This window comes from Streptomyces sp. ISL-96, assembly GCF_018614035.1.
In the GTDB taxonomy this organism is placed as follows: Bacteria; Actinomycetota; Actinomycetes; order Streptomycetales; family Streptomycetaceae; genus Streptomyces.
In genome coordinates, this window is sequence record NZ_JAGGPA010000036.1 from 57,672 (window position 1) to 104,537 (window position 46,866).

The window sequence follows — 46,866 nt, forward strand, 5'->3', positions numbered from 1 at the left end:
GCGGCGCTCTCCGTGCGGGGCGAGCTGTCGGTGGCGGGCGTGGCGGAACGTACACCCGAGGGGCCGGTCCGCGACGGGCTGCAGCGGGCGGCGGACCTGCCGTTCACCACCGCGCCGTGGAAGGCCGCCGATGTGCTGGGCAACGGGCAGCGGATCCGCGCCGACGACACCGTGCCGTTCGCGGTGTGGACGGCGGCGCGGCACGCGGACGACCTGGAGGCGGCGCTGTGGTCGACGGCGGAGGGCTTCGGTGATGTCGATACGACGTGCGCGATCGCGGGCGGAATCGTCGGCGCCCGTACGGGAATTGACGCGATGCCGGCGCAGTGGGCGGAGCGGCGGGAGGCGCTGGAGTAGCGAGACCGGTCGTGATCACGCAACCCGCCCCCAACAGCCACCTGGCCCGTACGGGCCCCCGCCACAGCCGCCGACCCGTCAAGGTCCGCGAAGAGGCCATGCCGCCGTGCGGCAGGTCGGCTGATCACGCCGCCGAACCGCCGCCGGGGGCCGGGAACGGCGTACGCAGCGTGAAGGCCTCCGGGGTCGGGCCGTGCTCGCGCAGACACAAGAGCGCCTTCTCGGCGTCCGCCACCGTCGGGCGGCAGCCCGTCTGCACCCACCACAGCGCCGTCATCGCTTCCTTCACGCGCTCGAACCACTCGTGGCGCCGGCCCAGCAGCTCCCGGTGCTGCCCCTGGTACATGAAGGCGGTCAGGGCGTTGGGGTCGCGCCACACCGACATGTTCACGATCAGCCACTCGTCCCCGAACACGGAAACGTCCGTCGCGTCGCCGGTGTCGCCCTGCAGCCGCCATATGAATCCGTCGGCGCCGTCGGCCGCCGCGTTCACCGGGTCCAGCGCGTCCACGAAGTCCTTCAGCTCCGGTGAGTCCAGCGGGAACTTGAGGCGGGCGATGTTCACTTGGGCGAGTTCGTACGCAGCGGAGTCAGCAGTAGCCATGGCCGCACGATAAGCGCGTACGACCGGCCCGGCCCGGCCATTTCGCGGACCGAGACGCCTTGGCCGGCCTTCACGACGCTCAGTCGTCCAGCGCGGCCCGCATCACCGCCCGTGCGATCGGCGCGGCGCTGCCTCCGCCGCTGATGTCGGCGCGGTCCGCCGACGCGTCCTCCACGACGACCGCCACCGCGACCGCCGGCTGACCGTCGCCGTGCTCCTGCGCCCAGGAGATGAACCAGGCGTACGGCGTCCCGGTGTTGTCGACGCCGTGCTGCGCCGTGCCCGTCTTGCCGCCGACCCGGACCCCGGGAATGGCGGCGTTCGTGCCCGTCCCGTTCTCCACGACGTCGACCATCATCTGCTGGAGCTGCATGGCGGTGGCCGGGCTCATCGCCTGGTGCAGGGACTTCTGGCTGTTCTGCGCCACGACGTCGCCGTCCGACCGCGTCACCTTGTCCACCAGGTACGGGGACTTGAGCTCGCCGCCGTTGGCGACCGCCGCCGCGACCATCGCCATCTGGAGCGGCGTCGCCCTGGTGTCGTACTGGCCGATGGAGGACAGGGCGAGCTGGTCGGCGGTCATGCTGGTGTCGAAGTTGCTCCTCGACACCCCGGACGGAATCTTCAGCCCGCCGTCGTTGAACCCGAACTTCCGTACGGTGTCGAGCATTCCGGCCAGCCCCACCCGCACGCCCAGATCCGCCATCACCGTGTTGCAGGAGAACCGGATCGCGTACGCCAGCGACGCGTTGCGGCAGCCGCGCGCCTCGTTGGGGAGTGTGGTGCTGGTGCCGGGCAGGACGTACGGCTCAGGTGTCTTCGTCGGCGCGTCGATGTCCGTCACCACCTCGGTTTCGAGCGCCGCCGCAGCCGTCACGATCTTGAAGGTGGAACCGGGCGGGTACGTCTGGCGGACGGCCCGGTTGAGCATCGGCTGATTCGGCGAGCCGTTCAGCCGCGCCCACGCTTCGGTGACCCGCTTCCCGGTGCCGGAGAGCTCCTGCGGATCGTACGACGGGCTGCTGACCAGCCCCAGGATCTTCCCCGTCGAAGGCTGGATCGCCGCGACGGCGCCCTTCCTGCCGCGCAGTCCCCGGTACGCCGCCCGCTGGACCGCGCTCTTGATGGTGGTGACGGCGTGGCCGCCGGGCTGGCGCGAGCGCGTGATCTCGTTCCACAGGGGGAGCGGGGCGAGCAGCGGGTCGGTGCCGGAGAGGACGTCGTCCTCGGCGTTCTCGATGAAGGTCGTGCCGTACGTCTGGGAGGCGTAGCCGGTGACGGGCGCGTACAACGGCCCGTGGAGATACGTTCTTTCGTACCGCAGCTGCTCACCGCTGTCCCTGGACCCGGTGACCGGCTTCCCGTCGATGATGATGTTGCCGCGTACCTGCTGGTAACGGCCGATCGTCTTGCGCCGGTTGGCGGGATTGTCGTCGAGCTCTTCCGCCTGGAAGACCTGGATACGGGCGGCGTTCAGCAGCAGCGCGACGAGCAGCAGCAGACAGAACCCGGCCGCTCGCCTGATGTAGCGGATCACTGGTCGTCCTCCACGACGGGGGCGATGACGCCGGTCTCGACGTGCTCGGGGTGCGGGCTGCGGGCCGAGTCGCTGACCCGGATCAGGAGCGCCACGATGATCCAGTTGGTGACGACGGACGAGCCGCCCTGCGCGAGGAACGGCATCGCCATGCCGGTCAGCGGGATCAGTCCCATCACGCCGCCCGCGATGACGAACACCTGGAGCGCGAGGATCGAGGCGAGGCCGATCGAGAGCAGCTGCCCGAACGGATCGCGCAGTGCGAGGCCCGCCCGGTAGCCGCGGGCGACGAGCAGGGCGTAGAGCAGGAAGATCGCGGTGAGGCCCGACAGGCCGAGTTCCTCGCCCGCCGTCGCCAGGATGAAGTCGGACTTGGCGGCGAAGCCGATGAGGACGGACTCGCCGGCGCCGAGCCCCGCGCCGAGCATGCCGCCTGCCGCGAAGGCGAAGAGCGACTGGGCGAGCTGGCTGGGGCCCTGGCCGGCGTCGACGGAGGCAAAGGGGTTCAGCCAGTCCTCGACGCGGCTGTTGACGTGCGGTTCGAGCGAGCCGACGACGAAGGCGCCGACCGCCGCGAGCAGCAGGCCGACGGCGATCCAGCCGGTGCGGCCGGTCGCGACGTACAGCAGGATCACGAAGAGTCCGAAGAAGAGCAGTGACGTGCCCAGGTCGCGTTCCAGGACGAGTACGCCGACGCTGAGCAGCCAGATGGCGACGATCGGGCCGAGCACGCGGCCGGTGGGGAGCTGGAGCTTCCAGATCTTGCGGCCGGTGTAGGCGAGGGCGTTGCGGTTGGCCGCGAGGTACGCGGCGAAGAAGACGGCGAGCAGGATTTTCGCGAACTCGCCGGGCTGGAAGGAGAAGCCGCCGACGCGGATCCAGATCTTCGCGCCGTTGATGGCCGGGAAGAAGATCGGCACGGTCATCAGGACCAGGGCGGCGGCGACCGAGAGGTACGCGTACCGCTGGAGGACGCGGTGATCGCGGAGCAGGATCACGACGCCGATGAAGAGCGCGACACCGAGGGTGGACCAGACGAGCTGGGTGGGGGCCGCCTGGTCCCTGGGGGTTTCGAGGTCGAGGCGGTAGATCAGCACCAGGCCGAGGCCGTTGAGGAGGACCGCGATGGGCAGGAGCAGCGGGTCGGCGTACGGGGCGCGGAAGCGGACGGCGAGGTGGGCGAGGAGTGCGAGGACGCCGAGGCCCGCGCCGTAGCCGGCGGCGTCGGGGGGTACGGCGCCGTTCTTGGTGAGGCCCACGCCGATGTAGCCGAACACGGCGATGAGGACGGCGCCGACGAGGAGCGAGAATTCGACGCCGCGCCGCTTGGGGAGGCGTACCTCGGGCGGGGGAGCGTCCACCGTCGTTGCGGTCATGTCAGGCAACGTAGCAAGCGGGCAGGCTGTATGTCCGTATATGTGTGCTCACGCCCAAGGGGTTCGCGCGGCGGGGGCCGAACTCTCCGGGCGTGAGCGGGGGTGCTAACGGTGCGTCAGCACCAGCGGGGGACGGGGCCGATGTTCGCGATGTAGTGCGCCGAGCCCCAGGCCCAGGTGCCGTCGGTGAGCAGGTACCAGCGGTTGTTCCCGTGCACGTTGTCGCCGCGGGTCTTGCAGAAGATGCGGACGATCGCCCCGTAGGGCTTGCTGCCGATGACCCGGCTGCTGCGGGTGGGCTTGTCGCGCAGCAGCAGCCCGGGCTTGGCTATGACGCGTCCCTTGTAGAGGTGGGAACTCTGACTCTTGGCGCTCTGGGCACTCTTGGGGCTCTTGGCACTCTGGGCGCGCTCGGCCGGGGGCTTGACGGGGTCCGCCGCGGCGAGCGCCGGGCCCGCGGCGGTGAGGGCGGCGACGGCGCCGGCGGCGACGTACAGGCCGAGCCTGGGGAGCGGAGACCGGGGGAGCAGGGGCATGTTGGCTCCTGGCAAGTGAGAGGCCTTCGCCGCGGCGAAGGGCGGCGGGGGACTCCGGTCCGTCCGTAACGAACCGGTCCCCGACTCGCCCGGTTCACACTAATTTCGACACTTACTGATCGCAATCCGTCACTTTGTGTGCACGGCGTCGCTGGTCGGCTAGGGAGCCTCCGATGTCTCCTTGACCTCCGGCAGCTTCAGCGTTGTCACCGCCCCGCCGTCCGGCGCGTTCGCGAAGGTCAGTTCGGCGCCGATGGCCTGCGCCTGCCCCACGGCGATCGTCAGGCCGAGACCGTGCCCCTTGCCGCCGGCGCGCGGCTCCGTCCTGAAGCGCTGCGGGCCGTGCTCCACCAGGTACTCGGGAAAGCCCTCGCCGTGATCCCGCACGGTCACCACGGGGCCGTCCACGGTCAGTACGACCGGCTCCCGGCCGTGCTGGTGCGCGTTGCCTATCAGGTTGCCCAGCACCCGCTCCAGCCGCCGCCGGTCCGTCTCGACGCAGGCGTCCCGTACGATCCGGACCTCGGTCGGCGCCCCCGGCCCGCGCGCCACGCGCTCCGCCAGTGGCCCGATCCGGTGCACGTCGAGGCTGATCTGTTCACTGCCCGCGTCGAGCCGGGAGATCTCCAGCAGGTCCTCCGTCAGCATCCGCATCGCGCGCACCCGGTCCTGCACGAGCTGCGTCGGCCGGCCGGGCGGCAGCAGCTCCGCCGCCGCGTGCAGACCGGTCAGCGGAGTGCGCAGTTCGTGGGCCACATCGGCGGTGAAACGCTGCTCGCTCTGCAGCTTTCCCTGGAGGGTGGAGGCCATCGCGTCCAGGGCGCCGGCGACCGTGGCCACCTCGTCCTGCGGGCGTGAAGGGGCTTTCGTGCGGGGGTCGTTGACGCGGGCGTCGAGGTCGCCCGCGCTGATCCGGCGCGCCACCGAGGCGGTCTGGTGCAGGCGGCGCGTCACACGGGTGACGGCGAAGACGCCGACGAGCAGCGTCGCGGAGATGGCGAGGAAGGACGAGCCGACGATGGCCCGGTCCAGGCCCGTGATCGTACTGACGCCCTGGCTGTAGTCGATCTCGGCGGCCATGGCGCGCCGGCCGGCCGGGGCCGCCGCCCACATGGTGGGGCGGCCGTCGTGCTCGCTGACGACGGTGCCGTGCCGGCCGGAGAGGGCGAGGTCGCGCAGTTGGGCGGGCAGTCCGTCCGGGTCGATGCCGGTGTCCGGCGGCAGCGGATCGCCGGCTTCGTACGCCCTGGTCGCCTCCTCCAGTCTGGTGAGGGCCTTCTCGCGGGCCTGGTTGAGCGTCTGGTGCGTCACGGAGACGTGCACGAGTGCGCCGAGCAGCGCCGCGAGCCCGCAGCACATCACGGTGATGAAGGCCGCGGCCTTCCAGGTGAGGCGCCCGGTCCAGGCGGGCAGACGGGGTCTCATGAGCGGCCGCCGGGCCCGTTGGGGGGTGTCGTGGGGGCGGCTGCGGGGGGCGGGGTGGCCGTCGAAGTCGGAGTGGCCGTCGGAGTCGGGGTGGGGGTCGTGTGGGTGTGGGAGTGGGTGTGGGAGGGCAGCGGGTCGCCTCCGTCCTTGTGCACCCGCAGGATCTCGTCGCGGGTGGGCAGCATGGCGTGCTGGTGGTCGTCCCAGGACCAGGCCGTCCGGAACTCGTACCCCGGCAGGTTCGAAGGCGCCCGGATGATGAGGTCCCGGCCCGCGAGCGAGACCCCGATCACGGCGTCGCTGGTGCCCATGATGCGGGTCAGCCGGCCCTTCTCGGCCAGGTAGCAGCGCACCGCGAGCTGGCCCTTGGGCATGGAGACGCCGAGGATCAGCTCGGCTTTGCCGTCGCCGGTGAGGTCGCGGTAGTACGCCTTGAGCACCGGGCAGGTCTTCGGTCGCGTGTCGCAGGCCAGGAGCTGCCTGACTGTCTGCTCGTACCTCCCGTCGGGCCCGCTGAGGGCGTCGGGATGCGCCGCCTGCTCCGCCTGGGCGACGGCCACCGGCCTCACCCTGCGCACATCGTCGCCCGGCACCCTGATCCCGCGAACCGTCTCCGTCTCGCCCTCGCCGTAGTCCATCGGAGGGACCGTGGCGGCCGGGCGCTCCGGCCACAGGCGGGTGGGCCCGACGGCGGTGGGCGTGGGCCCGGCGCTTTTGAGCTCGCCCGCGTCGGCGCAGCCGGACAACGCGGCTGCCACCGCTGCTGCGGCGGCGGTCAGCAGCAGTGCCGCGCGGGCGGTGCGGTGCGCGCTCAAGGCTCCCTCTCTGCGGAATGGTTCTGTTTACTTCACGACCGGCGGCTCAGCGCTGATACGGATTCTGCCCCGGCTGCTGCTGGTGCGCCTGCCCGTAACCGTCGCCGGCCCGTTCTTGCGCCTGGAGCTGCTCCGCCTGCTCCTGGGTCACCTTCTGCTCGGCGCCGCAGAAGGTGCACTGTGTCGTGTACTTCGTGGAGAACGGAAACAGCGGAATGAAGAAGAGCGTGAACTTACTGACACGCTTCCTGAGCGTGTGCGCCGCCGGATTCCCGCAGCTTTGGCACACCAGTGTGAGTATGGCCAGTTGGTAGAGGAAGCTCTTGCTGCCAAAGATGATCATCAGGTGGTCCACTCCGTACGTTCGCGATCGTTTGTTGCCGAGTCTGCACCAACGGCGCCGGGGCAGGACTCACGCACCCTCCGGCGGGGCCAGGTCGGGGCGCAGCCGGTGCCACGACGGCTGGCGCAGGAGCCCCGCCTTCGTCCGGGTGCTGTACGCGACCTCGCCGACCAGGCGCGGCAGCACCCACCGCGCCCCCGCGACGGGCGGTACCTCGGCGAACGGGCACTCGTCGACGGCGGCGACGCGCAACAGCTCGGCGAGCAGAGCACGTTCGCGGTCGTTCCACCCCGTCCCCACGCTCCCGATGAACCGCAGGACCCCACCCTCGTACTCGCCGAGGAGTAGCGCCCCCGGCAGCCCCGAGAGGCGGCCCCGGCCGGGGACCCACCCACCGACGATCGCGTCCACCGTCCGGACGTTGCGGATCTTGATCCAGTCGCGGGAACGCAGCCCCGGTGTGTACACGGAGTCGAGCCGCTTGCAGACCACGCCCTCCAGGCCCCCCTCCTTGGTCGCCCGGAGCGCCTCCTCGCCGTGCCCGGTGACCGCGCCGGGCGTCGACCAGTGCGACCCCCGCAGACCGAGGCTCTCCAGCTCCCGCCGGCGTTCGCGGTACGGCAGCCCGACGATGCTGCGGCCCCGCAGGTGCAGGGCGTCGAACAGCATCAGATGGGCCGGCACGTCCGGTGCCAGGCGGGCGGCCTTCGCGGGCGATCCGGACAGGCCCATCCGGGCCTGCAGACGCTCGAAGTCCGGACGGCCGTCGTCGTCGAGCGCGACGATCTCGCCGTCCAGCACCGCCGCGACCCCCGCGCCGAGGGCGGTGCCCAGCGGCAGCAGCTCGGGGTAGGCGGCCGTGATGTCCGCGCCGGACCTGGCCCGCAGCATCAGTGAGCCGTCGCCCGGCAGATAGACAATGGCCCGCTGGCCGTCGTGCTTGCTTTCGAACGCCCACCGCCCCTGCTCGCGCGCCGGCGGCAGCGTGCCCGGTGTCGCGAGCATGGGCTCGATCAGGGGCAGTGTGACCATGGCCGATCACGCCCGGGGCGCCCGAGGCAACGGCCGGGCCCGGCCCGGATCGAGCAGCGGGCCGAGCAGATCGCCGTACCGCTCCAGCCGTACGCCGATGTCCTGCGCCCGGAAGACGAGCCGCGCCGGGTCCGATCGCCCGTCCTCGACCTCCTCCCAGGTCACCGGCGCCGACACGGTCGGCTCCTCCCTGGCCCGCAGGGTGTACGGCGCGGCGGTCGTCTTCGCGGCGGCGTTCTGGCTGAAGTCGACAAAGACCTTCCCCGGCCGCAGCGCCCGCGTCATCCGGTGCACGACCAGCTCCCCGAGCGCCTGCTGCGCCTCCACCGCGAGCCCTTTCGCGTACGCCGAGACCTCCTCCGACGGCGTCGGCTCCAGCGCCGCGTACAGGTGCATCCCCTTGGAGCCGGAGGTCTTCGCGTACGCCTCGATGCCGTCCGCCGCCAGCCGCTCCCGCAGCCACAGCGCGACCTCACAACACTCCGCGACGCTTGCCGGGGGCCCGGGGTCGAGGTCGATGACCAGCCGGTCGGCGATGCCGGGATCGGGGGCCAGCCACTGCGGCGTATGGAACTCCACCACCAGGTTCGCGGCCCAGATCAGCGTCGGCAGGTCCTGGATGAGGACCTGGCGCGCCTTCTCGCCCTCGGAGCGCTCCACCTCCACCGTCCGCACCCAGTCGGGCGTACCCTGCGGCGGATTCTTGGTGAAGAACAGCTGCCCGCGCGGCCCGTCCGGATAGCGCAGGAAGGAGATGGGCCGGTCGTAAAGGTGCGGGAGGAACGCGTCCGCGATCGTGGCGTAGTAGTGCAGCACCTCGGCCTTGGTGGTCCCGGTGGCGGGATAGAGGACCTTGTCCAGATTGCTGAGCGCCAGGCGCCGCCCCTCCACCTCTGTGATAGGCGACATACGATGAGAATCCCACGGATATGTGATGAGTGACGCCTAAGTGCCCTAAGGGGGCGAATCGTGCGACCCATCTGGAACGGTGCCATCTCCTTCGGCCTGGTCAGCATCCCGATCAAGCTGGTGAACGCCACCGAGCACCACTCGGTCTCGTTCCGCCAGATCCACACCGCCGACGGCGGCCGCATCCGCTACCGGAAGGTCTGCGAACTCGACGGCGAGGAGGTCCCGGCGTCCGAGATCGGCAAGGGGTACGAGGAGCCGGGCGGCGGGATCGTGCCGATCGCCGATGAAGACCTGGCCGCGCTCCCGCTGCCGACGGCCAAGACGATCGAGATCGTCACTTTCGTGCCGGCGTCCGAGATCGACCCCCTCCAGATGGACTCGGCGTACTACCTCTCCCCGAATGGCGTGCCCGCGGCCAAGCCGTACGTCCTGCTGCGCGAGGCACTCAAGCGCAGCGACAAGGTGGCCGTGGCGAAGTTCGCGCTGCGGGGGCGCGAGCGGCTCGGGATGCTGCGGGTGGTGGACGACGTCATCGTCATGCACGGTCTGCTCTGGCCCGACGAGGTACGTGAGCCGGAGGGCGTCGCACCGGAGACGAAGGTGACGGTGCGCGACGCCGAACTGGACCTGGCGGACGCGCTGATGAACACCCTGGGCGACGTAGACCTTGAATCGCTGCACGACGACTACCGCGAGGCGGTCGAGGAGATGATCGCCGCGAAGGCGTCCGGCGGTGAGCTCGTGGAGCGGTCGCCGGCGGCGGGTGGCGGCCAGGTGATCGACCTGATGGCGGCGCTGGAGAAGAGCGTGCGGGCGGCGAAGGAGTCGCGGGGGGAGGGGTCGGGGGAGGGAGAGGGCCAAGGGGCCGACGTCACGCGGATGGCCGGGCGCAAGACGGCCACTGGGGAGAAGGGCGCCGCGGCGAAGAAGACGGCCACCGTGAAGAAGAGCACCGCGGCGAAGAAGTCGGCCTCGGGGGAGAGTGGTAAGCAGTCGTCCGGGGCGTCCGGGGCGAAGAAGAGCACCGCCAAGAAGTCCGCTCCACGGAAGCGCACCTCAGCCTGACTGCCGCACCCTGCACGCGCATTGGCGACGTATACCGCGACATTTCACCGGGACGGCACGCGCCCTTCCCTTCCACTCGCTCCTCTTGGACCATTCAGATCCGCTTCTGTCCCCTCACACTCCAAGAGGCCCCACACTCATGCCAGAACTCAATAGGCGCCGCTTCCTCCAGATAGCCGGCGCGACCGCGGGCTTCGCCGCCCTGTCGGGCAGCATCGACCGGGCCGCCGCCATCCCCGCCAACAGTGTCTCCGGCACCATCCAGGACGTCGACCACATCGTCGTACTGATGCAGGAGAACCGTTCCTTCGACCACTACTTCGGCGCGATGAAGGGCGTACGCGGCTTCGGAGACCCGCGCCCGGTGACGCTGCCGAGCGGAAAGTCGGTCTGGCACCAGGCGGACGGCAACAAGAAGGTGACGCTGCCGTTCCACCCGACGGCCGACGACCTGGGCATGCAGTTCCTCCAGGGCCTCAACCACGACTGGGCGGGCGGCCACAAGGCCATCAACAAGGGCAAGTACGACCAGTGGGTGCCCGCGAAGACGCCGACGACGATGGCGTACCTGACGCGGGAGGACATTCCCTTCCACTACGCCCTTGCTGACAAGTTCACGGTGTGCGACGCGTACCACTGCTCGTTCATCGGAGCCACCGACCCCAACCGCTACTACATGTGGACGGGTTACACCGGCAACGACGGCGCCGGCGGCGGCCCGGTCCTGGGCAACGAGGAGGCGGGGTACGGCTGGACGACGTACCCCGAGCGGCTGGAGAAGGCCGGGGTCTCCTGGAAGATCTACCAGGACACCGGCGACGGCCTGGACGCGGCCGGTCACTGGGGCTGGATAAATGACGCCTACCGGGGCAACTACGGCGACAACTCGCTCCTCTACTTCAACCAGTACCGCAACGCCAAGCCCGGCGACCCGCTCTACGACAAGGCCCGTACCGGCACCAGCGTCAAGAACGGCGACGGCTACTTCGACGACCTCAACGCCGACGTCCAGGCGGGCAAGCTCCCGCAGATCTCCTGGATCGCCGCGCCCGAAGCCTTCACCGAGCACTCCAACTTCCCCTCGAACTACGGTGCCTGGTACATCGCGCAGGTCCTGGACGCGCTGACCTCGAACCCCGAGGTGTGGAGCCGGACCGCCCTGTTCATCACGTACGACGAGAACGACGGCTTCTTCGACCACGTCGTGCCGCCGTACCCGCCGGCCTCCGCCGCGCAGGGCAAGTCCACCGTCGACACCTCCACCGAGCAGTACGCGGGCGGCACGTCGTACGCGGCGGGCAACTACGGCCTCGGCCCGCGCGTCCCGATGCTCGTCGTCTCGCCCTGGAGCAAGGGCGGTTACGTTTGCTCCGAGGTCTTCGACCACACCTCGATCATCCGCTTCATGGAGCGCCGCTTCGGCGTGAACGAGCCGAACATCTCCCCGTGGCGGCGCGCGATCTGCGGCGACCTGACGTCGGCCTTCGACTTCAGTACGGCGGACCCGCAGCCCGCCGCGCTGCCCGACACGGCCGCGTACGAGCCGCCGGACCACGAGCGCCACCCCGACTACCGGCCCACCCCGCCGGCGGTCGGCAGCCTGCCCAAGCAGGAGCCGGGTGCACGCCCGGCGCGTGCGCTGCCGTACGCCCCGTACGTGGACGGCGCCGTGAACGCGGCCGACGGCCGAATCGCCCTCACCTTCAGCCCGGGGGCGGCAGCGGGCGCGCAGTTCTACGTCACGTCGGCGAACCGCACGGACGCGCCGTGGACGTACACCGCCGAGGCGGGCAAGAAGATCACGGACACCTGGAACTCGGCGTACTCCAAGGGCACGCACGACCTCACGGTCCACGGCCCGAACGGCTTCCTGCGCACGTTCAGAAGCCCCGCTAAGACCGCCGGCCCGGAGGCGACGGCCCGCCACAACGCGACCACGGGCAACCTCGACCTGACCCTGATGAACCCGGGCACCACAACAGCCAGCCTGACCATCACCAACGCCTACGGTGGCGCACGTCAGACCTTCGCGCTGCGCGCGGGCGCGACGGTGACGCACACCGTGGACCTGCGCACGACCAAGCGCTGGTACGACGTATCGGTGGTCTCCGACACGAATACCACCTTCCTGCGCCGCTTCGCCGGCCACGTGGAGACGGGCGCGCCGGGCGTGAGCGACCCGGCCACGATCACCACCTGAACGGGGCGCCTCGACCGGCCGTACGACCTCCGGCACTCGGCGCTGTCGATCTGGCGCGGCGCTAGGCTTCAAGCCCCTGGACTCGTCCGGGGGCTTTCGCCGTTGAAGCGCTGACAGGAAGCGGTGGCAGTCTGGCTCCCGTGGTCGCCCTCAAGAGAAGACCGAGCCTTGTGATCTTCGGGAGATGTCATGAGCTTGCTTGCGGTACTCGATGAAGCGGTGGCCGCTCTCAAGACTCCTCTGGAGGAGGACGACCGGGCGCAGGGCTGGACCGATGATCTTCGAAGAGAGGTACAGGAAGAGATCTCGATCAATCGCTCAGTGCTGCGTCGCCACGGGATGGGCATGGTGCGGCACCTGTGTCCTCGCTTCGACAAGTGGATGGAACACGAGGGTGTACAGCCCGGGCGTCTCCTGGCCTTGGTGGGCGACGTGCAGCGGTCGCTCGTGGAAGCTCGGAACGAGGCGTGAGAAACGCCCGCCGGCCTGGGCGTTCATCGCCCGCCGCCAGTCCACGAATAGTCCACGGACCCCGACATACGGACGCTCCGGGTGCACATGCCTGCACATACGCGAAGACCCCGTTCTCAGCGAAAGCGCTGATGGCGGGGTCTTTGGGCACCTCGTACAAGGTGCCCCCGGCAGGATTCGAACCTGCGCACACGGCTCCGGAGGCCGTTGCTCTATCCCCTGAGCTACGGGGGCGTACCGCCGCGGGTGGCGGCGATGAGTGAACACTACCAGTTCCCGCCGGGTGTCCATGAACAGGTTTTGCGGGCTCCCGGCGTCCCCCTCCCGGGGTGGAAGTCGGCAAAAGCCGGACGCGGCGGTAGGGGGCAACCTACTCTCGAGTTGTGCCAGGCGTGTCCGGCCGCGTGCTTGTTGTGGACGACAACAAGGTCATCCGGCAGTTGATCAGGGTCAATCTCGAGCTGGAGGGCTTCGAGGTGGTGACCGCGGCCGATGGTGCCGAGGCTCTGGACATCGTTCACCGGGTCTGCCCCGATGTCGTGACGCTGGATGTCGTGATGCCGCGGCTCGACGGGCTGCGGACGGCCGCCCGGCTCCGGGAGGACCCGCGGACCAGTCGGCTGCCCGTCGCGATCATCAGTGCCTGCACGCAGTACGAGGTGGAGAGCGGCCTCGCCGCGGGCGTCGACGCCTTCCTCTCCAAGCCCTTCGAGCCCGCCGAGCTGGTCAGGCTCGTACGGCAGTTGATGCACCGGGAGAGCCCGCCGTCTGCCGACGGCAGGCATGAAGCCGGGCAGGCGGGGCGTACGGTCGGTTGAGGTGACCGCCGACCAGCTGGTGCCCGGATGGCGAAACCGGTTCGCGTGGTGCCCCCCCTCCTCCCATACGCTTGTCCCGTGACCCCCGCAGAGCTCTCCCGTACCGTGCTGCGCGCCGTGCGTCGCGCCGTGGACCAGGACGTGCTGCGGGCGCCGGTGCCGGAGCGCGCCGTCGTCGAGCGGCCGCGGCCCGGCGGCCGTGGCGATTACGCCACCAACGTCGCCCTCAAGCTCGCCGGCCCCGCCGGCCGCCCCGCCCGCGAGGTGGCAGAGATCCTCCGGGCTCTGCTCCTGGAGGAGCGGGAAGCAGCGATCCTTGACGTCGAGGTCACCGGGCCCGGGTTCCTGAACCTCACGCTCGCGCAGGACGCGCATGCCTCCGTTGTACGTACCGTCCTCTCCCAGGGGCATGCCTACGGGCACGGCCGCGCGCTCGCCGGTGAGGTCGTCCGGGTGGGGAGCGGGCCCCACGCCGACGCCGTGGCCCGGCTCGTCCACGCCCAGGGCGGGACCGTCGTGCGTACGAGTGCGACTGATGTCCCGGTGGCTGACCTTGGCGATCTCGATGCTCTCCGCGCCCGGCTCGGGCGCGACGGCGCCACGTGGCGGGTGCTCTGGCCCACCGCGACAGCCGCCCCCGACGACCTCCTCGTGCAGCGCGAGACCAATCCCCTCTTCCGGGTGCGGTACGCCCACGCCCGTTGCCGCGCCCTTGTCCGCAACGCCGCCGCACTTGGGTTCATCGGCGATGGCGGCCGGGATACAGAGGGAGAGGGGTGTGGGGTGGCTCGGGTTCTTGCCGACTACCCCGGCATCCTTGAAGCCGCTGCCCGCCATCGCGCGCCCGACCGGCTCGCCCGGCACCTCGACATGGCGGCGCAGGCCTTCTTCCGCTTCCACGACGCCCACCCCGTCCTCCCCCTCGGCGACGAGAAACCCTCGGTCGCCCACCGTTCCCGGCTGGCCCTCGCCGAGGCCACCGGGACGGTGCTCGCCGGCGGCCTGTCCTTGCTCGGCGTCAGCGCCCCCGAACACTTGTGACAGTTGTGAGAGAGACAGAAGAGACATGAGCCGTTCCGCACACCCCGCCGGGCCCCGTCACGCCGACGTCTACCCCGAGGGCCACTACACCGCCCCGGCCGCCGACCTCAACGTCCTCGACGAGAAGGTCTGGGCGAGGACAGTCCGGCGTAATGACGACGGTGTCGTTTCCGTCGGCGGCATCGAAGTGACCCGCCTCGCCGAGGAGTTCGGCACACCCGCCTACTTCCTCGACGAGAGCGACTTCCGCGCCCGCTGCCGCGCCTGGGCCGACGCGTTCGGGCCGGACGCCGACGTGTTCTACGCCGGCAAGGCCTTCCTCTCGCGGGCCGTCGTCCGCTGGCTCCAGGAGGAGGGGCTCAATCTCGATGTCTGCTCCGGTGGGGAACTCACCACCGCGCTCGACGCCGGGATGCCCGCCGAGCGCATCGCCTTCCACGGCAACAACAAGTCCGTGGAGGAGATCGAGAGGGCCGTGCGCGTCGGCGTCGGGCGGATCGTGCTCGACTCCTTCCAGGAGATCGTTCGCGTCGCGCACATCGCGCAGAGCCAGGGGAAGCGGCAGCGTGTCCAGATTCGCGTGACGGTGGGCGTTGAGGCGCATACGCACGAGTTCATCGCCACCGCCCACGAAGACCAGAAGTTCGGGATCGCGCTCGCCGACGGGCAGGCGGCGGAAGCGGTACGTCGGGCCCTGCGGCTCGACGGGATCGAGCTCATCGGCATTCACTCCCACATCGGGTCGCAGATCTTCGACATGGCCGGTTTTGAGGTTTCCGCGCGGCGCGTGGTGCAGCTGCTGGCCGAGGTACGGGACGAGCACGGCGTCGAGCTGCCCGAGATCGACCTCGGCGGCGGGCTCGGCATCGCGTACACCTCCGAGGACGACCCCAGCGAGCCGCACCAGATCGCCAAGGCGCTCAACGAGATCGTCACCAGGGAGTGCGAGGCCCACGGCCTGGCCACCCCCCGCATCTCCGTCGAGCCCGGCCGCGCCATCGTCGGGCCCACCGCCTTCACCCTCTACGAGGTCGGCACCATCAAGCCGCTGGAGGGGCTGCGTACGTACGTGAGTGTGGACGGCGGCATGTCGGACAACATCCGCACCGCGCTGTACGACGCCGAGTACAGCGTGGCGCTCGTGTCGCGCACCTCCGACGCCGAGCCGATGCTCGTCCGTGTCGTCGGCAAGCACTGTGAGAGTGGCGACATCGTGGTGCGGGACGCGTTCCTCCCCGCCGACCTCGCGCCCGGTGACCTCATCGCCGTGCCCGCCACCGGGGCGTACTGCCGCTCCATGGCCAGCAACTACAACCACTCCCTGCGCCCGCCCGTCGTAGCCGTCAACGAGGGTGAAGCGCGCGTCATCGTCCGGCGTGAGACGGAGGAAGATCTCCTGCGTCTCGATGTCGGTTAATGAAATAGATGTCTCGCAATCTGGACGAAGGCTAGAAACTCCCGTCCGGTGAGTGAGACTGGTTCGCACTCAAGCATGAAGAAACGAGGTCGGATGATGCGTACGCGTCCGCTGAAGGTGGCGCTGCTGGGCTGTGGTGTGGTCGGCTCAGAGGTGGCGCGCATCATGACGACGCACGCCGACGACCTCGCCGCCCGAATCGGGGCCCCGGTCGAGCTCGCCGGCGTCGCGGTCCGCCGCCCCTCCAAGGTCCGCGAGGGCATCGACCCCACCCTGATCACGACCGACGCGACCGCCCTGGTCAAACGGGGCGACATCGACGTCGTCATCGAGGTCATCGGCGGCATCGAGCCGGCCCGCACCCTCATCACCACCGCCTTCGAGCACGGCGCCTCCGTCGTCTCCGCGAACAAGGCACTGCTCGCGGAGGACGGCGCGGCCCTGCACGCGGCTGCCGAGGAGCACGGGCGGGATCTGTACTACGAGGCCGCCGTGGCCGGTGCGATTCCGCTCGTACGGCCGCTGCGCGAGTCGCTCGCCGGGGACAAGGTCAACCGGGTGCTCGGCATCGTCAACGGCACGACCAACTTCATCCTCGACAAGATGGACACGAGCGGAGCCGGCTACTCCGAGGCGCTCGACGAGGCCACCGCCCTCGGGTACGCCGAGGCCGACCCCACCGCCGACGTCGAGGGCTTCGACGCCGCCGCCAAGGCCGCCATCCTGGCCGGGATCGCCTTCCACACCCGCGTGCGGATCGGCGACGTACACCGGGAAGGGCTGACCGAGGTCACGGCCGCGGACATCGCTTCCGCGAAGCGCATGGGGTGCACCGTCAAGCTGCTCGCCATCTGCGAGCGCGCCGCCGACGGCCGGTCCGTCACCGCGCGCGTCCACCCGGCGATGATCCCGCTGACCCACCCGCTGGCCTCGGTCCGCGAGGCGTACAACGCGGTCTTCATCGAGGCCGAGGCGGCCGGGCAGCTCATGTTCTACGGTCCGGGCGCCGGCGGCGCTCCGACCGCCTCCGCCGTTCTGGGCGACCTCGTCGCCGTCTGCCGGAACCTGGTCGCCGAGACCACCGGACCGGGCGAGTCCGCGTACACCCAGCTTCCTGTCAGCTCCATGGGCGAGGTCGTCACGCGCTACCACATCAGTCTCGACGTGGCCGACAAACCGGGCGTTCTCGCCCAGGTCGCGACGGTCTTCGCCGAGCACGGTGTCTCCATCGACACCGTGCGCCAGCAGAGCCGGCAGGACGGAGGCGGCGAGGCATCCCTCGTCGTCGTCACCCACCGCGCGCCCGACGCCGCCCTTTCGGGGACCGTCGAGGCGCTGCGCAAGCTCGACACCGTGCGCGGTGTCGCCAGCATCATGCGTGTTGAAGGGGAGTAAGGACCCATGACCAGCATCGGCACCCACCAGTGGCGCGGCATCATCGAGGAGTACCGGGACCGTCTTCCGGTGACGGAGACAACGCCGGTCGTCACGCTCGGCGAGGGTGGCACGCCGCTCGTACTGGCGCAGGTCCTCTCCGAGCGCACCGGCTGCGAGGTGTACCTCAAGGTCGAGGGCGCCAACCCGACCGGGTCCTTCAAGGACCGCGGCATGACCATGGCGATCACCCGTGCCAAGGAGGAGGGCGCGAAGGCCGTCATCTGCGCCTCCACCGGCAACACGTCGGCCTCGGCCGCCGCCTATGCCGTACGCGCCGGGATGGTCTGCGCCGTCCTCGTGCCGCAGGGCAAGATCGCGCTCGGCAAGATGGGCCAGGCGCTGGTCCACGGCGCCAAGATCCTCCAGGTCGACGGCAACTTCGACGACTGTCTGACGCTGGCCCGCAGCCTGTCGGACAACTACCCCGTCGCGCTGGTCAATTCGGTGAATCCGGTCCGCATCGAGGGGCAGAAGACCGCCGCCTTCGAGATCGTCGACCGGCTCGGTGACGCCCCGGACATTCACGTACTTCCCGTCGGCAACGCCGGAAACATCACGGCGTACTGGCGTGGGTACCGCGAGTACGCGGCCGACAAGATCTCCACGCACACCCCGCGAATGTGGGGCTTCCAGGCCTCCGGCTCGGCGCCGATCGTGCGCGGCGAGGTCGTCAAGGACCCGCACACCGTCGCCACCGCGATTCGCATTGGCAACCCCGCCTCGTGGCAGTACGCCCTTGAGGCCCGGGACGAGTCGGGCGGCTTCATCGACGAAGTGACGGACCGGCAGATCCTGTCCGCCTACCGGCTGTTGGCCGCGCAGGAGGGCGTCTTCGTCGAGCCCGCGTCGGCGGCGAGCGTCGCCGGTCTGCTCAAGGCGGCCGACGAGGGCAAGGTCGACCCGGGCCAAAAGATCGTGTGCACGGTGACCGGAAACGGCCTCAAGGACCCGGACTGGGCGGTGGCCGGAGCGCCGCAGCCCGTCACGGTGCCCGTGGACGCCGCCACGGCCGCGGAGCGCCTCGGCCTAGTCTAGAGGCGCCTCGTCCAGAGGTCTGGAGGCGCCCGGCGGGGGCCGGCAGGCGGCGTAAAGCCCCGTAAGGCCCGTAAGCCAGACATAGGCGCACAGGATGGCTCGCGACACGCATCGTGCGCCTCCTGTGCGCCCTATGTCGTCACTGAACCTTCCTTCGATAGGCTGTACTGAACCCGCCCCGCCGCATATGCCGCGGTGCTGTTGCCGTCATGGCCTTCGGGTGTTCGTACTTCGTCAAAATCTCGCAGTCCCACAAGCAGTCCCACAAGGAGAGTCGTCGAGCGATGGCCGGTCCCGCGTTCCGCGCCGCCGCCGTAAGGGTGCGCGTCCCCGCCACCAGCGCAAATCTTGGTCCCGGCTTCGATGCCCTGGGCCTGTCGCTGGGGCTGTACGACGATGTCGTCGTCCGGGTCGCCGACTCCGGCCTGCACGTCGACATCGCAGGTGAAGGCGCCGAGACGCTGCCCCGCGACGAGAGCCATCTGCTCGTACGGTCGCTGCGCACCGCCTTCGACCTGCTCGGCGGACAGCCGCGCGGCCTGGAGGTCGTCTGCGCCAACCGCATCCCGCACGGCCGCGGCCTCGGCTCCTCCTCCGCCGCCATCTGCGCCGGCATCGTCGCCGCGCGCGCCGTGACCATAGGCGGCGACGCGCGCCTCGACGAGGCCGCGCTGCTGGAGCTGGCGACCGAGATCGAGGGGCACCCCGACAACGTCGCCGCCTGCCTGCTCGGCGGCTTCACGCTCGCCTGGACCGACGGGGGAGCGGCCAGGGCGATCAGGATGGACCCCGCGGCTTCCGTCGTTCCGGTGGTCTTCGTCCCCGGAAAGCCAGTGCTCACGGAGACCGCCCGCGGCCTGCTGCCGCGCACCGTCCCCCATGTGGACGCAGCCGCCAACGCCGGCCGCGCCGCCCTGCTCGTAGAGGCCCTGACCAGGCGTCCCGAGCTGCTGCTCGCGGCGACCGAGGACCGACTCCACCAGGACTACCGTGCCCCGGCGATGCCGGAGAGCCTGGCCCTGGTCAACCGACTGCGCGCGGACGGCGTCCCCGCAGTGATCTCCGGTGCGGGCCCCACGGTGCTCGCGCTGGTCGAGGACAGTGCGGCCGACAAGGTCGCACAGCTGGCGGGCGAGGGGTGGGCGGCCAACCGGCTGGCTCTCGACGCCGCCGGAGCGAGTGTTCTGCCGCTCGGAGCGCAGTGACACGCGATTGCCGGTGAACGAGAGGGGGAATATTTGTTGGATCCGGTAGTGTTAATCTCAAGTCTGCACCCGGCGTCCTTGTGGCGCGGTGCACCGTGTCCCCGTTCGGGACCACCATTCTTCCGGGAGCCTCCCCAACTGCCTGAGCAGCCTGCCTGAGCAGTTTCGAGCACGCTCCGGAACCGGTAATGCAAGAGCCGGACCCCCAGCACGTTATTCCCTCCGCCATATCCGGCGGACCACCGCCCCGGCACGGTTTACCAGAACCGCAGTCGGACAGCACAACCGGTCGCCGAGCCAGACAGGCCGACGTCCGCTCCAGGGAAGGACCCTTCGTGAGCGACACCACCGATCTGATGGGCGTGACTGCCGACAAGAATGTCGACAACACCGCGTCCGCCGCAGGTGCTGCCACTGGTAGTGCCGCACGGCGCCGCCGCTCCGGCACCGGCCTCGACGGCATGGTCCTGGCCGAGCTGCAGCAGGTCGCGTCCGGCCTCGGCATCAGGGGCACCGCGCGTATGCGCAAGAGCCAGCTGATCGAGGTCATCAAGGAAACGCAGGCCGGCGGCTCTGCCCCGGCGAAGAGCGCCGACACGGCCGGCTCCGCTGCCGAGACCAAGCCGAAGCGCCGCGCCACCTCCAAGGCTCGTACGGGAGACGAGGCCGCTGCGGCTGCCCCGGCCGCCGTGCCCGCCGCCGAGAAGGCTGTGGCCCAGCAGCAGATCGAAATCCCCGGTCAGCCTGCCAGCGACGACCAGCCGGTCGGCGAGCGCCGCCGGCGTCGGGCGACCGCCCAGGCGGGCAGCCCCGACACGGCCGTCGCCACCGAGGTGAAGGCCGAGCCCAAGGGCGACGTCAAGACCGAGCCGCGGACCGACGCGCAGCCCGAGGCCAAGGCCGAGGCAGCCGTCGACACCTCCGAGGGCCGCCGTGACCGCGGCGAGCGCGGTCAGCGCGGCGACCGCCAGCGTGACCGCCAGCGTGACCGCGGTGACCGTGGTGACGGAGCGCGCGGCGACCGCCAGGACCGTGGCGACCGCGGCGATCGCCGTGACCGCGGCGGCAAGGGCGACGACCAGGGCGGCCAGCGCCAGCAGCGCCAGGGTGGCCAGGGCCAGGGCCAGGGCCAGGTCCAGGGCGGCCCCCAGGGCGCCGGACCGCAGGACGACGACGATTTCGAGGGTGGCCGTCGTGGCCGCCGCGGCCGCTACCGCGACCGCCGGGGCCGTCGTGGCCGCGAGGAGTTCGGCAGCGACGCGCCGCCGGTCTCCGACGACGACGTCCTGATCCCCGTCGCGGGCATCCTGGACATCCTCGACAACTACGCGTTCATTCGTACGTCCGGCTACCTGCCGGGCCCGAACGACGTGTACGTGTCGCTTGCCCAGGTCCGCAAGAACGGCCTGCGCAAGGGTGACCACGTCACCGGCGCCGTCCGCCAGCCCAAGGACGGCGAGCGCCGCGAGAAGTTCAACGCGCTCGTACGCCTCGACTCGGCGAACGGCATGGCGGCCGAATCCGGCCGCGGGCGCCCGGAGTTCAACAAGCTGACGCCGCTGTACCCGCAGGACCGGCTGCGCCTCGAGACCGACCCGGGCGTCCTGACGACCCGGATCGTCGACCTCGTCGCGCCGATCGGCAAGGGCCAGCGTGGCCTGATCGTGGCCCCGCCGAAGACCGGTAAGACCATGATCATGCAGGCGATCGCCAACGCGATCACCGTCAACAACCCCGAGTGCCACCTGATGGTCGTCCTCGTCGACGAGCGTCCTGAAGAGGTCACCGACATGCAGCGGTCGGTGAAGGGCGAGGTCATCTCCTCGACCTTCGACCGCCCGGCCGAGGACCACACCACCGTCGCCGAGCTGGCCATCGAGCGCGCGAAGCGCCTCGTCGAGCTGGGTCACGACGTGGTCGTCCTGCTGGACTCGATCACCCGTCTGGGCCGTGCGTACAACCTCGCGGCCCCCGCCTCCGGACGCATCCTGTCCGGTGGTGTCGACTCGACCGCGCTCTACCCGCCGAAGCGCTTCTTCGGTGCGGCGCGCAACATCGAGGACGGCGGCTCGCTGACCATCCTGGCCACCGCGCTGGTCGAGACCGGCTCGCGCATGGACGAGGTGATCTTCGAGGAGTTCAAGGGCACCGGCAACATGGAGCTCAAGCTCGACCGGAAGCTCGCCGACAAGCGCATCTTCCCGGCTGTGGACGTCGACCCGTCCGGCACCCGTAAGGAGGAGATCCTCCTCAACGCGGAAGAGCTCGCCATCGTCTGGAAGCTGCGCCGGGTGCTGCACGCACTCGATTCGCAGCAGGCGATCGAGCTCCTGCTGGACAAGATGAAGCAGACGAAGTCGAACGCCGAATTCCTGATGCAGATCGCGAAGACGACTCCTTCGGGCAACGGCGGCGACTAACCGCCGTCGGCGTACACAGCGCCAACTGAGCCGCCCCGTCACGAAAGTGGCGGGGCGGCTTTGTCGTGCCCGGAAATAAACGTCCTCCGCACGGAGATGTTGCCAAGTTGTGTTCACTGGTTGGCCACAAGTGGCTGTTGGTGTACGGGAGTCGGCCGTACGATCGATCGGCCACAGGTGGGGGGATCCATTTGGGGCGCTTCATCGACATCTGAATCAGGAGTCCCGAGTGATCTCTGGCAAGCAGGGCGGCAAACACCGCCGCCGGGTACGCATAGCCGTGCCGGCCGCAGCCGCCGCGATAGCGGCCGCCGTCGCCGGTGCGATGCTGATGGCCCCGGCCAACGCCGCGGAGCCGCTGCCCAAGCCCACGATCAAGCCTGCCGTCAGCTCGCCCTCCCAGGCGCAGCTGGAAGCGCGCCTCGCGGCCGCGGCCAAGAAGGCCAAGGAGCCCAAGGGCGCCAAGTTCTCGTCGGGCGCGACGATCGACCCCAAGATCATCGGCGGCTCGGAGACCACCATCTCCTCGGCCCCGTGGATGGCGCAGCTCTTCTACGAGGACGGCGACAACTCCTTCTTCTGCGGCGGCGCCGTCATCGCGCCGACGAAGATCCTCACCGCGGCGCACTGCGTCAAGGGTGTGGACTGGAAGGGGAAGGGCGTCGTCGTCACCGGCACCGAGACGCTGGCGACCGACGCGAACCACGGCGGCACCGTCACCGGTGTCTGGCGGCAGTGGAACCACCCGAAGTACAGCGACTACACGCTCGACAACGACATCGCGGTCCTGACGCTGGCCGCCCCGGTCAACGTCAAGCCGATCAACATCACGAAGTCGGACGACACCACGTCGTACAAGCCGGGGACCACCGCCACGGTCTACGGCTGGGGCCGCACCTCCTCCACCAGCAACGCGATCGCGCCGACGCTGAAGAAGGCGAGCCTGCCGATCAACTCCGACGCCACGTGCGCCGATTGGCAGCTCGGTAGCGAGTTCATCCCGAACCACATGGTCTGCGCGGGCGAGCCCGCGAGCGGCAAGGACGACGGCACGACGACCGCCTGCAACGGCGACTCGGGCGGCCCCCTGGTCGTCGGCGGCAAGATCGTCGGTGTGGTCTCGTGGGGCGTCACGGACTGCGTGGAGAAGGGCGCGTACAGCGTCTACTCCAAGGTCAGCTGGTACGCCGGCTCCGTCGTCCCGCGCGTCGACGACGCCAACATCACCAACGACCACCGCTCCGACGTGCTGGCCCGTCGCAGCGCGTCCGACGGCACGCTCTACTACTACGCGTCCAAGGGCACCTCGTTCGCCGCGCGTATGCCGGCCGGCAACTACGGCAACACCAATGTGATCCTCCAGAGCGACCTCAACCGGGACGACTACGAGGACGTCATCTTCCGGACCAAGTCCGGTGACGTCTGGTGGCAGCACTACGTGCCGTCCACCGAGCAGTGGGCAGACACGAAGATCGCGTCCGGCTGGGGCTCCAGGAAGCAGATCGTCGTCCCCGGTGACGTCACCGGCGATGCCCTGCCCGACCTGCTGTCCGTCGACTCCGCGGGCGTCCTGTGGATCTACCCCGGCAAGGGCAACGGCACCTTCTCGCCCCGCGTCCAGGTCGGTACCGGCTGGAGCCAGTTCAACTCCGTACGCGGCAACGGTGACTTCACCGGCGACGGCAAGGCCGACCTGATCGCGCGCAAGGCCAGCACGTCCGAGATGTTCCTCTACAAGGGCACGGGCAAGGCCGGCACCGGCGCCTTCGCGTCCAAGATCAAGGTCCGTACGTGGAGCGGCTACAACGCCTTCGACGCGGCCGGCGACGTCACCGGTGACGGCAAGGCCGACTACCTGGCCCGTACGCCCGGCGGCACGCTGTACCTCTACCCGGGCACCGGCAAGGCCTCCTCGGAGATCTTCGCCACACGCATCACCATCGGGACCGGCTGGCAGCAGTACAACATCTTTGGCTGAAAACCCTGGTGAGAGGGGGCTTTGACCCCTTTCCGCCGGACCGTTCGGACGACGTCCTGTGGCCCCTGCCCCCAGCGGGGGCCACAGGACGTTGTGCAACCCTTCACGGATGTCCGAGCAGCAGCAGACCAGGAGCAGCCGAATACGGGGGACCGGCAGACGCCGGAAGGAACCCAGTGCCCGCACGAAGGCGGCCACCGTCACGGCGTGGGCCGCGGCGGGCGCTGTGCTGCTGGGCGGCACCGGACTCGGTTACGTGTACTTCAAACTCAACGGCAATCTCAAGGCTGTTGACATCAACACCCAGCTCGGCGGCGACCGCCCCGACGACGTCGACAACGGCTCCCTGGACATCCTCGTCCTCGGCTCCGACTCGCGCTCGGGCGACAACGCCAAGTACGGCGAGGACGAGGGCGGCGCCCGCTCCGACACCGCGATGGTCATGCACGTGTACGAGGGCCACAAGAAGGCCAGTCTCGTCTCGATCCCGCGCGACACCCTGATCACCCGTCCCACGTGCACCTCCGACACCGGCGGCGGGACCGTCCCCGGCGGCGAGCAGCGGATGTTCAACACGGCGTACCAGGTGGGCGGCCCTGCCTGCGCGGTCAAGACCGTCGAGAAGATGTCCGGCATCCGCATGGACCACTACGTCGAGGTCGACTTCACCGGCTTCAAGAAGCTCGTCGACGATCTGGGCGGCGTGGAGATCACCACCACGCGGTCCATCAACGACGACAAGAGCCACCTCGACCTGAAGCCCGGCACGCACACCCTCGACGGCGAGAAGTCGCTCGCTCTCGTACGGACCCGCAAGAGCGTCGGCGACGGCAGCGACCTCGGCCGCATCCAGCTCCAGCAGGCCTTCATGAAGGCACTGATCAACCAGGTCAAGGACGTCGGCGTCTTCACGAGCCCCAAGAAGCTGTACGACCTCGCCGACAGCGCCACCAAGACCGTCACCACCGATTCCGACCTCGCCTCGGTCAACGACCTTGTGGCCTTCGCGGGCGGCCTCAAGGGCATCGGCCCGGGCGACATGAAGATGGTGACGCTGCCCGTGCGGTACGACCCGGCCGACCCAAACCGTGTCCTGCCGCTCCAGCGCCAGTCCAAGCGGGTCTGGGACGCGCTGCGCCAGGACAAGCCCGTACCGGCCTCCGCGACCAAGGGCTCGGCGGGCGACCGGGGCGGCGCGGGCAAGGTCGTACAGAGCCAGTAGCGCGACGGGAGCGGGAGGGGAATAGTTCTGCCCCGTCCCCGGTTTTGGGAGATGCGGCCAGTGCTGGCAGACTGGTACGTCGGCCCCGGTTCACGTATGCGCAATCCGCGCGTGCGACCCGGAGCCCTCCCGAAACTAGGAGACACCTTGAAGCGCGAAATCCACCCCGAGTACGTCGAGACCCAGGTCAGCTGCACCTGTGGCGCCACGTTCACCACCCGCAGCACGATCTCCAGCGGCAACGTCCGCGCCGAGGTCTGCTCCGAGTGCCACCCGTTCTACACGGGCAAGCAGAAGATCCTCGACACCGGTGGCCGCGTGGCCCGCTTCGAGGCCCGCTTCGGCAAGGCTGCCGCCGCGAAGTAGCGAGCCACTGCGCCGGTCCTCGGCCGCTCCGTACAGGGGTGGGGAGGACCGGCGCTTTGTCGTGACGCACAGGACGCACAGGCCGCAGTTCCCTTAATCTTTTTTGCAACCCAGGAGCCCGAAGATGTTCGAGGCGGTCGAGGATCTGATCGGCGAGCACGCCGATCTTGAGAAGAAGCTGGCCGATCCCTCGGTCCACGCCGACCAGGCGAACGCGCGCAAGCTGAACAAGCGTTACGCCGAGCTGACCCCGATCATCGGGACGTACCGGGCCTGGAAGCTGACCGGCGAGGACATCGTCACCGCGCGCGAATACGCCCACGACGACCCGGACTTCGCGGCCGAGCTCAAGCTGCTGGAGAAGCAGCGCGACGAGCTCACGGAGAAGCTCCGCCTGCTCCTCGTCCCGCGCGACCCCAGCGACGACAAGGACGTCATCCTCGAGGTCAAGGCGGGCGCGGGCGGCGACGAGTCGGCCCTGTTCGCCGGCGACCTGCTGCGCATGTACCTGCGGTACGCGGAGCGCGTCGGCTGGAAGACCGAGATCATCGACGCCACCGAGTCCGAGCTGGGCGGTTACAAGGACGTCCAGGTCGCGGTGAAGACCAAGGGCGGCAACGGCGCGACCGAGCCCGGCCAGGGCGTCTGGGCGCGGATGAAGTACGAGGGCGGCGTGCACCGCGTGCAGCGCGTGCCCTCCACCGAGTCGCAGGGCCGTATCCACACCTCCGCGGCCGGTGTGCTGGTCACCCCCGAGGCGGAGGAGGTCGACGTGGAGATCCATCAGAACGACCTCCGCATCGACGTCTACCGCTCGTCGGGTCCCGGCGGCCAGTCCGTCAACACCACCGACTCCGCGGTCCGCATCACGCACCTGCCGACCGGCGTCGTCGCCTCCTGCCAGAACGAGAAGAGCCAGCTCCAGAACAAGGAGCAGGCCATGCGCATCCTGCGCTCGCGGCTGCTCGCCGCGGCCCAGGAAGCGGCCGAGCAGGAAGCCTCCGACGTACGCCGCAGCCAGGTCCGCACGGTTGACCGCTCGGAGAAGATCCGTACGTACAACTTCCCGGAAAACCGGATCTCGGACCACCGCGTGGGCTTCAAGGCGTACAACTTGGACCAGGTACTCGACGGCGACCTGGACGCAGTGATCCAGGCGTGCGTCGACGCCGACTCCGCCGCCAAGCTCGCGGCGGCCCAGGAGAGCCAGTAAGCCAGGAACGCCAGTAAGCCAGTAAAGCCCCCTGCAAGTCGGAGGACCGGGATGAATCTGCTGCTCGCCGAGGTGGCTCAGGCCACCCAGCGGCTGGCCGACGCCGGCGTGCCCTCACCGCGATTCGACGCGGAGGAGCTCGCCGCGTTCGTGCACGGCGTCAAGCGGGGAGAGCTGCACAACGTCAAGGACGCCGACTTCGACGCGCGCTACTGGGAGACCGTCGCGCGCCGCGAGGCCCGCGAGCCGCTGCAGCACATCACCGGACGCGCCTTCTTCCGTTTCCTGGAGCTCCAGGTGGGCCCGGGCGTCTTCGTACCGCGGCCGGAGACCGAGTCGGTCGTCGGCTGGGCGATAGACGCCGTACGGGCCATGGACGTCGTCGAGCCGCTCATCGTCGACCTGTGCACCGGCTCGGGCGCCATCGCGCTCGCCATGGCGCAGGAGGTGCCGCGCTCGCGCGTGCACGGCGTGGAGCTGTCCGACGACGCCATCAAGTGGACCCGCAAGAACGCCGAGGGCTCGCGCGTCACCATCCACCAGGGCGACGCCAAAGACGCTCTCCCGGAGCTCGACGGGCAGGTGGACCTGGTCGTCTCCAACCCGCCGTACATCCCGCTCACCGAGTGGGAGTACGTCGCTCCCGAGGCCCGCGACCACGACCCGCAGATGGCCCTCTTCTCGGGCGAGGACGGCCTCGACCTGATCCGCCACATCGAGCGCACCGCCCACCGGCTGCTGCGGCCCGGCGGCGTCGTCGTCATCGAGCACGCCGACACCCAGGGCGGCCAGGTGCCGTGGATCTTCACCGAGGAGCGTGGCTGGGCCGACGCGGCCGACCACCCCGACCTGAACAACCGGCCCCGCTTCGCGACCGCCCGCAAGGCCATGCCGTGACCGCCGGCCGCACAAACCAGTTCCCGCACGAGGAGGCCCGTTAAATGGCACGGCGATACGACTGCAACGACGCGACCGACCGCAAGACCGGTCTTCGTGAAGCCGCGGCCGCCGTCCGTCGTGGCGAGCTGGTCGTCCTGCCGACCGACACCGTCTACGGCATCGGGGCCGACGCCTTCAGCGCCGAGGCCGTCGGCGACCTGCTGCAGGCCAAGGGCCGTGGCCGCAACATGCCCACGCCCGTCCTCATCGGCTCGCCGAACACCCTGCACGGGCTGGTCACGGACTTCTCCGAGCAGGCGTGGGAGCTTGTCGACGCGTTCTGGCCGGGAGCTCTCACACTCGTTGCCCGCCACCAGCCGTCCCTCCAGTGGGACCTGGGCGAGACGCGCGGCACGGTCGCCGTGCGTATGCCGCTGCACCCGGTCGCGATCGAGCTGCTGACCGACTTCGGCCCGATGGCGGTCTCCAGCGCCAACCTCACGGGACACCCGTCTCCCGAGGACTGCGACGCGGCTCAGGCGATGCTCGGCGACTCGGTGTCGGTCTACCTCGACGGCGGCCCGACGCCCGGCATCGTCCCGTCGTCGATCGTCGACGTCACGGGCAAGGTCCCGGTCCTGCTGCGAGCCGGCGCGCTGTCCGCCGAGGAGCTGCGCAAGGTCGTACCCGACCTCGAGGTGGCCAGTTGACCGCCCTTGACGGGCGTGGCACAGCCGAAGGTATATCCGGAACCACCTTCCGTATCCTCCACGTCAGCACCGGCAACGTCTGCCGCTCGCCGATCACCGAGCGGCTGACCCGCCATGGCCTCATCGACCGGCTGGGCGACCCTTTGACGCGTGGCCTCGTGGTGGAGAGCGCGGGCACGTGGGGGCACGAAGGCGCGCCCATGGAGGCCAACGCCGCTGCGGTGCTCGCGGACTTCGGGGCGGATGCGGCGGGGTTCACCGGGCGTGAGCTGCTCGACGAGCACGTGATCCGCGCGGACCTCGTGCTGACCGCGACGCGGGACCACCGTGCGCAGGTCATCTCCATGGGGCACTCGGCGGGGCTGCGTACGTTCACGCTCAAGGAGTTCACGCGGCTCGTACGGGCCATTGACCCTGCCACTCTGCCCGACCCGCTCCAGGACGGTGTGGTGGAGCGCGCGAGGGCCCTCGTACGGGCTGCGGCGGCCCTCCGGGGCTGGCTCCTGGCCCCGAGCGTGGAGGCCGACGAGGTGTACGACCCGTACGGTGCCCCGATCACCTTCTTCCGCTCGATCGGCGACGAGATCAATACGGCGCTGGACCCGGTCGTCACGGCGCTGACGGGGATGCCGGCCCGCACGGGCTGAGCGGCTTTCCTCAAACGCCGGACCGGCCGGACTACGGCGGGCGGGGCGGGGCGGGGCGGCCTACATTGGAGGGGCCGCACTCCTTCGCCAGGCCCGGAGCCCGCCATGCCGGTCAGCGCCGCACCCGTTCAGCACAAGCACGCCGCCCTCGGGAAGGGGTTCGACGAGCTCCGCCGTCAGGATCCCGAGATCGCCGACGTCATCCTCGGTGAACTCCAACGCGAAGCCACCGGCCTCCAGCTGATCGCGGCCGAGAACTTCGCCTCGCCCGCCGTCCTCGCGGCCCTCGGCTCCCCGCTCGCCAACAAGTACGCCGAGGGCTACCCCGGCGCCCGCCACCACGGCGGCTGCGAGCTCGTGGACGTCGCCGAGCGCATCGCCGTCGAGCGCGCGGCCGCCCTCTTCGGGGCCGATCACGCCAACGTCCAGCCGCACTCCGGCTCCGCCGCCGTCCTCGCCGCGTACGCCGCCCTGCTGCGTCCCGGTGACACCGTGCTCGCGATGGGGCTCCCGTACGGGGGGCACCTCACCCATGGCTCCCCGGCCAATTTCTCCGGCCGCTGGTTCAACTTCGTCGGCTACGGAGTCGACCACGAGTCCGGCCTGATCGACTACGACCAGGTACGCCTCCTCGCCCGTACGCACCGCCCCAGGGCCATCGTCGTCGGCTCGATCGCCTACCCCCGGCACCCCGACTACGCCCAGTTCCGCGAGATCGCCGACGAGGCCGGGGCGTACCTCATCGCGGATGCCGCGCACCCCATCGGCCTGGTCGCCGGGGGAGCGGCGCCCAATCCGGTCCCGTACGCCGACGTCGTCTGCGCCACCACCCACAAGGTGCTGCGCGGCCCGCGCGGCGGGATGCTGCTGTGCGGCACGGAGCTCGCCCAGCGCATCGACCGCGCGGTCTTCCCCTTCACCCAGGGCGGCGCCCAGATGCACTCGGTGGCCGCCAAGGCGGTCGCGTTCGGGGAGGCGGCGACGCCCGCCTTCTCGACGTACGCCCATCAGGTCGTCACCAACGCGCGCGCACTCGCCGACGGCCTGGCGGCACAGGGTTTCGCCGTCACCACCGGCGGCACGGACACCCACCTGATCACCGCGGACCCCGCCCCGCTGGGCGTGGAGGGCCGCACCGCACGCGGCCGGCTGGCGGCGTCCGGCCTGGTGCTGGACTGCTGCGCTCTCCCGTACGGCGACGAGCGCGGCATCCGCCTCGGCACCGCGGCCGTCACCACCCAGGGGATGGGTGAGGCCGAGATGGCGCGTATCGCGGAGCTGTTCTCACTGGCCTTGCGGGGGGACGGCCGGGAGGCGGCCGCGGAAGTACGCGATCTGGCCGCTGTTTTTCCGCCGTATCCCGCCTGAGAGCGAGTCGTGCAACCATCTGCGGATACCCGAATGTCCTGAAGCATGTGGCCGCGAAGCTAGGGTGTGGGGCTGAGATGGCCGTCGATACCTGTGGGGCAGCCCGTGCGTGAATATCTGCTGACGCTCTGTGTCACGGCGGCGGTGACTTACCTGCTGACCGGACCGGTGCGGAAGTTCGCCATCGCGACCGGCGCGATGCCGGAGATCCGTGCTCGCGACGTGCACCGGGAGCCGACACCGCGGCTCGGTGGCATCGCGATGTTCGGCGGTCTGTGCGCCGGGCTGCTGGTCGCGGACCACCTGCAGAACCTCAGCAGTGTCTTCGACCTGTCGAACGAGCCGCGGGCGCTGCTCTCGGGCGCCGCAGTGATCTGGCTCATCGGCGTACTGGACGACAAGTTCGAGATCGACGCGCTGATCAAGCTGGGCGGCCAGTTCATCGCCGCCGGCGTGATGGTCATGCAGGGTCTGACGATCCTGTGGCTGCCGGTGCCCGGCGTCGGCCCCGTCTCGGTGACCGCCTGGCAGGGCAATCTGCTCACGGTCGCGCTCGTCGTCATCACCATCAACGCCGTGAACTTCGTGGACGGCCTGGACGGTCTGGCCGCCGGCATGGTCTGCATCGCCTCCGCGGCGTTCTTCATGTACGCGTACCGGCTCTGGTACGGATACGGCATCGAGGAAGCCGCCCCGGCGACGCTCATCGCCGCCATCCTGCTGGGCATGTGCCTCGGTTTTCTGCCCCACAACATGCATCCGGCGCGCATCTTCATGGGCGACTCGGGGTCCATGCTCATCGGCCTGGTGATGGCGGCGGGCGCCGTCTCGATCACCGGCCAGGTGGACCCGGACCGGCTCGGGCTGTTCACGGGAAGCCAGCGAGAGGTCACGCACGCGATGCTGCCGGTGTTCATCCCGCTGCTGCTGCCGCTGACGATCATCGCGATTCCGGTCGCGGACCTGCTGCTGGCCATCGTGCGGCGTACCTGGCAGGGCAAGTCGCCGTTCGCGGCGGACCGGGGGCACCTGCACCACCGACTGCTGGAAATCGGCCACTCGCACAGCCGGGCCGTCCTGATCATGTACTTCTGGTCGGCCCTGATCGCCTTCGGCGCCGTCGCGTACTCCGTGCACTCGGCGAGCATGTGGATCCTGCTCGGCATCGTCGCGCTCAGCGCGGTCGGTCTGGTGCTGCTGCTCCTCCCGCGCTTCACACCGCGCGCCCCGCGCTGGGCGGAGTCCTTCATTCCGCCGCGTTACCGCCGGAGCAGCAGGGCATTCTCCTCGGTGGCGTACGAGACGGAGGAGGCGGCCGAGGTCTGTGGGGCGGTGGAGGAGCCGCAGGAGCGCACCCCGATCCCGGCGGGCGTCAACGGGGCGACCGCCATCGGGCCCCGTTCGCGCTTCCCCGAGCGGCGTAAGGCCGGAACGTCTCGCTGACGATTTGCCGCGTCAGGCCCCAATACCAGACAAAGGGCCGAGTTGTCGTGCACAGACGGGCGGCTTCACTCTCATGTGTGACAGTTGGCACACCTCTTGGTAAAGACCTCATCAAATAGTTTGTGATACCGTTCACGAGACCCGGCGACAGGGCCGAAGGGCCGTAGTGCGACGGGCCTTCGGACAGAGGTGACCCCCTCATTCCGGCTTACGCTCGTCCATGACGACACCTACTGCCCCCACCAGCAAGCGGAGCTGCCGCCATGCCGTCCAACGACGCCCGGATTTTCCTTCAAACCGCCGTACCCACCGCTGTCGTCGGCGCTGTTGCCGTCGCCATCGGCGGAGTGGTCGCCGGTGGCAAGGGAGCGCTCGGGGCGGTCGTCGGTACAGCAGTGGTCATCGCTTTCATGGGGATCGGTCTGCTGGTGCTCCAGCGGACGGCGAAGCGGATGCCGCACCTGTTCCAGGCCATGGGGCTGCTGCTCTATGTGACTCAGCTGCTGCTGCTTTTCGGCTTCCTGGCGTTGTTCAAGGGATCCGACCTGTTCGACTTCAAGGCGTTCGCCTTCACGCTTCTCGCGACAACTGTCGTCTGGATCGCGGCGCAGGCGCGCTCCTACATGAAGGCCAAGATCCTCTACGTCGACCCCAGTTCGTCCGAGGCTGAAAAGCCCAAGAAGACAGGGCCCTCGTCGTGAAGGGTAGGGCCGGGATAAATGGCCGTTCGAGATCCTGCTATCGTCCGGTGCCAACTGCGGCACTGCGGGCGCGGGTATCCGAGCTGACGCCTGTCCCAGCGCGAGGCTCGCTGCCGAACCGCCCCGCCCATGACCGTAAGACCACCAGTCCAGTGCCGACCCGCGGCTCCGCGCCGCGCCGACACAACGAGGTTGCCGTACCTATGCGCCACGCTGAAGGAGCCCGCGGTGAGTGCTGACACAACGCTTGCCTTTGATGCGAGCTGCCACATTTTCACCGGATGCGGGTTCCCGGCTCCGGGGCTCCACACCTTCGTGTACAAGCCCATCTTCACGGTGTCGGGTTTTGAATTCACGAAGCCGATGCTGCTCGCGCTCCTGGGTTCGGTCCTGATCGTCGCCTTCTTCTGGGCGGCCTTCAACAAGCCGAAGCTGGTGCCGGGCAAGGTCCAGATGATCGGTGAAGCGGGATATGACTTCGTCCGCCGAGGAATCGTCTACGAGATCATCGGCAAGAAGGACGGCGAGAAGTACGTCCCGCTGATGGTGTCGCTGTTCTTCTTCGTGTGGATTCTCAATCTCTGGTCGATCATTCCGCTCGCCCAGTTCCCGGTCACTTCGCTGATCGCCTTCCCAGCCGGTCTGGCGCTGATCGTGTACGTCCTGTGGGTCAGCCTGACCTTCAAGAAGCACGGATTCGTCGGCGGCTGGAAGAACATCACCGGCTACGACAAGTCACTCGGCTGGGTCATGCCGCTCGTCGTCGTGATCGAGTTCTTCTCGAACCTGCTGATCCGGCCCTTCACTCACGCGGTCCGGCTGTTCGCGAACATGTTCGCCGGCCACCTGCTGATCGTGATGTTCACGCTGGCCTCCTGGTACCTGATGAACGGAATCGGCATTGCCTACGGCAGCGTCTCGTTCCTCATGGTCCTGGTGATGACCATCTTCGAGCTGTTCATCCAGGCCGTCCAGGCGTACGTGTTCGTGCTCCTGGCCTCCAGCTACATCCAGGGCGCGCTCGCCAAGCACCACTGAGCCAGCCCCGCTCCCAGAGTCCAACAGACGTCCGGTGGCCAACCCCCACCGGTCCGTGAAAGAGAAGGAAGTATCGGCATGTCCGCTGCTCTCGAAATGGTCAACCTCGCCGCGAGCGCCAAGGAGAACGTGGTCGGCAACGTCGCCTCGATCGGCTACGGCCTCGCAGCGATCGGTCCCGGCGTCGGCGTCGGCATCATCTTCGGTAACGGCACCCAGGCTCTTGCCCGTCAGCCCGAGGCTGCCGGCCTGATCCGCACCAACCAGATCATGGGTTTCGCCTTCTGTGAGGCGCTCGCCCTCATCGGCATCGTCATGGGCTTCGTCTACCAGTAAGCCGGACCGACAGCCCAACCCCTTTCACGGAAGGCACTGATGTGAACGCTCTGTTCCTTGCGCAGGCGGAGGAGCCTCAGAATCCTCTCGTCCCGCATCTCGACGAGCTGGTCATCGGTCTGATTGCCTTCGCTATCGTCTTCGGCTTCCTCGCCAAGAAGCTCCTCCCGAACATCAACAAGGTTCTGGAGCAGCGCCGCGAGGCGATCGAGGGCGGTATCGAGAAGGCCGACGCGGCTCAGACCGAGGCCCAGAGCGTGCTTGAGCAGTACAAGGCTCAGCTCGCCGAGGCCCGCCACGAGGCCGCCCGCATGCGCCAGGAGGCGCTTGAGCAGGGCACTGTCCTGAAGGAAGAACTTCGGGCAGAGGGTCAGCGCCAGCGCGAGGAAATCATCGCCGCCGGCCACGCCCAGATCGAGGCGGACCGCAAGCAGGCCGCACAGGCGCTGCGTCAGGACGTGGGCAAGCTCGCCACCGACCTGGCCGGCAAGCTCGTCGGCGAGTCCCTCGAGGACCACGCCCGGCAGAGCCGCACCATCGACCGTTTCCTCAGCGAGCTTGAGGAGAAGGCCGAGGCTGCCCGATGAACGGAGCGAGCCGCGAGGCACTGGCTGCCGCACGTGAGCGTCTCGACGCGCTGACCGACAACACGTCGGTCGACGCTGCGAAGCTCGCTGGCGACCTGGCCGCCGTCACCGCGCTGCTCGACCGCGAGGTGTCGCTGCGTCGGGTCCTGACCGACCCGGCGCAGGCCGGATCGGCCAAGGCCGACCTGGCCGCGCGACTGCTGAGCGGTCAGGTGGGTGGCGAAGCCGCCGACCTGGTCTCCGGCATGGTCCGCTCCCGCTGGTCGCGCTCGCGGGACCTGGTCGACGCGATCGAGGAGCTGGCGGCCACCGCCGACCTCACCGCGGCGCAGCAGGCCGGCGTACTCGACGACGTGGAGGACGAGGTGTTCCGGTTCGGCCGGATCGTCGCGTCCGACGCCGGGCTGCGGGCCGCGCTGACCGACAAGTCGGCTTCGGCGGCCGCCAAGAGCGAGCTGCTGCGCAGCCTGCTCGGCGGCAAGGCCCAGCAGGTCACCGAGCGTCTTGTGGTGCGTCTCGTGGTTCAGCCGCGTGGACGTAGCCTGGAGGCGGGACTCGAAACCCTGTCCAAGATCGCCGCGGCGCGCCGGGACCGTATGGTCGCCGTCGTCACCACGGCGGTGCCGCTCACCGACCAGCAGAAGCAGCGCCTCGGCGCCGCACTGGCGAAGCTGTACGGGCGCCAGATGCACCTGAACCTCGAAGTGGACCCCGAGGTCCTCGGCGGGATTCAGGTACAGGTCGGTGACGAGGTCATCAACGGGACCATCGCGGACCGTCTCGAAGAGGCGACCCGCCGCATGGCCGGCTGACCAGCCAGTAACTGAACACGTATCACCAGCGGCCCGGTTGGGCCGTGCAGAGATTGCAGAAGATTCCTGGGGGACGGCCCCCAGACCCCCAAGAACTTCGGGCCCAACAAGGAGAGCAGGGAACCCAGATGGCGGAGCTCACGATCCGGCCGGAGGAGATCCGGGACGCACTGGAGAACTTTGTCCAGTCGTACCAGCCGGACGCGGCCTCGCGCGAGGAGGTCGGAACGGTAAGCGTTGCCGGCGACGGCATCGCGAAGGTCGAGGGTCTTCCCTCGGCCATGGCGAACGAGCTGCTGAAGTTCGAGGACGGCACCCTCGGTCTCGCCCTCAACCTCGAGGAGCGCGAGATCGGTGTCGTCGTCCTCGGCGAGTTCAGCGGTATTGAGGAGGGACAGCCGGTGCAGCGCACCGGTGAGGTCCTCTCCGTCGGCGTCGGCGAGGGTTACCTCGGCCGCGTCGTCGACCCGCTCGGCAACCCGATCGACGGTCTCGGCGAGATCGCGACCGAAAGCCGTCGCGCCCTCGAGCTGCAGGCCCCCGGCGTCATGGTCCGCAAGTCGGTCCACGAGCCGATGCAGACCGGCTACAAGGCCGTCGACGCGATGGTGCCGATCGGCCGTGGCCAGCGTCAGCTGATCATTGGTGACCGTCAGACCGGCAAGACCGCTCTGGCAGTCGACACGATCATCAACCAGCGCGACAACTGGCGCTCGGGCGACGTGAACAAGCAGGTTCGCTGCATCTACGTCGCCATCGGCCAGAAGGGCTCCACCATCGCGTCCGTTCGCGGTGCGCTGGAGGAGGCGGGCGCGCTCGAGTACACGACGATCGTCGCCGCCCCGGCTTCCGACCCGGCCGGCTTCAAGTACCTGGCGCCGTACACCGGTTCGGCCATCGGCCAGCACTGGATGTACGGCGGCAAGCACGTCCTGATCATCTTCGACGACCTGTCGAAGCAGGCCGACGCCTACCGTTCCGTGTCGCTGCTGCTGCGCCGTCCGCCGGGCCGCGAGGCCTACCCGGGCGACGTCTTCTACCTGCACTCGCGTCTGCTCGAGCGCTGCGCGAAGCTGTCGGACGACATGGGCTCCGGCTCGATGACCGGTCTTCCGATCGTCGAGACCCGGGCGAACGACGTGTCGGCGTTCATCCCGACCAACGTCATCTCCATCACCGACGGCCAGTGCTTCCTGGAGTCCGACCTGTTCAACGCGGGCCAGCGCCCGGCGCTGAACGTCGGTATCTCGGTCTCGCGTGTCGGTGGCTCCGCCCAGCACAAGGCCATGAAGCAGGTTTCCGGCCGACTGCGCGTGGACCTCGCCCAGTACCGCGAGCTGGAGGCGTTCGCCGCCTTCGGTTCCGACCTGGACGCGGCCTCCAAGGCGTCGCTGGAGCGCGGTAAGCGCATGGTCGAGCTGCTGAAGCAGCCGCAGTACGCCCCGGTCCCGGTCGAGGAGCAGGTTGTCTCCGTCTGGGCCGGCACCACCGGCAAGATGGACGACGTACCGGTCGAGGACATCCGCCGCTTCGAGGCCGAGCTGCTGGAGTACCTGCGCCGCGAGCGCAAGGAACTCCTCACCTCGATCCGCGAGGGCGGCAAGATGTCGGACGACACGCTGCAGTCCGTCGCCGACGCCATCGCGGCCTTCAAGCGGCAGTTCGAGACCTCGGACGGCCAGCTCCTGGGCGAGGACGCGCCGGCCGTCAACGTCTCCAAGTGACGACGGAAGGGACCTGACTCATGGGAGCGCAGCTCCGGGTCTACAAGCGTCGCATCCAAGCCGTCACCGCGACCAAGAAGATCACCAAGGCGATGGAGATGATCGCCGCCTCGCGCATCGTCAAGGCGCAGCGCAGGGTGGCGGCATCGATGCCGTACGCGACCGAGCTCACCCGTGCGGTGACCGCGGTGGCGACCGGCTCCACCACCAAGCACCCCCTGACCACCGAGGTCGAGGCGCCGACCCGCGCCGCGGTTCTGCTCATCACGAGCGACCGCGGTCTGGCCGGCGGCTACTCCTCCAACGCCATCAAGGCGGCAGAGCGGCTCCGTGAGCGCCTCGCCGGCGAGGGCAAGGAGGTCGACACGTATCTCGTCGGCCGCAAGGGTGTCGCCTACTACAACTTCCGCGAGCGCAAGGTCGCGGAGTCGTGGACCGGCTTCACCGACAGCCCGTCGTACGGGGATGCCAAGAACATCGCCGCACCGCTGATCGAGGCCATCCAGACGGAGACGGCCGAGGGCGGTGTCGACGAGCTGCACATCGTCTTCACGGAATTCGTGTCGATGATGACGCAGAACCCGGTGGACAACCGGATGCTGCCGCTCTCGCTCGACGAGGTAGCGGACGAGAACAGCAACAAGGGCGAGATCCTTCCGCTGTTCGACTTCGAGCCGTCGGCGGAGGACGTCCTCGACGCCCTCCTGCCGCGCTACGTCGAGAGCCGTATCTACAACGCACTGCTGCAGGCCGCCGCTTCCGAGCACGCCGCCCGCCGTCGTGCGATGAAGTCGGCGACCGACAACGCCGGGGATCTCATCAAGAGCCTCTCCCGGCTTGCCAACGCGGCCCGCCAGGCCGAAATCACCCAGGAAATCAGCGAGATCGTCGGTGGCGCCAGCGCTCTGGCCGACGCGACCGCGGGGAGTGACAAGTAATGACGACCACTGTTGAGACGGCCGCCGCCACGGGCCGCGTCGCCCGGGTCATCGGCCCGGTCGTCGACGTGGAGTTCCCCGTCGACGCGATGCCGGAGATCTACAACGCATTGCACGTATCGGTTGACGACCCGGCCGAGGAGGGCGCGCGCAAGCTGCTGACCCTCGAGGTCGCCCAGCACCTGGGTGAGGGCCTTGTCCGCGCGATCTCGATGCAGCCCACCGACGGTCTGGTCCGCCAGGCCCCGGTGACCAACACGGGCGCGGGCATCATGGTGCCGGTCGGTGACATCACCAAGGGCAAGGTGTTCAACACCCTTGGTCAGATCCTGAACGACCCCGACGCCGAGGCTCAGATCACTGAGCGCTGGCCGATCCACCGCAAGGCTCCGGCCTTCGACCAGCTCGAGTCCAAGACCGAGATGTTCGAGACCGGCCTGAAGGTCGTCGACCTTCTCACCCCGTACGTCAAGGGTGGAAAGATCGGTCTGTTCGGTGGTGCGGGCGTCGGCAAGACGGTCCTCATCCAGGAAATGATCATGCGTGTGGCGAAGCTGCACGAGGGTGTGTCGGTGTTCGCCGGTGTCGGTGAGCGCACTCGTGAGGGCAACGACCTCATCGACGAGATGACCGAGTCGGGTGTTCTGGACAAGACCGCGCTGGTCTTCGGCCAGATGGACGAGCCGCCGGGCACGCGTCTTCGCGTCGCCCTGTCCGCCCTGACCATGGCGGAGTACTTCCGCGATGTGCAGAAGCAGGACGTGCTGCTCTTCATCGACAACATCTTCCGCTTCACCCAGGCCGGTTCCGAGGTCTCCACGCTGCTCGGCCGTATGCCGTCCGCAGTGGGTTACCAGCCGACCCTGGCTGACGAGATGGGTGTGCTCCAGGAGCGCATCACCTCGACGCGTGGTCACTCGATCACCTCGATGCAGGCGATCTACGTCCCCGCGGACGACCTGACCGACCCGGCGCCGGCGACCACCTTCGCCCACCTGGACGCGACGACCGTTCTGTCGCGTCCGATCTCGGAGAAGGGCATCTACCCGGCGGTCGACCCGCTGGACTCGACGTCCCGCATCCTGGACCCGCGCTACATCACGCAGGACCACTACGACGCGGCCAGCCGCGTCAAGGGAATCCTGCAGAAGTACAAGGACCTCCAGGACATCATCGCGATCCTCGGTATCGACGAGCTGGGCGAGGAGGACAAGCTTGTTGTCCACCGTGCCCGTCGCGTCGAGCGATTCCTGTCGCAGAACACCCACGCCGCCAAGCAGTTCACTGGCCTGGACGGTTCGGACGTGCCGCTCGACGAGTCGATCGCCGCGTTCAACTCGATCTGTGACGGCGAGTACGACCACTTCCCGGAGCAGGCGTTCTTCATGTGCGGTGGCATTGACGACCTCAAGGCCAAGGCCAAGGAGCTCGGCGTTTCCTGAACGCAGTGAGCCGCGCGAGTCACGCTAGTGACTCACGTGACTCGTGGGAGAGGGGCGGGTACGTCCCGCCCCTCTCCGTACGCCCCCTAGAATTGACCCAACACCCGGCACTACCGCCGGGTGGTGACCCGAGGAGCCACCTTGGCTGCTGAGCTGCACGTCGAGCTGGTCGCGGCGGACCGTAACGTCTGGTCCGGCGAGGCCACCCTGGTCGTCGCGCGCACCACGTCCGGCGACATCGGCGTCATGCCCGGTCACCAGCCGCTGCTGGGTGTGCTGGAGTCGGGCCCGGTGACGATCCGTACGAGCGACGGCGGCACTGTCGTCGCCGCGGTGCACGGCGGGTTCATCTCGTTCGCCGACAACAAGCTGTCTCTGCTCGCGGAGATCGCCGAGCTGTCGGACGAGATCGACCTTGAGCGCGCCGAGCGGGCGCTGGAGCGGGCGAAGGCGGAGGCGGATGCCGCCGCCGAGCGCCGCGCCGCCGTCCGACTGAGCGCCGTTGCGGGACACTGAGTCTCGCGACGACGAGTTTTGACCTCAGCCGCGGCCCGTACTGGATACTCCAGGGCGGGTCGCGGCTGAGGCGATACATCTGGAAAAGTTTTGTTTTGTTGCCGGTACTGGACGAGATGACGCGAGGAGGTCGGTGGAGATGTTCCTCGCTCTGCTCGTGAGCGGCTCGGTAGTCGCGCTGGTACTGGTGGGACTCTTCGTCTTCGGGCTGCGCCGGCGGCTGATCCAGCGCTCCGGTGGCACCTTTGACTGCAGCCTGCGCTGGAACATCCCCGAGGAGCCCGACCGCTCCGGCAAGGGGTGGGTGTACGGCGTCGCCCGCTACAGCGGCGACCGCATCGACTGGTTCCGCGTCTTCTCGTACGCGCCCCGCCCGCGCCGCACTCTCGAACGCTCGGCGATCGAGGTGCTCTCGCGCCGTTCGCCCGAGGGCGAGGAGGAGCTGGCGCTGCTGTCCGACGCCTGCATCCTCGGCTGCTCGCACCGCGGTACGCGCCTGGAGCTGGCGATGAGCGAGGACGCCCTCACCGGTTTCCTCGCCTGGCTGGAGGCCGCGCCTCCCGGCCAGCGCGTGAACGTGGCGTAGACAGGCGAAGAAAAATAGTCGGGGGGACGGGTCACAGGACCCGTCCCCCCGACTATTTCAAGCCTTCTTCACTACTTCAGACCGTTGTTGATCGCGGTCACCAGCTCCCCATTGGCGGTGTCACCGCTGAACTCCCAGAAGAACGCGCCTCCCAGGCCCTGCCCCTTCGCCCAGCTCATCTTGGAGCCGATGGTGGCGGGGGTGTCGTAGCTCCACCAGTCGGTGCCGCAGTGGGCGTACGCCGTGCCCGCGACCGTACCGTTGGCGGGGCACTTGGTCTTGAGGACCTTGTAGTCCTCGATGCCCGACTCGTACGTCCCGGCGGCCGCGCCGGTCGCCGTGCCGCCCGGCTCCTTCTGCGTCACGCCCGTCCAGCCGCGCCCGTAGAAGCCGATGCCGAGCAGCAGCTTCTTCGCGGGGACGCCCTTGGCCTTGAGCTTGGCGATGGCGTCGGCCGAGTTGAAGCCGGCCTGCGGGATGCCGGGGTACGAGGTCAGCGGGGAGTGCGGGGCCGTCGGGCCCTTGGCCGCCCAGGCGCCGAAGAAGTCGTACGTCATCACGTTGTACCAGTCGGAGTACGTGGCCGCTCCGGCGTAGTCGGTGGCGTCGATCTTGCCGCCGGCCGAGGCGTCGGCCGTGATCGCGGCGGTGACCAGGTTGTTCGTACCGAACTTGGCGCGCATGGCCTGCATCATGGTCTTGAACGCGGCCGGGCCGCTCGTGTCGCAGGACAGGCCGCAGGCGTTCGGGTACTCCCAGTCCAGGTCGATGCCGTCGAAGACGTCGGCCCAGCGCGGGTCCTCCACCAGCTTGTAGCAGGAGTCGGCGAACGCGGCCGGGTTCTTGACGGCCTCGGTGAAGCCGCCGGACCAGGTCCAGCCGCCGAACGACCACAGCACCTTGATGTTCGGGTACTTCGCCTTGAGCTTGCGCAGCTGGTTGAAGTTGCCGCGCAGCGGCTGGTCCCAGGTGTCGGCCTTGCCGTCGACGCTCTGGTCGGCGGTGTAGGCCTTGTCGATCGCCGCGAAGCTGTCGCCCATGGTGCACTTGCCGCCCTGGACGTTGCCGAACGAGTAGTTGATGTGCGTGATCTTGCCGGCCGAGCCGGAGGTGTCCAGGTTCTTCACGTGGTAGTTGCGTCCGTAGATGCCCCACTCGGTGAAGTAGCCCAGCTTGACCTGGCCGCCCGGGCCGGGGCCCGGGTCGGTGCCGCCGCCAGTGGTCCTGACCGCGCGGGCGCCGCTGACCGGGCCCGTCTGATCGGCGGTGTCACGGGCCTGCACGGAGTACGAGTAGTCGGTGCCGGCGGTGAGCCCGCTGTCCGTGTACGTCGTCGCGGTCACCGTCGCGACCTTGGCGCCGTCGCGCAGCACGTCGTAGTTCTTGACGCCCTTGTCGTCGGTGGCGGCGGTCCACGACAACTTCACCGACGTGTCGGTGATGGTGCTCGCGGAAGGCGTGCCGGGTGCGGTCGGCGGAGTGTCACCGGGCACCGAACCGCCGTCGCACGACCCGCCGTTGAGCTTGCAGCCGCTGGGGGAGCCGGTGCCGGTGCCGTTGAAGCCGAAGGACGCGCTGGCGCCGGGCGCGAGATTGCCGCCCCAGCTCTTGTTCTTGGCGGTCCAGTGGTTGCCCGAGCTGGTGACGTCGGCGTCCCAGGCGGAGGTGACGGACGTACCGGCGGGGAAGTCCCACTCCACGGTCCAGCTGCTCAGGGTGGTGGTGCCGGTGTTCTTCACCGTCCACTTGCCCTCGAAGCCGGTGCCCCAGTCGGAGACCTTGGTGTACGAGGCGGTCGCCGAGGCGGCGGCCTGTGCGGGGGAGGCCAGGCCGACCATGGCGGCGAGCGGCACGATCAGCGCGGTGAGACCGGCTGCCGCTCTGGTTCTGAAGCGGGTGCGTAGGGGGGGTGTTGTACTCAAGGGTGCTCCCAAGAGAGAGGTCCGGCGGTGAACGGGGATAGGACCTGCGCCGCTGGGCGAGCACACCTTGTTGTCATGGCACGCTCACCACTACTGCGGTGCGGTGAGCGTAGGAAGGTCTGGACCAATCGTCAAGAGGTCTGGACCAGAGGAGTATGCCCGGTGGACATCAAGCTGTCAGATTCCCAACTCCTGAGCGAGTACGGCGGCTTGCACCCGGCTGCGCAGCTCCAGCTTCCCGAGCAGGCGGCTCACATGGGTCTTCACCGTGGCCTCGGCCATGGTCAGGCGTAAGGCGATATCCGCGTTCGACAGCCCTTCCCCGAGACACGACAGCACCTCCCGCTCCCGCCGGGTAAGCGCATCGAGGGCCTGGTGACCAGGCGCGTTGGCGGACCGTACGGGCGCGGGCGACGCGAACTCCGCGATCAGCCGGCGGGTGACGGCGGGCGCGATCAGACCCTCGCCGCGCGCCACGGTGCGTACCGCCTCGATCAGGTCCTTCGCGTCCGTGTTCTTCAGCAGAAAGCCCGCGGCCCCGGCGCGCAGCGCCCCGAAGACGTACTCGTCGAGATCGAAAGTCGTCAGCACCAGGACGTCGGCGAGCTGCTCCGCCACCACCTGCCGGGTCGCCGACACCCCGTCCAGGCGCGGCATCTGTACGTCCATCAGCACCAGGTCCGGGCGCAGTTCGCGCGCCATGGCGACCGCCGCCTCGCCGTCCGCGGCCTCGCCCACCACCTCGATGTCCTGGGCACTGTTGAGGATGAGCACGAGGCCCGCCCGTACGGCCGACTGGTCTTCGGCGACCAGTACCCGAATCGTCGTCATGCGTACAGCTCCGTATCGTCCTCGGCGGGCAGTCGCGCCCGTACTTGCCAGATCTTCGTGCCGTCCGCCGCGGTGACGGGGCCCGCCTCCAGCGACCCGTCGAGCAGCGTGACCCGCTCCCGCATCCCCACCAGGCCCGCACCCGAACCGGGCGCGCGTGGGCCGGGCCGCTCGCCGTACGGGCTGGTCACGCCGACCGTCAGCGTGTGGTCGGTGTGCGCGAGCGTCACCGTGACCGTGCCGGGGGAGGCGTGCTTGAGCGCGTTGGTGAGGGACTCCTGGACGATCCGGTACGCGGCCATCTCGACCGGCGCGGGGAGCCGGCCGCTGCCCGGTTCGCGGCCGTCGTCGAGGACGAAGACGAGTCCGCTGTCGGCGCCGACCGTACGGACCTTGGCGATGAGGGCGTCGAGCCCGTCGAGCGCGGGGGCGACAGCGGGCTCCTGGTCCGCTCCGCCGCTGTCGCGGAGCAGACCGATGAGCCTGCGCATCTCGGACAGGCCCTGGACGCTGTTCTCGCGGATGACGGCCAGCGCGTCCGTAGACGCCTGCGGCTCTGCGATGGACAGCGCGGCTGTGGAGTGGATCGCGATGGCGGACAGGTGGTTGGCGACCATGTCGTGCAGCTCGCGCGCCATGCGGGAGCGCTCGGCCGTGATGGCCTGGTTACGGTCGATCTCGGCCAGCAGCGCGGTCTGTTCGGCGCGCAGCCGGGCCGCCTCCGCCGCCTCGCGGTGGTTGCGCAGGCTGGCGCCGGTGATCGCGGGCGCGAAGGAGACCAGGCCGGTGCCGACGCCGATGAGCAGCGCCTCCGGGCGGCGGAGCCAGGCCAGGGCGGCGATCGTCATGGCCACGGTGATCAGGCCCGTGATGACGGGGATCCGGCGGGCCGCTCCGGGAGTTCCGTACACCACGGCGGCGTACATCAGGTCCGTGTACATCAGGACGGTCGCCAGATTGCCGTGGGTGAACTGGTCGGCAATCAGGGCGACGGTGCCGATGAGCAGGGCCGTACTGGGGCACGACCTGCGCAGCAGCTCCACTGAGGCCATCACCGCGAGCGGTACGAGGGTCACCCAGGACGGCGTCAGGTCCCGGAAGGCGGTGGTGTGCAGCCCGAGGCCCCACAGGAGGACTCCGCCGAGCAGGCCGATCACCGCGAGGAGGACGCCGTCGCGATGCGGGCGGGGGAAGCGGGTCACGTCACCATCCAACACGGCGCGGACCGGCTCGTCCTCCCCGTGCGGGTTGAGCCGCGGCTACATCGAAGGATGCAGTGCGGGTTCGTCATTGGCGACGACGATTCGGGGCTTCGCGGACGGGAGGGTTGGGAGCATAACGGGAGGGGAGTGAACACTGTGATCGTCGCGCTGATCATCATCTGCGAAGTCGGTTTCTGGGTATTGCTGGCCGGGGGCCTGGCCCTGCGCTACCTGGCGAAGATGCCGCGCGCCGGGGTGGCCGTGCTGCTCATGGAGCCGCTGCTGGAGGTCGTGCTGCTGGTCGTCACGGCCGTCGACTTGAAGAACGGCGCTGAGCCGGACTGGAAGCACGGTCTCGCGGCCGTCTACATCGGCTTCACGGTCGCGTTCGGCCATCGCGTAATCAAGTGGGCCGACGCCCGGTTTGCCCACCGCTTCGCTGGCGGGTCGGCGCCGGTGCGGCCGCCGAAGTACGGGATGGCTCGCGCGGTCCACGAGTGGAAGGTCGCGGGGCGGTGGATGCTGGGGGCGGGGATCGCGATGGGGCTGCTTCAGGTGGCGATCTGGTACGTGGGTGGGGACGGGGACGTCGGGTCGCTGCGGATGTGGCAGCAGAAGATGCGCTTCGTGATCGGCATCAACGCGATCATCGCGGGGGCGTACACGGTGTTCCCGAAGCGGGAGCCAGTGGGATAGCGGGGGCTGGGGTACGGGCGGGCCGCTGCGCGGCGCCTTTCCCCGACCCGCCCCTTCCCGAACTGGGGCGCTGCCCCAGGCCCCGCTCCTCAAACGCCGGAGGGGCTGGTTGGTGCGGCCGGATCCAGCCCGTCCGGGGGTCTGGGGGCTTGCCCCCAGTTCGGGAAGGGGCGGGGTGGGCAACAAGCCCGCCGCAGGCGATGCGCCCCTACCGCTCGCCGCCCGGAACCCACAGCACGTCCCCGACCTCCTTGTTGGCCACCCTGGCCAGGATGAACAGCAGGTCCGACAGCCGGTTCAGATACGTCGCCGTCAGCGGATTCATGACCTCCCCGTGGACCTCGAACGCCGCCCACGTCGACCGCTCCGCCCGCCGCACCACCGTGCACGCCTGGTGCAGCAGCGCCGCTCCAGGCGTGCCCCCCGGCAGGATGAAGCTCCGCAGTTTCTCCAGCTCCTCCAGGAAGCGGTCGCAGTCCGCCTCCAGCTTGTCGATGTACGACTGCTCGACACGAAGCGGCGGGTACTTCGGGTCCTTGACCACCGGAGTGGACAGATCCGCGCCCACGTCGAAGAGGTCGTTCTGGACCCGGACGAGGACCTTCACCACGGCCTCGTCGAGCTGCCCGAGGGCGATCGCCGTCCCGATGGCGGCATTGGCCTCATTGGCGTCGGCGTAAGCAGAGATCCGCAGATCGGTCTTGGCGGTGCGGCTCATGTCGCCCAGGGCGGTGGTGCCCTTGTCGCCGGTACGGGTATAGATGCGCGTCAGATTGACCATGCAACCGAGCCTAGCTACGCCCCCGCCTTCCGGAAGACCCGTGTGCCCACCGTCACGGCGACCGCCACCAGCGCGGCCGACACGAGCACGCCGTACAGCATCGCCGTACCCGCGTAATCGCCCACATAGCCCGCCCGCATCGCGTCCACCAGGTAGCGGAACGGCATGAAGTGCGACAGCACATCCAGCCACCCCGGCGCCAGCGTCATCGGCAGCATCAGGCCGGAGAGCAGCATCGACGGCATGCTCAGCCCGTTGATCAGGGGACCGAAATCCTGCGGGCGGGAGACCTTGAGTGCGACGGAGTACGACAGCGAGGCGAGCGCGATCGTCAGTACGCCCACGAACGCGAAGCCGATCAGGATGCCGCCCAGCGGAGCCCGCAGCCCGAGCACCGTCGCGGCCAGCACCACCAGTACCGCCTGGAGCACGAAAAGTGCCGCGTCCCGCAGCACGCGCCCCAGGAGCAGTGCGAGCCGGCTGACGGGGGTGGCCCGCATCCGCTCCAGTACGCCGGACTGCTGTTCGAGGATGACCGAGAAACCGGCGAACAGGGCGCCGAACAGGCCGAGTTGGAGGAGCAGGCCGGGAACGAGGACCTGCCACGAATCGCCCTGCGAGCCGAGCGGCAGACCGGTCAGCAAGGGACCGAAGAAGACCAGATACAGCAGTGGCATCAGTGCGCCGAAGAGCATCTGGAACTTGGAGCGCAGCGACTGACGGGCGTACCGCCCGAAAAGCAGTGCGGTATCGGAAAGAAGAACACTCATGAGTGTCGGGTCTCCTAGACCCGTACTTCGCGGGTCGTTGATTCGTATGGTGTGACCGGTCCGGGGGTGTCCTCGGGCCGGGGTGTGGCGTTGGGTGGGGTGTGTCGAATTC

45 protein-coding genes and 1 tRNA gene (1 of these 46 cut by a window edge) are annotated in these 46,866 nt (G+C 69.2%); 31 read left to right on the forward strand and 15 right to left on the reverse strand.

Features of this window, described 5'->3' with window-relative positions; all coding sequences use genetic code 11:
• Window positions 1–357, forward strand: the 3' end of a protein-coding gene (locus tag J7E96_RS22935) for an ADP-ribosylglycohydrolase family protein (protein ID WP_215133547.1). Its footprint begins 528 nt before the window's first position; the window shows 357 of its 885 coding nt (coding positions 529–885); its start codon lies off the left edge, out of view; the stop codon is at window positions 355–357.
• A gap of 124 nt (window positions 358–481) precedes the next feature.
• Here J7E96_RS22935 and J7E96_RS22940 read toward each other — a convergent pair whose 3' ends face one another.
• The 9 genes from J7E96_RS22940 to ligD all read right to left on the reverse strand — a co-directional run bounded on the left by J7E96_RS22940 (window position 482) and on the right by ligD (window position 8,934).
• Window positions 482–961, reverse strand: a complete 480-nt coding sequence (locus J7E96_RS22940) for a DUF3291 domain-containing protein (protein WP_215133548.1) — start codon at window positions 959–961, stop codon at window positions 482–484.
• 79 nt (window positions 962–1,040) lie between these two features.
• Complete coding sequence (locus J7E96_RS22945; RefSeq protein ID WP_215133549.1) at window positions 1,041–2,498, reverse strand: penicillin-binding transpeptidase domain-containing protein; 1,458 nt, start codon at window positions 2,496–2,498, stop codon at window positions 1,041–1,043.
• A complete protein-coding gene (locus J7E96_RS22950) occupies window positions 2,495–3,874 on the reverse strand; it encodes an FtsW/RodA/SpoVE family cell cycle protein (RefSeq protein WP_215133550.1) in 1,380 nt (459 codons plus the stop codon). Before J7E96_RS22950 ends, J7E96_RS22945 begins: the two co-directional genes overlap by 4 nt.
• 116 nt (window positions 3,875–3,990) lie before the next feature.
• Complete coding sequence (locus tag J7E96_RS22955; RefSeq protein ID WP_215133551.1) at window positions 3,991–4,410, reverse strand: SH3 domain-containing protein; 420 nt, start codon at window positions 4,408–4,410, stop codon at window positions 3,991–3,993.
• A 159-nt stretch (window positions 4,411–4,569) separates the two neighbouring features.
• Window positions 4,570–5,835: a HAMP domain-containing sensor histidine kinase gene (locus tag J7E96_RS22960; RefSeq protein WP_215133552.1), complete on the reverse strand. Its 1,266-nt coding sequence runs from the start codon at window positions 5,833–5,835 to the stop codon at window positions 4,570–4,572.
• A complete protein-coding gene (locus tag J7E96_RS22965) occupies window positions 5,832–6,650 on the reverse strand; it encodes a hypothetical protein (RefSeq protein WP_251070288.1) in 819 nt (272 codons plus the stop codon). Before J7E96_RS22965 ends, J7E96_RS22960 begins: the two co-directional genes overlap by 4 nt.
• Before the next feature lie 46 nt (window positions 6,651–6,696).
• Window positions 6,697–6,993 carry a zinc-ribbon domain-containing protein gene (locus J7E96_RS22970; RefSeq protein WP_215133587.1) on the reverse strand — a complete coding sequence of 99 codons (297 nt, stop codon included), beginning with the start codon at window positions 6,991–6,993 and terminating at the stop codon, window positions 6,697–6,699.
• Window positions 6,994–7,062: 69 nt separating this feature from the next.
• Window positions 7,063–8,025, reverse strand: a complete 963-nt coding sequence (locus J7E96_RS22975; protein WP_215133553.1) for an ATP-dependent DNA ligase — start codon at window positions 8,023–8,025, stop codon at window positions 7,063–7,065.
• 6 nt (window positions 8,026–8,031) lie between these two features.
• Window positions 8,032–8,934 (reverse strand): non-homologous end-joining DNA ligase, encoded by a 903-nt coding sequence (ligD, locus tag J7E96_RS22980; protein ID WP_215133554.1) that lies wholly within the window; start codon window positions 8,932–8,934, stop codon window positions 8,032–8,034.
• Between the two features lie 60 nt (window positions 8,935–8,994).
• Between ligD and J7E96_RS22985 the strand changes: the two genes are divergently transcribed.
• The 3 genes from J7E96_RS22985 (at window position 8,995) to J7E96_RS22995 (ending at window position 12,673) form a co-directional block, all read left to right on the forward strand.
• A complete protein-coding gene (locus tag J7E96_RS22985) occupies window positions 8,995–10,002 on the forward strand; it encodes a Ku protein (protein ID WP_215133555.1) in 1,008 nt (335 codons plus the stop codon).
• A 139-nt stretch (window positions 10,003–10,141) separates the two neighbouring features.
• Window positions 10,142–12,202 carry a phosphocholine-specific phospholipase C gene (locus J7E96_RS22990; protein ID WP_215133556.1) on the forward strand — a complete coding sequence of 687 codons (2,061 nt, stop codon included), beginning with the start codon at window positions 10,142–10,144 and terminating at the stop codon, window positions 12,200–12,202.
• A gap of 189 nt (window positions 12,203–12,391) precedes the next feature.
• Window positions 12,392–12,673: a hypothetical protein gene (locus J7E96_RS22995; protein WP_215133557.1), complete on the forward strand. Its 282-nt coding sequence runs from the start codon at window positions 12,392–12,394 to the stop codon at window positions 12,671–12,673.
• A gap of 162 nt (window positions 12,674–12,835) precedes the next feature.
• Here J7E96_RS22995 and J7E96_RS23000 read toward each other — a convergent pair.
• Window positions 12,836–12,907, reverse strand: a tRNA-Arg gene (locus J7E96_RS23000).
• A 158-nt stretch (window positions 12,908–13,065) separates the two neighbouring features.
• Between J7E96_RS23000 and J7E96_RS23005 the strand changes: the two genes are divergently transcribed.
• From J7E96_RS23005 to J7E96_RS23130, 26 genes are all read left to right on the forward strand, one after another.
• Window positions 13,066–13,491, forward strand: coding sequence for a response regulator (locus J7E96_RS23005; protein WP_215133588.1), 426 nt, complete (start codon window positions 13,066–13,068; stop codon window positions 13,489–13,491).
• Between the two features lie 78 nt (window positions 13,492–13,569).
• A complete protein-coding gene (gene nrtL / locus J7E96_RS23010; RefSeq protein WP_215133558.1) occupies window positions 13,570–14,532 on the forward strand; it encodes an ArgS-related anticodon-binding protein NrtL in 963 nt (320 codons plus the stop codon).
• Between the two features lie 25 nt (window positions 14,533–14,557).
• Window positions 14,558–15,949, forward strand: coding sequence for a diaminopimelate decarboxylase (gene lysA / locus J7E96_RS23015; RefSeq protein WP_215133559.1), 1,392 nt, complete (start codon window positions 14,558–14,560; stop codon window positions 15,947–15,949).
• A gap of 93 nt (window positions 15,950–16,042) precedes the next feature.
• The gene (locus J7E96_RS23020; protein ID WP_215133589.1) at window positions 16,043–17,344 is read left to right on the forward strand and encodes a homoserine dehydrogenase; all 1,302 of its coding nucleotides are present in this window, start codon (window positions 16,043–16,045) and stop codon (window positions 17,342–17,344) included.
• A gap of 6 nt (window positions 17,345–17,350) precedes the next feature.
• Complete coding sequence (thrC, locus tag J7E96_RS23025) at window positions 17,351–18,421, forward strand: threonine synthase (RefSeq protein WP_215133560.1); 1,071 nt, start codon at window positions 17,351–17,353, stop codon at window positions 18,419–18,421.
• Between the two features lie 284 nt (window positions 18,422–18,705).
• A complete protein-coding gene (thrB, locus tag J7E96_RS23030) occupies window positions 18,706–19,626 on the forward strand; it encodes a homoserine kinase (RefSeq protein ID WP_215133561.1) in 921 nt (306 codons plus the stop codon).
• Window positions 19,627–19,961: 335 nt separating this feature from the next.
• Complete coding sequence (gene rho, locus J7E96_RS23035; protein WP_215133562.1) at window positions 19,962–22,046, forward strand: transcription termination factor Rho; 2,085 nt, start codon at window positions 19,962–19,964, stop codon at window positions 22,044–22,046.
• Between the two features lie 232 nt (window positions 22,047–22,278).
• On the forward strand, window positions 22,279–24,024 hold the full coding sequence (locus tag J7E96_RS23040) for a trypsin-like serine protease (protein WP_308296094.1): 1,746 nt from the start codon (window positions 22,279–22,281) through the stop codon (window positions 24,022–24,024).
• A gap of 109 nt (window positions 24,025–24,133) precedes the next feature.
• Window positions 24,134–25,246: an LCP family protein gene (locus tag J7E96_RS23045; protein ID WP_215133563.1), complete on the forward strand. Its 1,113-nt coding sequence runs from the start codon at window positions 24,134–24,136 to the stop codon at window positions 25,244–25,246.
• A gap of 147 nt (window positions 25,247–25,393) precedes the next feature.
• The gene (rpmE, locus tag J7E96_RS23050) at window positions 25,394–25,612 is read left to right on the forward strand and encodes a 50S ribosomal protein L31 (protein WP_215133564.1); all 219 of its coding nucleotides are present in this window, start codon (window positions 25,394–25,396) and stop codon (window positions 25,610–25,612) included.
• 124 nt (window positions 25,613–25,736) lie between these two features.
• Complete coding sequence (prfA, locus tag J7E96_RS23055; RefSeq protein WP_215133565.1) at window positions 25,737–26,825, forward strand: peptide chain release factor 1; 1,089 nt, start codon at window positions 25,737–25,739, stop codon at window positions 26,823–26,825.
• A 51-nt stretch (window positions 26,826–26,876) separates the two neighbouring features.
• The gene (gene prmC / locus J7E96_RS23060) at window positions 26,877–27,722 is read left to right on the forward strand and encodes a peptide chain release factor N(5)-glutamine methyltransferase (RefSeq protein WP_215133566.1); all 846 of its coding nucleotides are present in this window, start codon (window positions 26,877–26,879) and stop codon (window positions 27,720–27,722) included.
• Between the two features lie 44 nt (window positions 27,723–27,766).
• Window positions 27,767–28,414 carry an L-threonylcarbamoyladenylate synthase gene (locus J7E96_RS23065; protein ID WP_215133567.1) on the forward strand — a complete coding sequence of 216 codons (648 nt, stop codon included), beginning with the start codon at window positions 27,767–27,769 and terminating at the stop codon, window positions 28,412–28,414.
• Window positions 28,411–29,061: a protein-tyrosine-phosphatase gene (locus J7E96_RS23070; protein WP_215133568.1), complete on the forward strand. Its 651-nt coding sequence runs from the start codon at window positions 28,411–28,413 to the stop codon at window positions 29,059–29,061. Before J7E96_RS23065 ends, J7E96_RS23070 begins: the two co-directional genes overlap by 4 nt.
• Before the next feature lie 105 nt (window positions 29,062–29,166).
• Entirely contained in the window at window positions 29,167–30,429 is a 1,263-nt protein-coding gene (gene glyA, locus J7E96_RS23075) for a serine hydroxymethyltransferase (RefSeq protein WP_215133569.1), read from the forward strand.
• Between the two features lie 105 nt (window positions 30,430–30,534).
• Complete coding sequence (locus tag J7E96_RS23080; protein ID WP_215133570.1) at window positions 30,535–31,872, forward strand: MraY family glycosyltransferase; 1,338 nt, start codon at window positions 30,535–30,537, stop codon at window positions 31,870–31,872.
• A gap of 263 nt (window positions 31,873–32,135) precedes the next feature.
• Window positions 32,136–32,573 (forward strand): hypothetical protein, encoded by a 438-nt coding sequence (locus tag J7E96_RS23085; protein ID WP_215133571.1) that lies wholly within the window; start codon window positions 32,136–32,138, stop codon window positions 32,571–32,573.
• Window positions 32,574–32,801: 228 nt separating this feature from the next.
• On the forward strand, window positions 32,802–33,611 hold the full coding sequence (gene atpB, locus J7E96_RS23090) for a F0F1 ATP synthase subunit A (RefSeq protein WP_215133572.1): 810 nt from the start codon (window positions 32,802–32,804) through the stop codon (window positions 33,609–33,611).
• Between the two features lie 78 nt (window positions 33,612–33,689).
• Window positions 33,690–33,947 (forward strand): ATP synthase F0 subunit C, encoded by a 258-nt coding sequence (atpE, locus tag J7E96_RS23095; protein ID WP_215133573.1) that lies wholly within the window; start codon window positions 33,690–33,692, stop codon window positions 33,945–33,947.
• A gap of 41 nt (window positions 33,948–33,988) precedes the next feature.
• Window positions 33,989–34,534 carry a F0F1 ATP synthase subunit B gene (locus J7E96_RS23100; RefSeq protein WP_215133574.1) on the forward strand — a complete coding sequence of 182 codons (546 nt, stop codon included), beginning with the start codon at window positions 33,989–33,991 and terminating at the stop codon, window positions 34,532–34,534.
• Window positions 34,531–35,346: a F0F1 ATP synthase subunit delta gene (locus J7E96_RS23105; protein WP_215133575.1), complete on the forward strand. Its 816-nt coding sequence runs from the start codon at window positions 34,531–34,533 to the stop codon at window positions 35,344–35,346. Before J7E96_RS23100 ends, J7E96_RS23105 begins: the two co-directional genes overlap by 4 nt.
• A gap of 128 nt (window positions 35,347–35,474) precedes the next feature.
• Window positions 35,475–37,070 carry a F0F1 ATP synthase subunit alpha gene (gene atpA, locus J7E96_RS23110; protein ID WP_215133576.1) on the forward strand — a complete coding sequence of 532 codons (1,596 nt, stop codon included), beginning with the start codon at window positions 35,475–35,477 and terminating at the stop codon, window positions 37,068–37,070.
• Window positions 37,071–37,090: 20 nt separating this feature from the next.
• On the forward strand, window positions 37,091–38,008 hold the full coding sequence (locus J7E96_RS23115) for a F0F1 ATP synthase subunit gamma (RefSeq protein WP_215133577.1): 918 nt from the start codon (window positions 37,091–37,093) through the stop codon (window positions 38,006–38,008).
• On the forward strand, window positions 38,008–39,450 hold the full coding sequence (atpD, locus tag J7E96_RS23120) for a F0F1 ATP synthase subunit beta (protein ID WP_215133578.1): 1,443 nt from the start codon (window positions 38,008–38,010) through the stop codon (window positions 39,448–39,450). The genes J7E96_RS23115 and atpD overlap by 1 nt, the downstream gene beginning before the upstream one ends.
• A 141-nt stretch (window positions 39,451–39,591) precedes the next feature.
• The gene (locus tag J7E96_RS23125; protein WP_215133579.1) at window positions 39,592–39,966 is read left to right on the forward strand and encodes a F0F1 ATP synthase subunit epsilon; all 375 of its coding nucleotides are present in this window, start codon (window positions 39,592–39,594) and stop codon (window positions 39,964–39,966) included.
• 139 nt (window positions 39,967–40,105) lie between these two features.
• Window positions 40,106–40,552 (forward strand): DUF2550 domain-containing protein, encoded by a 447-nt coding sequence (locus J7E96_RS23130; protein WP_214971977.1) that lies wholly within the window; start codon window positions 40,106–40,108, stop codon window positions 40,550–40,552.
• 71 nt (window positions 40,553–40,623) lie between these two features.
• Here the strand turns inward: J7E96_RS23130 and J7E96_RS23135 are convergent, their stop codons facing one another.
• The 3 genes from J7E96_RS23135 to J7E96_RS23145 all read right to left on the reverse strand — a co-directional run bounded on the left by J7E96_RS23135 (window position 40,624) and on the right by J7E96_RS23145 (window position 44,507).
• The gene (locus tag J7E96_RS23135) at window positions 40,624–42,390 is read right to left on the reverse strand and encodes a glycoside hydrolase family 18 chitinase (RefSeq protein WP_215133591.1); all 1,767 of its coding nucleotides are present in this window, start codon (window positions 42,388–42,390) and stop codon (window positions 40,624–40,626) included.
• A 261-nt stretch (window positions 42,391–42,651) separates the two neighbouring features.
• Entirely contained in the window at window positions 42,652–43,305 is a 654-nt protein-coding gene (locus J7E96_RS23140; protein ID WP_215133580.1) for a response regulator transcription factor, read from the reverse strand.
• Window positions 43,302–44,507 carry a histidine kinase gene (locus tag J7E96_RS23145; RefSeq protein ID WP_308296093.1) on the reverse strand — a complete coding sequence of 402 codons (1,206 nt, stop codon included), beginning with the start codon at window positions 44,505–44,507 and terminating at the stop codon, window positions 43,302–43,304. The genes J7E96_RS23140 and J7E96_RS23145 overlap by 4 nt, the downstream gene beginning before the upstream one ends.
• A gap of 156 nt (window positions 44,508–44,663) precedes the next feature.
• Between J7E96_RS23145 and J7E96_RS23150 the strand changes: the two genes are divergently transcribed.
• Window positions 44,664–45,203 carry a hypothetical protein gene (locus tag J7E96_RS23150; protein WP_215133593.1) on the forward strand — a complete coding sequence of 180 codons (540 nt, stop codon included), beginning with the start codon at window positions 44,664–44,666 and terminating at the stop codon, window positions 45,201–45,203.
• Between the two features lie 208 nt (window positions 45,204–45,411).
• On the opposite strand, the gene J7E96_RS23155 is transcribed toward J7E96_RS23150, so the two are convergent.
• Window positions 45,412–45,984, reverse strand: a complete 573-nt coding sequence (locus J7E96_RS23155; RefSeq protein ID WP_215133581.1) for a cob(I)yrinic acid a,c-diamide adenosyltransferase — start codon at window positions 45,982–45,984, stop codon at window positions 45,412–45,414.
• A 14-nt stretch (window positions 45,985–45,998) separates the two neighbouring features.
• The gene (locus J7E96_RS23160) at window positions 45,999–46,754 is read right to left on the reverse strand and encodes an ABC transporter permease (RefSeq protein WP_215133582.1); all 756 of its coding nucleotides are present in this window, start codon (window positions 46,752–46,754) and stop codon (window positions 45,999–46,001) included.
• Window positions 46,755–46,866: the final 112 nt, after the last annotated feature.

Bases quoted from the DNA above. Each gene is read 5' to 3' on its own strand.
- J7E96_RS22940 (WP_215133548.1), bottom strand. From the start codon at position 961: ATGGCTACTGCTGACTCCGCTGCGTACGAACTCGCCCAAGTGAACATC.
- J7E96_RS22950 (WP_215133550.1), bottom strand. From the start codon at position 3,874: ATGACCGCAACGACGGTGGACGCTCCCCCGCCCGAGGTACGCCTCCCC.
- J7E96_RS22955 (WP_215133551.1), bottom strand. From the start codon at position 4,410: ATGCCCCTGCTCCCCCGGTCTCCGCTCCCCAGGCTCGGCCTGTACGTC.
- J7E96_RS22960 (WP_215133552.1), bottom strand. From the start codon at position 5,835: ATGAGACCCCGTCTGCCCGCCTGGACCGGGCGCCTCACCTGGAAGGCC.
- J7E96_RS22970 (WP_215133587.1), bottom strand. From the start codon at position 6,993: ATGATCATCTTTGGCAGCAAGAGCTTCCTCTACCAACTGGCCATACTC.
- J7E96_RS22975 (WP_215133553.1), bottom strand. From the start codon at position 8,025: ATGGTCACACTGCCCCTGATCGAGCCCATGCTCGCGACACCGGGCACG.
- ligD (WP_215133554.1), bottom strand. From the start codon at position 8,934: ATGTCGCCTATCACAGAGGTGGAGGGGCGGCGCCTGGCGCTCAGCAAT.
- J7E96_RS22990 (WP_215133556.1), top strand. From the start codon at position 10,142: ATGCCAGAACTCAATAGGCGCCGCTTCCTCCAGATAGCCGGCGCGACC.
- J7E96_RS22995 (WP_215133557.1), top strand. From the start codon at position 12,392: ATGAGCTTGCTTGCGGTACTCGATGAAGCGGTGGCCGCTCTCAAGACT.
- lysA (WP_215133559.1), top strand. From the start codon at position 14,558: ATGAGCCGTTCCGCACACCCCGCCGGGCCCCGTCACGCCGACGTCTAC.
- J7E96_RS23020 (WP_215133589.1), top strand. From the start codon at position 16,043: ATGATGCGTACGCGTCCGCTGAAGGTGGCGCTGCTGGGCTGTGGTGTG.
- thrC (WP_215133560.1), top strand. From the start codon at position 17,351: ATGACCAGCATCGGCACCCACCAGTGGCGCGGCATCATCGAGGAGTAC.
- thrB (WP_215133561.1), top strand. From the start codon at position 18,706: ATGGCCGGTCCCGCGTTCCGCGCCGCCGCCGTAAGGGTGCGCGTCCCC.
- J7E96_RS23045 (WP_215133563.1), top strand. From the start codon at position 24,134: ATGTCCGAGCAGCAGCAGACCAGGAGCAGCCGAATACGGGGGACCGGC.
- prfA (WP_215133565.1), top strand. From the start codon at position 25,737: ATGTTCGAGGCGGTCGAGGATCTGATCGGCGAGCACGCCGATCTTGAG.
- prmC (WP_215133566.1), top strand. From the start codon at position 26,877: ATGAATCTGCTGCTCGCCGAGGTGGCTCAGGCCACCCAGCGGCTGGCC.
- J7E96_RS23065 (WP_215133567.1), top strand. From the start codon at position 27,767: ATGGCACGGCGATACGACTGCAACGACGCGACCGACCGCAAGACCGGT.
- glyA (WP_215133569.1), top strand. From the start codon at position 29,167: ATGCCGGTCAGCGCCGCACCCGTTCAGCACAAGCACGCCGCCCTCGGG.
- J7E96_RS23085 (WP_215133571.1), top strand. From the start codon at position 32,136: ATGCCGTCCAACGACGCCCGGATTTTCCTTCAAACCGCCGTACCCACC.
- atpE (WP_215133573.1), top strand. From the start codon at position 33,690: ATGTCCGCTGCTCTCGAAATGGTCAACCTCGCCGCGAGCGCCAAGGAG.
- J7E96_RS23105 (WP_215133575.1), top strand. From the start codon at position 34,531: ATGAACGGAGCGAGCCGCGAGGCACTGGCTGCCGCACGTGAGCGTCTC.
- atpA (WP_215133576.1), top strand. From the start codon at position 35,475: ATGGCGGAGCTCACGATCCGGCCGGAGGAGATCCGGGACGCACTGGAG.
- J7E96_RS23115 (WP_215133577.1), top strand. From the start codon at position 37,091: ATGGGAGCGCAGCTCCGGGTCTACAAGCGTCGCATCCAAGCCGTCACC.
- atpD (WP_215133578.1), top strand. From the start codon at position 38,008: ATGACGACCACTGTTGAGACGGCCGCCGCCACGGGCCGCGTCGCCCGG.
- J7E96_RS23130 (WP_214971977.1), top strand. From the start codon at position 40,106: ATGTTCCTCGCTCTGCTCGTGAGCGGCTCGGTAGTCGCGCTGGTACTG.
- J7E96_RS23135 (WP_215133591.1), bottom strand. From the start codon at position 42,390: ATGGTCGGCCTGGCCTCCCCCGCACAGGCCGCCGCCTCGGCGACCGCC.
- J7E96_RS23140 (WP_215133580.1), bottom strand. From the start codon at position 43,305: ATGACGACGATTCGGGTACTGGTCGCCGAAGACCAGTCGGCCGTACGG.
- J7E96_RS23155 (WP_215133581.1), bottom strand. From the start codon at position 45,984: ATGGTCAATCTGACGCGCATCTATACCCGTACCGGCGACAAGGGCACC.
- J7E96_RS23160 (WP_215133582.1), bottom strand. From the start codon at position 46,754: ATGAGTGTTCTTCTTTCCGATACCGCACTGCTTTTCGGGCGGTACGCC.